The sequence below is a fragment of the Pseudomonas sp. C5pp genome (assembly GCF_000814065.1).
Taxonomy (GTDB): domain Bacteria; phylum Pseudomonadota; class Gammaproteobacteria; order Pseudomonadales; family Pseudomonadaceae; genus Aquipseudomonas; species Aquipseudomonas asiatica.
Map to the genome: position 1 here is coordinate 56943 of NZ_JWLN01000018.1, position 57671 is coordinate 114613.

Below are 57671 nucleotides of genomic sequence, written 5' to 3' on the forward strand. Positions count from 1 at the left end.
CGCCAGCGGGCGAAGCCTGGGTACTCGGCGTCCTGCGCGGCGTAGTCGACGTTGTCCAGGGCCAGGTAGGCCGGGTCGACGAAGTGGCGCGATACACGCTGCACTTCGGCTTCGGTCAGGGTGGTGCTGCCGCCGCGCAGGTGGACCATTTCGGCCTCGACCTTCTCGGCGAACACTTCCGGGGTAAGGGCCTTGACCAGGATCTTGATCCGCGCCTTGTACTTGTTGTCACGGCGACCGTAACGGTTGTACACGCGCAGGATGGCGTCAAGGTAGCTGATCAGGTCCTGCCACGGCAGGAACTCGTTGATGAACGAGCCCACCACCGGGGTACGGCCCAGGCCGCCACCGACCAGCACACGGAAGCCCAGCTCGCCAGCGGCATTGCGCACCGGCTCCAGGCCGATGTCGTGCACTTCGATGGCGGCGCGGTCTTCCTGCGAGCCGTTGATGGCAATCTTGAATTTGCGCGGCAGGTAGGCGAATTCCGGGTGGAAGGTGGTCCACTGACGGACGATTTCGCACCACGGGCGCGGATCGACGATTTCGTCTGCGGCCACACCGGCGAACTGGTCGGTGGTGGTGTTGCGCAGGCAGTTGCCGCTGGTCTGGATCGCGTGCATCTGCACGGTGGCCAGTTCGGCGAGGATGTCCGGGATGTCCTCCAGGGCCGGCCAGTTGAACTGCACGTTCTGGCGGGTGGAGATGTGGGCGTAGCCCTTGTCGTAGTCGCGGGCGATCCTGGCCAGGGTGCGGACCTGGGTGGCGTTCAGCTGGCCGTACGGCACGGCGACGCGCAGCATCGGCGCGAAACGTTGGATGTAAAGGCCGTTCTGCAGGCGCAGAGGGCGGAATTCTTCTTCGCTCAGCTCACCGGCCAGATAGCGGCGGGTCTGATCACGGAACTGCTTGACGCGGTCCTCGATGATCCGCTGATCGTACTCGTCGTATACGTACATAAAAGTCCTGTCTCAGGCATGCAGCTATTCGCGCGCACGGCCGCGCACTCCGCTTCGGAGCCGGGGAACGATAGCAGGTTGCGTTTATGCGCTAAAGTGATGTTTTTGCATATGAAAAGAACCAAATGGACTATGTGAGACTGACTGCCATTTATGCGCTGGGCGTGGCTTGGCGTTTATAATCCGGCGTTTGCTTCGCAGGGATGTCAGCCCATGCTCAAGGCGTTGTGCCAAAGCTTGTGTCTTGCCTTGCCGCTGGCGGCAAGTGCGCAGCCGGCTTCGGTGGTTTTCCTCAACCCGGGGCTGTCCACCGAGACGTTCTGGACCAGTTATACCCGCTTCATGCAGGCCGCTGCAGACGATCTGGGCATGACCCTGCACGTGGAATACGGCGAACGCCGCGCCGACCTGGCGCTGACCCAGGCCAGGGCGATCCTGGGCGGACCGCAGCGGCCGGATTACCTGGTCCTGGTCAATGAGCGGTACGTGGCGCCGGAGATCATTCGGCTGTCGCGTGGCACCGGCGTCAAACTGTTCCTGGTCAACAACGGCCTGACTGCCAGCCAGGCCCGTAGCATCGAGGCCCAGCCGGGCAAGTATGCCGAGCTGCTGGGCACCTTGACGGCCAACGACGAGCAAGCGGGTTTTGAGATGTTGCACCAGATGGTCGCGCAATTGCCCCGCGACAGTGGGCCGGTGGACCTGCTGGCGTTTGCCGGGGTCAAGACCACCCCGGCCTCGCAGCTGCGCGAGGAGGGCATGCGCCGCGCCCTGGCCGACTTCCCCCAGGTGCGCCTGCGCCAGGTGGTATATGGTGGTTGGAGCCGCCAGCGCGCCTACGAGCAGGCGCAGCAACTGGTGGAGCGCTACCCGGCCACCCGCCTGGTATGGTCGGCCAACGACGAAATGGCCTTTGGTGCCATGCAGGCGTTCGAAGAGGCAGGGCGCAAGCCGGGGCGCGATGTGCTGTTCAGCGCCATCAACAGCTCGTCCGAGGCCCTGCATGCACGTATCGACGGGCGTCTTAGCGTGCTGATGGGCGGGCATTTTACCCTCGGCGGCTGGGCCATGGTGATGCTGCACGATGATGCCCAGGGGCTGGCGGTGAACCGCGACGGCCTGCGCGAGCATCGCATCCCGGTGTTGCAGTCGATTGACCAGGCCAAGGCAACCCGTTGGTTGAAACTACTGGAACGGCCCGACTACGGTATCGATTTCCAGCATTACAGTGCCGAAGGGCGGCCGCCCGACTATAAGTACCCATTTCTGACATCACCGATCAATTATTGAAAGACCTTGCTTGAGGGAAGGGCATTGCTCGTCTTAACTGCTGGTGGTGAAGTGCATTCCCATAACCACTACAAGAGGCAATGCAATGGGAAACTCAACCAAGGTCCGCAAAGCTGACAGCAGCGTCGATGCCTGGGCGATCCTCTGCCTGATCGTTCTGGTGGTGGTCACTGCCGTGTATTGGGTCAGCCACCAGTAGACTTGTATTCAAGACCGTGATGCAGCCAGAGCGCCTGCGGGAGGGAGTCCCGCAGGCGTTTTTGCTAGCGCGCAAGGTGCAGGGCCAACTGCACCAGGCCGATCAGTACGGCAATGAACACCAGGGTGAACAGCGTCCCCAGCGCAATGAAATGGCTGGCCTTGCCGTGGGTGAAGTCGCGGGCGCGGTTCTTGCCGCTTTGCACGCCGAAGGCGGCAGCGAGGATGCTGTGCAGCATCTGCCAGAAGGTAGGGGGCTTGCCCTGGCTGGAATCGTCCATGGTGGCTCCTGAGGAAATCAGAGGCAATCAGGGACAGTGTAGGTGGCTATTGGGGCTGCTGTGCAGCCCATCGCGACACAAGGCCGCTCCTACAAGGGATTGCACTCTCCTGTAGGAGCGGCCTTGTGTCGCGATGGGCCGCAAAGCGGCCCCAAGGGTCTTAGCTGTCGTAACCCAGGTTAGGCGCCAACCAGCGCTCGCTGACACTCACATCCTGGCCCTTGCGCGCGCTGTAGCGCTCGATCTGGTCCTTGTCGACCTTGCCCACCGCAAAGTACTGCGCCTGCGGGTGGGCAAAGTACCAGCCGCTGACCGCCGCTGCCGGGAACATCGCAAAGTGGTCGGTGAGGAACACGCCGCTCGGCCCGGTCTCACCGATGGCAGTGCCATCAAGCAGGCGGAACAGGGTTTCCTTCTCTGTGTGGTCCGGGCAGGCCGGGTAGCCGGGGGCCGGGCGGATGCCGCGGTACTGCTCCTTGATCAGCGCCTCGTTGTCGAGGTGTTCGTCGCGGGCATAACCCCAGTGCTCTTTACGCACCTGCTCGTGCAGCCATTCGGCACAGGCCTCGGCCAGGCGGTCGGCCAGGGCCTTGACCATGATCGAACTGTAGTCGTCGCCCTTGTCCTGGTAGGCCTTGGCCACTTCCTCGGCACCGATGCCGGCGGTAGTGATGAAACCGCCCACGTAGTCGGTAACGCCACTGGCCTTCGGCGCGACGAAGTCGGCCAGCGACCAGTTGGGCTTGCCGTCCGGCTTGATGGTCTGCTGACGCAGGTGGTGCAGCGTAGCCAGGGCCTGGCCGTCCTCGCCGTACACTTCAATATCGTCATCGGCTACCTGGTTGGCCGGCCAGAAGCCGAACACTGCGCGGGCGCTGATGAGTTTTTCGTCGATCAGTTTGTCGAGCATCTCGCGGGCATCCTTGTACAGCGCCGTCGCCGCCTCGCCGACCACTTCGTCGGTGAGGATGCGCGGGAACTTGCCGGCCAGGTCCCAGGAGATGAAGAACGGGGTCCAGTCGATGTACTCGGCCAGCGTGCGCAGGTCGATGTCTTCCAGCACCTTGACGCCGGTGAAGGAGGGCACCGCTGGCTGGTAGCCAGCCCAGTCGTACTGCGGCTTGGCGGCGATAGCCTGGGCGTAGCTCAGGCGCTCGGTGCGGGCACTGCGGTTGGCGGTGCGCTCGCGTACTTCTTCGTATTCCTGGCGGGTCTTCTCGACGAAGCCGGCTTTCAGCTCCTTGGACAGCAACTGGGTGGCAACACCGACCGCGCGCGAGGCGTCGGTGACGTAGACCACGGCGTCGTTGCTGTACTTGGGCTCGATCTTGACTGCGGTGTGCGCCTTGGAGGTGGTGGCGCCGCCGATCATCAGCGGCAACTGGAAGCCCTGGCGTTGCATTTCGCGGGCCACGTGGACCATCTCGTCCAGCGACGGCGTGATCAGGCCGGACAGGCCGATGATGTCGCACTTCTCGTCGCGGGCGGTTTGCAGGATCTTCTCGGCCGGCACCATCACGCCGAGGTCGACGATGTCGTAGCCGTTGCAGCCCAGCACCACGCCGACGATGTTCTTGCCGATGTCGTGCACGTCGCCTTTTACCGTGGCCATCAGGATCTTGCCCTTGGCTTCCGGCTTGTCGCCTTTCTCGGCTTCGATGAACGGAATCAGGTGCGCTACCGCCTGTTTCATCACGCGGGCCGACTTGACCACCTGGGGCAGGAACATCTTGCCCGCGCCGAACAGGTCGCCGACCACGTTCATGCCATTCATCAGCGGGCCTTCGATCACTTCGATCGGGCGGGCGCACTGCTGGCGGCATTCCTCGGTGTCTTCGACGATGAACGCGGTAATGCCCTTGACCAGCGCGTGCTCCAGGCGTTTTTCCACCGGCAGCGAGCGCCACTCTTCGTTTTCCACTTCCCTGGTTGCGCCGCCGCCCTTGTAGTCGTCGGCAATGGCCAGCAGTGCGTCGGTGCCATGCGGGGTGCGGTTGAGCACCACGTCCTCGACCTTTTCACGCAGGGCAGGTGGGATCTCGTCATAGATCTCCAGCTGGCCGGCGTTGACGATACCCATGGTCAGGCCGTTCTGGATCGCGTGGTACAGGAACACCGAGTGGATGGCTTCCCGCACCGGGTTGTTGCCACGGAACGAGAACGACACGTTGGACACACCGCCCGAGCTCAGGGCGTGCGGCAGGTGGTCGCGGATGTAGGCGCAGGCCTCGATGAAATCGACGGCGTAGTTGTTGTGCTCTTCGATGCCGGTGGCGACGGCGAAGATGTTCGGGTCGAAGATGATGTCTTCCGGCGGGAAGCCCACTTCATTGACCAGGATGTCGTAACTGCGTTGGCAGATCTCTTTCTTGCGCGCGGCCGTGTCGGCCTGGCCGACCTCGTCAAAGGCCATCACCACCACGGCGGCGCCATAGCGCTTGCACAGGCGAGCGTGGTGCTTGAACTGCTCGACGCCTTCCTTCATGGAAATGGAGTTGACGATGCCCTTGCCCTGAATGCACTTGAGGCCCGCTTCGATCACTTCCCACTTGGACGAGTCGATCATGATCGGCACGCGCGAGATGTCCGGCTCGCCGGCGATCAGGTTGAGGAAGCGGACCATGGCGGCCTGGGAGTCGAGCATCCCTTCGTCCATGTTGATGTCGATTACCTGGGCGCCGGCTTCGACCTGCTGCAGGGCGACTTCCAGGGCTTCGGTGTAGTTCTCTTCACGGATCAGTCGGGCGAACTTGGCAGAGCCCGTGATGTTGGTGCGCTCACCGACGTTGACGAACAGCGACTGGCGGTCGATGGTGAACGGCTCCAGGCCCGACAGGCGGCAGGCCTTGGCGATTTCCGGAATCTCGCGCGGCTTGTACTTGGCCACGGCCTCGGCAATGGCCTGGATGTGGCCCGGCGTGGTGCCGCAGCAGCCGCCGATGATGTTGAGGAAGCCGCTGGCAGCGAATTCCTCGACCACCACGGCCATTTCGGCCGGGGTTTCGTCGTATTCACCAAAGGCGTTTGGCAGGCCGGCGTTGGGGTGGGCCGAGACATGGGTGTCGGCCTTGGTCGCCAGCTCTTCCAGGTACGGGCGCAGGTCCTTGGCGCCAAGGGCGCAGTTCAGGCCCACGGAAATCGGCTTGGCGTGGCGCACCGAGTTCCAGAACGCTTCGGTGGTCTGGCCCGACAGGGTACGGCCCGAGGCGTCGGTGATGGTGCCGGAGATCATGATCGGCAGTTCGATGCCGTCTTCCTCGAACACCTGCTGCACGGCGAAGATCGCCGCCTTGGCGTTGAGGGTGTCGAAGATGGTCTCGATCAGCAGCAGGTCGGCGCCGCCCTCGATCAGGCCGCGGGTGGCCTCGATGTAGTTCGTTACCAGCTCATCGAAAGTGACGTTGCGGTAGCCTGGGTCGTTGACGTCCGGGGAAATCGAGCAGGTGCGGCTGGTAGGGCCGAGCACGCCAGCGACGAAGCGCGGCTTGTGCGGGGTTTCCAGGGTCTTGGCATCGGCCACCTGGCGGGCGATGCGCGCGCCCTCGACGTTCAGCTCGTAGACCAGCGATTCCATGCCGTAGTCGGCCTGGGAAATCTGCGTGGCGTTGAAGGTGTTGGTTTCGAGGATATCGGCGCCGGCATCCAGGTAGGCCTTTTCGATGGCGGCGATCACATCCGGGCGGCTGAGCAGCAACAGGTCGTTGTTACCTTTGACATCGCTTGGCCAATCGGCGAAACGCGTGCCACGATAGTCGTGTTCCTCGAGCCGGTAGCTTTGGATCATAGTACCCATGCCGCCGTCGAGGATCAGGATGCGCTCCTTGAGTGCGTTCTGGAGTGCTTGGAGACGAGCGCTGCGGTCGGACATAGGAACTACCTGGTCGGGCGAATTTCAGAAGGTGCAGAATCATAACAAAGCTGCGCGGTTTTTAGGCGCATCGCCTATTTGCATGAAAATGGCTCATGTTGGGCGGGCGTCGGCAAAGCAGGGCACCCAAGGACGACCAGGCAACAAATCGTGATGGCTTTCAATACCCAGGACTTTCCGCACATGGTGCATCGTATTCTTGCCGGCGTTTTCGCCCTGCTCATCTGCAGTGTGGCGTTCGGGCAAGCCCCCCAGTCGAGCCCGGCTATTTCCTACACCCGGGACATTCAACCGATCTTCACCGAGAAATGCGTGGCCTGCCACGCCTGCAACGACGCCGCCTGCCAGCTGAAGCTGGAAAGCCCCGAAGGCGCGGTGCGCGGCGCCACCAAGGTGCCGGTGTATCAGGGCGAGCGCAGCAAGGCAGTGCCCACCACGCGGCTGTTCTACGATGCCCACAGCGAGGGCGAGTGGCGCAAGAAGGGCTTTTACTCCGTGCTCGACAGCCAGGGCAGCCAGGCCGCGCTGATGGCGCGCATGCTCGAGCTGGGGCACAAGACCCCGCTCACGCCCAATGCCAAGCTGCCCGAGGAAATCGTCCTGGGCCTGAACCGCAACAACATGTGCCCGTTGCCGCAAGAGTTCGATGCCTATGCCGGTGCCCATCCCAAGGAAGGCATGCCGCTGGCGGTGACCGGCCTGACTGACAAGGAATACGACACCATGCGCCGCTGGTTGGCCGCCGGTGCACCGGTCGAGTACCAGCCGATCAAGCCAAGCGCGGCCGAAGCCAAGCAGATTGCCGACTGGGAAGAGCTGCTCAACCGCCCGGGTTCCACCGAGGCGCTGGTCGGCCGCTGGCTGTACGAGCACCTGTTCCTGGCGCACATCTATTTCGTTGGTGGCGAGCAGGGCCACTTCTTCCAGTGGGTGCGTTCGCGTACACCGAGCGGTCAGCCGGTCGACCTGATCGCCACGCGCCGCCCCAACGACCCGCCGGGCACCGACTTCTACTACCGGTTGATCCCGGTGCAGGGCGTGATCGTGCACAAGACGCACATCACCTATCCGATGGGGCCGCAGAAGCTCAAGCGGGTCAAGCAACTGTTCTACGCCGGCGACTGGCATGCCACTGCGCTGCCAGGCTACGGCCCGCGCCACCGGGCCAACCCGTTCGAAACCTTCGAAGCGATCCCGGCAGTGGCGCGCTACCAGTTCATGCTGGATAACGCCGAGTACTTCGTGCGCACCTTCATCCGTGGCCCGGTATGCCGTGGGCAGATTGCCACCGACGTGATCCGCGACAACTTCTGGGCGTTGTTCCAGGAGCCGGCCCACGACCGCTACATCACCGATGCCAAGTACCGTGGCGAGGCCACGCCGCTGCTGGCCATGCCTGGGCAGATCGATGACGTGGGCAGCGTGCTGAGCCTGTGGCACGCCTACCGTGACAAGCGCAACGAGTACGAAAAACTGCGCCGCGAAGCCTACGCCGACATGCCGGCCCCGGGCTGGGCGACGTTGTGGGCCGGTAACGACAACGCGTTGCTGAGCATTTTCCGCCACTTCGACAGCGCCTCGGTGACCAAGGGCCTGATCGGTGATGTGCCGCTGACCGTGTGGCTGTTCGACTACCCATTGTTCGAGCGCACCTATTACCAGCTGGCGGTCAACTTCGATGTGTTCGGCAACGTCTCGCACCAGTTGCAGACGCGCCTGTACTTCGACCTTATCCGCAACGGCGCCGAGGTCAACTTCCTGCGCCTGATGCCGGCCGACCAGCGCAAGGCGATCCTCGGCGACTGGTACCAGAACAGCGGCAAGGTAAAGATGTGGATGGATTATGAAGACATCGACACCGACACCCCGAGCGGCATCCAGCTCGACCCGCGCAACCCCAAGCGCGACTTCGGCCTGAAGCTTCTGCAGCGTACCGGCAGCCTGAATGCCGCGCCTGACCCCATCAACCGCTGCCAGGGCGCGTTCTGTTCACGGCCGCAGGTCAGCGAAGAGTTCCGCAATGCCGAGCAGTCGCTCAGCCGCCTGGTGTCGCGCCCGGCTGCCGGGTTGAAGGTGATCAACCAGCTGCCCGAGGCAACCATGCTGCGCATCGAAGGGCAGGGCGGCCAGCGCCAGGTGTACAGCCTGCTGCGCAACCGCGCGCACAGCAACGTGGCGTTCCTGCTGGGCGAGGCGTACCGCTACCAGCCGGGGCTGGATACCCTGACCCTGTACCCGGGCGTGCTCAGCAGCTACCCCAACTTCATCTTCAACATCCCCACCAGGGATGTGCCCGAGTTCGTCGAGGACATGGAGTATGCGAAAGATGACCCGGCCAGGTTCGAGCGCATCGTCATGCGCTGGGGTGTGCGTCGCAGTCACCCAGAGTTCTGGCACTACTTCCATGACCTGAACAGCTTCATCAAGGAGACCGAACCGGTCGAGGCGGGCGTGCTGGACATGAACCGCTACGAAAACCTCTGATCGGTTGGGCTGACCTTTCCGATTACCCTGCGGTCGGACTTGCTGGGTGGTCCTGATCGATTGCAAGGGGGCTGCTTTGCAGCCCTTCGCGGGTAAACCCGCTCCCACAGGTATGGCACCGCTCTCGAGGTCAGCGCTAACCCTGTGGGAGCGGGTTTACCCGCGAACGAGCGCGTAGCGCTCGCCCCTGCATTCGAGCCTGGGCCTCAATGCACCGGCAACTGCAGGGTTCTCCATGCTGTATTCGCTTCAGGCACTGCGGGCGTTCGCCGCCTGGGTGGTGGTCTGCCACCATTTCATGCAGATCTTCTTCGACTTCCAAGCCTCCGGCCCCATCGGCCAACTGCTCACCGACCGCGGTGCCGCAGGCGTCGATATCTTCTTCGTCATAAGCGGGCTGGTCATCTATCTGTCGACCCGCGACAAGGCCATCGAGCCCCGCCAGTTCCTGCTCAACCGGGCGCTGCGTATCGTTCCGGCCTACTGGTTCTACACGGCGCTGATGGCAACCCTGCTGTTGGCCTTCAGCCAATGGATGCCGCACCAGGCATTCACCTGGCACCACCTGTTGCTGTCGCTGCTGTTCATCCCGGCGGAAAACCCCGGTGGCTACGGCTTGTACCCGACCCTGAACGTGGGCTGGACGCTGAACTTCGAGATGTTCTTCTATCTGCTGTTCGGCCTGGCCTTTCTGGTGCGCCAGCGTCATCACCAGTTGCTGGTCACCGCCGCGCTGCTGCTGGCAAGCGAGATACTGGGCAGGCTGGGCGTGCTCAGCCGCTTCTACAGCAACGACATCATCTACGAATTCCTGCTCGGCATCGGCCTGGGCGTGCTGCACCGTCGCGGGCTGATTCACCAGGGCCGCTGGCTGCCGTTGGCCTTGCTGGCGGTGGCGGGTCTTGCCATCTACCACCTGGACGCTTCCCGGCGCTTGCTGCACTGGGGCGTGCCGAGCGCAATGATCGTGCTGGCCTTCGTCGCCCTGGAGCCGGTGTTCCGCGGCAACCGGGTGCTCAAGGCGCTGGGCGACTGTTCGTATTCGGTGTACCTGGTCCATGTGCTGGTGCTGTACGCCGGCTGGTTCGCCAGCCAGCGCCTGCAGTTGAACCCGTACCTGGTGTTTGCCCTGTGCGTGCCGTCCATTGGACTAATGTCGTGGTTCAGCTACCAGTGGCTGGAGCGCGGCCTGTACCGGCGCATGCAGGCCTGGCTGGCGGCGCCACGGGGGCGGGCCCCTGAATATGCGCTTTCCCGAGTCAAATACTAGGACTTTGTTCGAAGGCCGGGTTGGCGTACACTTGGCCGCAAGTCTGTGAGGAACCTACATGAGCGCTATAACCATTACCGACGCCGCCCATGACTACCTGGCCGATCTGCTCTCCAAGCAGAACACGCCTGGCATCGGCATTCGCATTTTCATCACCCAGCCGGGCACCCAGTACGCCGAAACCTGCATCGCCTACTGCAAGCCGGGCGAAGAGAAGCCTGACGACACCGCCGTGGGTCTGAAGAGCTTCACCGCTTATCTGGACGCGGTCAGCGTGCCGTTCCTGGAAGACGCACTGGTCGACTATGCCACCGACCGCATGGGTGGCCAGCTGACCATCAAGGCGCCGAATGCCAAGGTGCCGATGGTCAACGAAGACAGCCCGATCAACGAGCGCATCAACTATTACCTGCAGACCGAGATCAACCCCGGCCTGGCCAGCCACGGCGGCCAGGTGAGCCTGGTGGATGTGGTCGACGACGGTATTGCCGTGCTGCAGTTCGGTGGTGGTTGCCAAGGCTGTGGCCAGGCCGACGTGACCCTGAAGGAAGGCATCGAGCGCACCCTGCTCGAGCGTATTCCCGAACTCAAGGGCGTGCGTGACGTGACTGACCACAGTCAGAAAGAGAACGCCTACTACTGAGGATGACGCGCTCCTACAGGGATCGCGTTGAACACACTCCCTTAGCAACAAAGTGTTACTGTTTCAACCCCTGCGACAACAGGCCGCAGCCCGTATTCAAAGGGCTGCAGCCGATCCTTGCCTTCGTCGGGTAGAACCCCTCGGGGTGTCGTGCCAGAATGCCCCGGTTTTTCGACCGGCCCGTCCCGAGGGCCGGCACCTTCCCTGTAAAGGATGGTTTCATGAATGATCTATATACCCGGCGCGCAGTTGTCGCCGGGATGGGCGTTCTCGGGCTTGGCCTGCTCGCAGGCTGCAGCCCGGCCCGGGGGCTCGAGTTCAAGTACGGCAAGAACATGAGCAACGAAATCCTTGGGCGCAAGTTCAGCCTCAAGGACACCCAAGGCAATGTGCGCACCCTGTCGAGTTTCTACGGCAGCATGCCGATGATCTTCTTCGGCTTCACCCAGTGCCCGGCCGTGTGCCCGACCACCCTGGCGCGCGCGGCGCAAATCCGCAAGCTGCTGCGCGGCCGCGATCGCGACCTGTTCCAGGTGGTGTTGATTACCCTGGACCCGGAGCGCGACACCCCCGAGGTGCTCGATGCCTACGTGAAGGCGTTCGACCCGTCGTTCACCGCGCTGACCGGCACCCCCGAGGAAATCGCCGCGGTGGCCAAAGAGTTCAAGGTGTTCTACGAGAAAGTCCCGGCCGGTGATACCTATACCGTCTCTCACTCGTCCACCAGCTACGTCTACGATACGCGTGGCACCCTGCGCCTGAGCCTGGGCCATTCCCTGACCGCCCAGGAATGCGCCGAAGACCTGGTCACCCTGATGGAGATCTGCTGAATGTCGATGCAACCGATCAAGCACGGCCTGGCTGCCCTGGTCCTGATGGGCCTGGCGCTGCCGGCCCTGGCCCAGACCACCGTGAGCGACGCCTGGGTGCGGGCGACCGTGCCGCACCAGCAGTCCACCGGTGCCTTCATGACCCTGACCGCCAGCAGCGACAGCAAGCTGGTGGGCGTGGCTTCGCCTGTGGCCAAGACTGTGCAGGTGCACGAGATGACCATGAACGGTGATGTAATGGGCATGCGTGAGGTCAAGGCGGTCGAGTTGCCGGCCGGCAAGGCGGTGACCCTCGACCCGAACAGCCTGCATGTGATGCTGATGGGCCTGAACAACCAGGTGAAGGAAGGCGAGAAAGTGCCGCTGACCCTGACCATCGAAGATGCCAAGGGGGCCAAGGAAACCCTGGACGTGCAGGCCGAAGTGCGTGCGCTCAACGCCGAGGCGGGCGGTGGGCATGATCACATGCACATGAAGCACTGATCAGGCTGAACCCTTTGGGGGCGCTTTGCGCCCCATCGCGACACAAGGCCGCTCCCACAGGAGAACGCGTATCCCCTGTGGGAGCGGCCTTGTGTCGCGATGGGCTGCAAGGCAGCCCCCGGTTCAATCAGCTGCGAAACTTGGGCAGCGGTCTGTCCAGGGTCAGCGAGGTCAGGGTCTTGCGGACCTGGGCCTCATCAGCCTCCAGAGCCTTGAGGCTTGCGCGGATCTTGCCGGCGGCGGGCACGTCGCCCTGCCGGTCGATCCAGTCGGCTATCTCCTTGCAGGCACTGCTCAGGCAGGCCTGGCGCTGGTTCATCAGCGACAGGAGGGTGGTGAGCTCTCTTTCGGACATGGCAGGATCCTCCATTCAGCCTTGTCAGTGTAGCAGTGGCTGGCTGGCCTGCCTGAGGCCGGCTGTCGCAGCTCAGCCTTGCAGGCAGGCGCTGCGATAAGCCCCTGGCGTTACCCCGTAAGCCTGCTTGAACTGCCGGCTCAAATGGCTCTGGTCGGCAAAGCCCAGGTCGAACGCCACGTCCGATGCAGCCCAGCCACGCTTGAGCATTTCCCGCGCACGGGCCAGGCGCCGCTGTTTCAACCAGGCATGTGGCGGCAGGCCGGTGGCCTGACGGAACACCCGGGCGAAGTGGAACGGTGACAGGTTGACAGCCGCCGCCAGAGCTTCGAGCGAGGGTGGGTCGGCCAGTTGGCTTTCCAGCAGCTCACGGGCGCGGGCCACTGCCAGCGGTTCGTGGCCAGGGGCGGCAGGTTCGGCGCATTGCCCGTGCCGTTGCACCAGGGCCAGCACCGCCTGGCGCCAGGCGGTCTGCTGCTGCAGGGCACTGGCGCCGGCTTCGGACAGCTGGTGCAACTGGCTGAAGGCAAGCGCCAGGGCCGGGTCGTGGATCACGCTGTCCTTGAAGCTGGGCATGCCGTGGCGGCCCAGTTCCAGTTCGTCGAGCACCCCGGTTACCCGTTCATGTTCCGGGTAGAACCCTCGGTAGCGCCAGCCCGCTTCGTGGGCGGTGGCCCCGGTGTGCAGCTCGTCGGGGTTGATCAGCACCATGCTGCCGACCGGCGCCAGGTGCTCGCTGCCGCGATGCCAGAAGCGCTGGGCGCCCGACTCGATCACGGTGAACACATAGCCTTCATGCACATGCGGTGCGAAGCGCTGCTGGAAATAGCGCGCGTGCAGCATCTCGACGTCGCCCAGTGCCGGCGCCTGCCAGAGGTGTGTCTGTTCGCGCAGGGGCGTGCTCATGCCAGCCAGCTGCGCAAGAGGAAGAAGATCAACATGCTCACCAGCATGCTCAGCAACACGCTGCGGGTCAACAGCACCAGGGCGATGGCCACCAGCGAACCCAGCAGGTAAGGGTTGAGCAGGCTCAGGTCCAGCTGGTGCTCGGGCATGAAGATGATCGGGCCGCATATCGCGGTGAGCATGCCTGGCACGGCAAAGCCGAGGAACTGCCTGGCGTTGGAGCTCAGGCGCAAGGGCAGGCGCGGTTCCAGGAACGCATAGCGGTTGAGGAACACGATGGCGCCCATGGCAAAAATCAGGACCCAGGTCATGCGCGGGCTCCGGCGAATTTCTGGCAGACGAAACCGGCGCTCATGCCCAGCAGGCCCGCGGCCACCAAGGCGGTCTCCCAATGCCAGTAGCTGAACAACACCGAACAGAACAGCGACACTGCCACGCATACAAGTGTGGCCAGGTTGCGCACCAGCGGCGCGATCAGGGCGACGAAGGTGGCGACGATGGAAAAGTCCAGGCCGAGCTGGTCCAGGTGCGGAATGTTCTGCCCCAGCAGGATGCCGGCCAGGGTGAACAGGTTCCAGGCGACGTAGAAGGTCAGGCCCACGCCCAGGGCGTACCAGCGGTTGAACTGCTGCTGGTCGTACTGGCTGGTCAGGGCGAAAAACTCGTCGGTGAGCAGGAAGCCCAGGCCCAGGCGCCAGCGCAGCGGCTGGCTGGACAGCACCGGGCGCATCGTCAGGCCATACAGCAGATGCTGCGAGGTCAGCAGCAGGGTAGTCAACAGGATCGACGCCAGGTTGGCGCCGCCCTTGAGCATGCCAATCGCCACCAGTTGCGCGGCACCGGCGAAGACGATGGCCGAAAGCCCTTGCCCCTCCCAGGCGCTGAGGTTGGCCTCGATGGCCATGGAGCCGGCCAGCAGGCCCCAGGGGGCAACGGCCAGGGACAACGGGAGAATGGCGATGGCGCCGTGGAGAAAGGCTTGGCGGGCGATGTGGGGCATGGTGGCTGCAGTGCGTGTACTTGGCAGGCCAGCATGCCAGACGGGGCGGGGGATGGCTTGAACGATCTTGCTATGCCTGGCACGCCCCTACACGGAAACCGTGTCCGTGTTACGGATGGCTGGTCAGGTGCTGCTGCGCCGTCACGCAGCCGTTGGTGTCCACGGCCTTCTGCAGCAGGCTCTGGCGGTGCTGCGGGTCCAGGTCGCCGAGCAGGCGGTATACCTCGGCCTGGTAGTCGCGCTGGCGCCCCCACTGCATTTCCAGGCCTTGTGGCCGGTTGCGGTTGCAGGCCAGGTGCGTGGCCGGTTGCGGGTAGTAGGGCGCATACACGGTGGCCATGTTGGGGATGGCCTCCAGCGCGGTACGGTACTCGCTGCTGGCGTTGTAGGGAGGGCACCAGGTGGCGATGGCCGGCGCCGGTGCGGCAAAGCCCTGCCTGAGGCTGGCTTCGAGCAACGGGCAGGCGGCATCCGGGATTTGCGCGGCGGGCAGGTAGGTCATGTAGTACAGCGCCAGGCGGTACTGTGCGACCGGGTGGCCCAGCTCCACGGACTTTTTCAGCAAGGCGACCGCGGTCGGCAGGGTGTGGGCCATTGCCTGTCCCTGGCGGCTGAGCTCCGGGTCGCCGCCGATAGCCGTGCGCAGCGTGCTGGCGCCGTCGTCCTGATTGTCGGCCTGCTCCAGCAGGGGCAAGGCCTGGCGATAGAGCAGGTCGGCATGAGGGTCGATGCGCACCTCCAGCGCGTGCGCAGCCAGTGGCATCAGGGCGATCAACAGCGGGGGCAAGCGAAGCATGCGGCTCACAGGCAAGCTCCAGGGGGTGCCAGGTACTGATGGATGGCTTCGATGTTCATGGCGGTCAAGCGTGCGCCTCGGGCAGATCGGAACGACGGCCTATTCTAGCCACCCAAGGGGCCTGGCCGAAAGACCACCCGGCAATTCTCAGACGAGCTTGATCGGCGTGACCTTGCGCTGGGCATGTTTTTCCTGGGCCAGGCCAAGCTTGGCGGTAATGACCTTGGCAAGGGCATTGTTGCCCAGGTCGTTCAGATGCAGGCGGTCGATGAACAGGTCGGCGCCGAACACCGGCGAGCTGCTGAGCATGCAATTCATGTCGTAGCAAGGCACCGGGTCGGCCTGGCTCTTGATGCGGCGGAAGAAGGCCGAGTGCAACTGGCTGTCGAATGCGCCGTCCAGCAGCCGGTCGAAATTCGCCGGTTGCCGCTGCAGCGCATTCAGCATTGCCTCCTCGCCAGCGGGCAGGCTATCCCGGCACCAAGGCAGCAACGGCTGCAGGATGAAGGTGAGGGTGGAATGGCTGTCTGCCAGCAGCCGGTCCCATTGGCGCAAGGTCCGGCCAATGCTGTCGGCGGCTCGGGTGAGGCGCTTTTCCGGAGACGACAGCGACCAGGTGGCAGGTGTCACGGCCGGAGGCGTGGCCAACGCCTGACCGATGCGCCGCCACAGCGATTGCCGGCGTGGCGTTGTCGTGGGCTGCATGCCTTCGCTGAAACTGTTGAGAAAGTCCTGATAGGCCTTGGCTTGCCGCGGGTCGTTCAGGCTGGCGAGGACTTCGCAGAGGGCTTCGTGGGCCAGGGTGTTGAGGCCGCTTAGCACCACCACATGGCCAAGCTGGCCAAGGCGGTGCTGGTGGGTCAGGAACATCAGCAGCTCCTGGCTCGCATTGAGCCCGCAGCCGGCCAGGCTCAGCCAGACTTCGCCAGTAAGCATCGACAGGTGCGAGGCCACCGTGTGTTCGTCTGAGCTGGCTCCGATGCCCAGCGCGGCGGAACCGCCGACCAGCAGGTTGATGCGTGATGCACCACCGCGTTCGGCTACCGAAAAACGCTTGCCGGCGCAATGGCTGTAACGCAGGCCCAGGGCATCGGTATTGATGGTGCCGGAGCGGTAGCCGGTTTCGTGCACATGCACGGTGTGCGGTGCACGCCGGCTGCCCAGCAGCAGAAAGCGCTGGTAGTCCTGTTGCAACGGCGAAGGTGAAGGGCACGTGTCAGTCGCAGTCATAGGTTCTCCTTCTCTCGCAGCGGGCACCGTGCATCACATTCAGGCCGCCAGCTCCCTGACGTTGTACAGCAGGCCGCCGGCGGCAATCAGCAGCAGGGCGACCCCCGAGGCCAGGCTGATCATGCGGTTGCTGCGTTGCGAGGCGATCTTGCCAATGGCGAAGATGTAAAGGCTGAGCACGGCAAAATCGATGGCCACCCACAGCAACGACAGCACCACCATGCTCTTGCCGAATGACTCGGTGATCTGGATGAACTGCGGGAAGAAGGCGATGAAGAAGATGATGTCCTTCGGGTTGGAGATGCCCACCATGAAACCTTGCAGCAGCCCACCGCGGCCAGGCTTGGCGAGCTCGCCCGGTGCCTCGGCTGCCGGCGCCTGCAGGGCGTCCCGCAGCGTGCCGACGGCGATGTAGCCGATGAACAGGCAGCCCAGCAGGCTCATGGCGCTGAGCCAGGCCTTGTCGATGGCGGCGCTGGTGAGAATGATCCAGGCCGCTGCGCCGATCAGCACCAGTGATGCCCAGTTGGTGCCGACAGCGGTGAACATGGCCTTGCGTGAGCCGGAGGCGGCCGCGGTGTTGACGATCAGTGCCACCACCGGGCCGGGGGTGGCGATCAGTAGCAAGACAGTCAGGGCATAGGTAGCGGTGAGTGCGGTATTCACGGTCAGGTCTCGATCAGTATGTCGGGTGTTGCCGGCTGTACGGCATGGGCGTGGAACGGGCAGCGGGACGGGTTGAGCGATCCTGCCTCCTGCAGTTGGTACTGCTTCCACTCGTAGTTGTCGGCATCGCCGAAGAAGCCAAGGGTGTCGGGCATGACACCGTCGTTGTAGTGGTGCACGCGCTCGCGGATGCGTTCGCGGATACGATGGCCGCTTTCGGTGTTGACGTTGGCCACTTCGTCGAAGTTCGCCCGCGGGTTGATGACGAAGGTGATGTGTGGCCCCAGGTTGCGGCTTTTCATCTGCTGGTGGCCGGGGAAGTTCATGTTGATGAACAGCGGCATGCCGGCAAAGCAGAACGACCAGGCATTGTCGTCGGGGTCGGTCGGGATGCCCTGGGGCCAGGGATGCGGGTCGCGCGCGTGCACGCCACGCAACACCTTCCAGGCCAGCGCCTGTTGCTCGGCCAGGGTGTAGTCGGCGGCGGTTTCGAGAAACACCACCAGTGGGCTGCCGATACGCTGCTTGGGTGGGATAGGTGCGACGGTGCGCACGTAGTCGGCCAGGCCCATGGCGATGTCATCGGCCAGTTGCCCGGCCCGGGCGAAGAGGATGTGGCAGGTTGCGCCGTTTACCGCCTTGCGGCCGAACAGGCAGGGAAACTCGGGGTTGGCGAGGACACTGCGAAAATGTTCTACGGCTTTGTAGGTCCAATGTCGCGTGTTGCGCACATGGTCAGCGGCCAGCTCTAGCGCATCCAGGCGATAGCAAGTTCCATAACCCGTCGACATGATTTCCCCAGGCGTAAATTTGATGAACGTTCAAGTCACATGCAGGCAGGATCTTGGTTATGTTTATTATTTACCTGCATTTTCCGAGACGTCCTTGACGTTGTAAAACGCGTGGAACTATGACCTACTATTAGTCTTACTCATGCTCGGGGCGTCGCCATGTCGGAACGGATTCAGGCTTTGCACGCGCTGCGTGCCTTCGAGGTAGCCTCTCGCTATGGCTCATTTACCCGTGCCGCGGAAGAGCTGGCCCTGACCCAGGGCGCCGTCAGCCACCACATCAAGACCCTCGAAGCCATGTTCGGCTGCGACCTGTTCGAACGCCGCGGGCCTAAGCTGGCCCTGACCGAGCACGGCCGCCTGCTGGCGCAGGAACTCAAGGTTGGCTTCAAGATCATCGAAAATGCCTGCGCTCTGTTGCGCCAGGACCGCTACGGCCTGCGTCTGAAGGCACCGTCCACGCTGACCGTGCGCTGGCTGCTGCGTGCGCTGGATGCGTTCAAGAAGACCGAGGACAACTGCAGCGTGCAGCTGTCCAGCGTGTGGATGGACATCGACAGCGTGGACTTCTATTCCGAGCCCTACGACTGTGCGATCCTCCTGGCCAACGGGCGTTTTCCCGCCGATATCGAGAGTTTCAAGCTGTTCGATGAATGGCTGATCCCGGTGTGCCACCCGGATTACATGGCCGAGGCGCAACCGGACCTTGCCGATCTGGCCCAGTGCGAATTCCTGCACCCGTCCCCTGACCGGCGAGACTGGCGGCGCTGGCTGGCTCGCATGGACGCGCTGGACATCAGCATCGACCACGGGCAAGTGTTCGATACCCTCGACCAGGGCATCTCGGCTGCCCAGCAAGGCCTGGGTATTTCGGTGGTCGACCTGGTGCTGGCCAGTGCCGACCTGCTGGCCGGGCGCCTGGTTACGCCGTTCAAGCACGCGGTGGCCACCGGCGACGGCTATTACATGACCTGGCTCAAGGCCAGCCCCAAGGCGCGGCAGATGCACAAGCTGCGCGAGTTCCTGCTTGGCCAGGTGCCACCGCTGCCCTGCAAGGACATCAATTACCTGTACGGTTGAACACGCGTTCGAGCAAGCGCCCGGCCGCCGGCAAGCGCCCGGCGGTGGAGAGGTTTGTGGCGGGGGTGTTTGTCTTGAGGGATTCAGCGCCTGTGGGATCGAGCGCCGCGCGGGCGGCGCTCGATCCCACAGGCGCTGAAAATATTGCGACAAACACCGGCTGGCCCCAACAAAATGCGCTGCGACGGTGCGTCAGCGGTAGAATCGCCGCAATCAGCACAACAAACGATTCAGAGGTCGACGCGGTGGAGTTGCAGCAGGGCTTTGTCCTGACCCGACATTGGCATGACACGCCCGAAGGCACCTGCGTGGAGTTCTGGCTGGCCACCGACCAGGGGCCACGGCAGCTGCGCCTGGCGCCACAGGTATCAGTGGCATTCATCCCCCAGGCGCAGGAAGCGCACGCGCGGGTGCTGCTGGCCAACGAAGCCGGTGTCGAGTTGCGGCCGCTGCAGTTGAAGGACTTTGACCAGCGCCCGGTGTTGGGCCTGTACTGCCGCCAGCACCGGCAACTGATGCAGCTGGAGCAACGCCTGCGCACCGCCGGTATCGATGTGTTCGAAGCCGATATTCGCCCGCCCGAGCGCTACCTGATGGAGCGCTTCATCACTGCCCCGGTGCAGTTCACTGGCCAACCGGATGCCCAGAGTGTGTTCTGCGATGCCCAGCTCAAGCCCTTGACGGGTTATCGGCCGCCGCTGCGCCTGGTGTCGCTGGACATCGAGACCAGCGAGCGGGGCGAGCTGTACAGCATTGCCCTGGAAGGCTGTGGCCAGCGCCAGGTGTACATGCTCGGGCCGGCCAATGGCACGGCTGATGACCTGGACTTCGACCTGCACTACTGCACCGACCGCGCCGACATGTTGGCCTGCCTCAACCAGTGGATGGCCGAGCACGACCCGGATGCAATCATCGGCTGGAACCTGATCCAGTTCGACCTGCGCCTGCTGCATGAGCACGCCAAGCTGCTGCAGGTCCCGCTGGCACTGGGGCGCAATGGCGCACCGATGACCTTGCGCAGCCATGCCGGTGGTGGCCACGTGTTCGCCGATGCCCCGGGGCGGCTGCTGATCGATGGCATCGAGGCGCTGCGCTCGGCGACCTGGAGCTTCCCGTCGTTCAGCCTTGAAAGTGTCGCCCAGACGTTGCTCGGTGAGGGCAAGGCCATCGATACGCCGTACCAGCGCATGGATGAAATCAACCGCCGCTTCGCCGAGGACAAGCCGGCGCTGGCGCGCTACAACCTCAAGGATTGCGAGCTGGTGACACGCATCTTCGCCCACACCCGCCTGCTCGAATTCCTGCTGGAGCGGGCCTCGGTCACCGGCCTTGCGGTGGACCGCAGCGGTGGTTCGGTGGCCGCGTTCTGCCACTTGTACATCCCGCAGATGCACCGCCTGGGCTTCGTTGCCCCCAATCTTGGCAGCCGCCCCGACGAAGCCAGCCCCGGTGGCTTCGTCATGGATTCGCGCCCGGGCCTTTACGACTCGGTGTTGGTGCTGGACTACAAGAGCCTGTACCCGTCGATCATTCGTACCTTCCTGATCGACCCGGTGGGGCTGGTCGAAGGTTTGCGTCTGCCTGACGATGAACACTCGGTGGAAGGCTTCCGCGGTGGGCGTTTTTCCCGTAGCGAGCATTGCCTGCCGGCCATCGTCGAGCGGGTATGGCAGGGCCGGGAAGCGGCCAAGCGCGAGGGCAACGCGCCGCTTTCGCAGGCGCTGAAGATCATCATGAATGCCTTCTACGGAGTGTTGGGTTCGAGCGGCTGCCGCTTCTTCGATCCGCGCCTGGCTTCGTCGATCACCATGCGCGGCCATCAGATCATGCGCCAGACCCGCGCGCTGATCGAGGCCAGGGGCTATGAGGTGATCTACGGTGATACCGACTCCACTTTCGTCTGGCTCAAGGGCGCCCACGGCGAGGAGGCTGCAGCACGCATCGGCCGTGAGCTGGTGGCCGAGGTCAACCTGTGGTGGCGCGAACACCTGCGCGAGCAGATGAATCTGGAAAGCGCACTGGAGCTGCAGTTCGAGGTGCATTACCGGCGCTTCCTGATGCCCACCATCCGCGGCACGGACGAAGGCAGCAAGAAGCGCTACGCCGGGCTGGTGCAGCGGGCCGATGGCAGCGAGCAGATGGTCTACAAGGGCCTGGAGTCGGTGCGTACCGACTGGTCGCCGCTGGCCCGGGAGTTCCAGCAGGAGCTGTACGGGCGGATATTCCGTGGCCAGCCATACCGCGATTACGTGCGCGACTATGTGCGGCAGACGCTTGCCGGTGAGCTGGACGAATTGCTGGTATACCGCAAGCGCCTGCGTCGGCCGCTGGCCGACTATCAACGCAACGTGCCGCCGCACGTGCGCGCGGCCCGCCTGGCCGATGACTACAACCGCCACCTTGGCCGCCCGATGCAATACCAGCGTGGCGGCTGGATCAGCTACCTGATGACCACCGCGGGCCCCGAGCCGCTGGAAAACCGGCAGGCGCCCATCGATTACGATCATTACCTGAGCCGCCAACTGCAACCGGTTGCCGATGCCATTCTGCCGTTCGTGGGGGATGATTTCGCTGCGCTGACCGATCGCCAGCTCCTGTTGTTCTGACGCGGTGGTACCTGGCTAGCACTCGCTGGCCAGTGGCAGCCACTAGTTTCGCACCTCCTATTACCCTGGAGGCGCGACATGCAGAACCGTCTGAATCCGACCCGAGCATTGCCCACCACCCTGGACCTGGAGCGAGGCTTCCAGGACGGCATCCTTGCCCGCCGCTTGCCGGCCTGGCTGAGCGGGTTGAACCTGGCAAGCCCCGGCAGTGCGCTGCAGCCACCTTTTTCGGTAACGGCAGAACAATTGACAACGCTGCTGCAGGCCCTGCAAGACAGTTTCGACTGCCGCCAGCGTCTGCAGCGTCACCTGGCGTCGCTGCAAGGCATTCACGCGTTCAGCAAGCCGCTGCTGCAGCGAGCGTTGCAGGAAAAACTGCATTCCTTGCACGACCCGGATACGCTGTTCTACCGCCACACCTACTTCAGCCTTTCGCCCCATCCGGAACTCGCCACGGGCCACTTGGGGCAGCAGGAAAAAAACCACTACGACATCGCGCTTGTCGATGCTGCGCTGGCCAACTTCACCGAGGAGGAAGCGAGACCGGGCACCCTGCCGCGTAGCGACTGCCTGGTGGACGCTGCGGGTGTGATGATTCCGGGGGTGAGCGCTTCGGCGTTGGCTAAGGTGTGCCGTCAGCTGGATCTGGGTGAGCGCTATCAGGAGCACCTGGACAGCGTCCTGTACCCGCCCGCCAGAGGCACCGAGGGCATGCAAGCCACGCTCAAGACGCAGCTGGTGTCGAACATGCAGGTAGATGACTTCAAAGCAATGACCGAGACGGCCCTGACCCCTGCAGAACTGGCCCTGATCCTGGGGTTGTGCAGCAGCGGCGCACCTGGCAGGTTCAAGGGCGACCCGGTCGCCGCCAGGCGTCTGCGTGTCTTTGGGTGCATGCTTGAGCAGATCATCGTGCTGCATGTCACCCGCACGACGCTGGGTTTTACCAGCACCAGACGTGTGCTGGTGTACCTGCCCGGCGACCCGGTCAGCCCGTGGTGTGCCGCGCCAGATCTCGACACTTTTGTCCGCAGGACCTTGGGCAAACGCCTTGCCGACCCTCAGTACCAGCGTTTCTTCAGGCGCTTCGTGCGCCTGCGTGATCAGGCCGGTTTTTTTGCCCGGGTTACCGACGAACTTGCGGATGTGACCGAAGCAGCCTCGCGGGATATGGAGCAGCACCTGGTTGATTGTGCATTGCCCTTGTTCGACCACCAGGCACAGGCGCGTATCGACGTGATCAAGGATGACGCAGCGTTCATCGCAGTACCGGTGCGCATGATCGACAGTGGCGTTCAACAGGCACAGCGTGAACGCCTGGAGGCCGGCGCCTGGGCTACGGCAGGGGTAGTGGGGTTGTTCGTGCCGGCCATTGGCGCGGTGATGGTGGCAGCCATGGCCTGGGACATGTTCAAGGACGCATTCCATGCTGTGGAAAGCTGGCGAGAGGGCGATATCCGTGCTGCGGTCGAACACCTGCTGAACATCGCCAGGACGCTCATCACGGTGGGTATCACGTCTGTGCTGGCCGGCGCGGTGGTGCGTAAGACCGATCGGGTCGAGCAACTGGTCACGGCGCGGCTCGAAGATGGCAGCGAAAAGCTCTGGAGCTTCGACCTGGCGCCTTTTCGCTCCGCGCCGCCTGCGCTGCAGGCGCAGCTCGATGCCGAGGGTGTGTATCGCCTGGGCGGGCGTTGCTGGGTGAACATGCAGGGTTACTTCTACGAAGTGGTACAGGGCGACGACGAGCAATGGAGCCTGCTGCCCAGGCAAGGCCACGGCCCCGGGTTACGGCACAACGGCGCCGGCGCCTGGCGGGTATGGTGCGAGCAGCCGGTGGAATGGGATGACACGCATGTTATGTTCCGGCGGCTGGGCGGTGAGTTCAGGCAACTGGAAGACGACCAGATCGATCACGTGCTGGCCATTCACGGGATGGAGCCTGACGATTTGCGCGGCTTGCATGTGTGCGGCCAGGCAGCGGATGCCTGCCTGTCGGACACCGTCAGCCGGGTCGGGCTGGCGAACCGCATCAAGGTCTTGGTCAGCCAGCTGCGCGCAGGCGGGCCGGTGGCCGATACGGCACTCCTTGCCCGGGCCCAGCGTTGGCAAGGTACAGGGGAAGTGGCGAATGACGAGCTGGCTGATTATCTCTGGAACCGACGCCGTTCGTTGCTGGGGCAGTTGTACTACGAGCAGTACCCCCTGACGGAGGAGACGCAGGTGTTACAGCGCGATTTTGCCAGCCTGCACCGGCTAGCGGCGGAACACCTGTTGCGTACGGCAAGCCCGGACGACCTGTTGATCTCGGCTGCGGCACTGGTCAAGCGCATCCGTTGCATACGTGTACACGAAGCGTTGCTGTTCGATACGCCGCAAACCCTCGACCTTGCGCGTTTCACCCTGGGCATGCTCGAACGCATGCCTGGCGTGGGCACCGGTCCGCGCTGGCAATTGTTCGACGGTGATGCCGGTACGCCGCTGCTCAGCACCCGTGGGGAGGGGCGGCAGTTGCAGCTCAGGTACCGGGATGGCCTGTTCCGTCTCAGCGATGACCAGGGGCCGTTGGGCCCTGCCGGTGAGTTGTTCCAGCAGATTGCCAGCGGATATACCCGTGAGCAGCATGCGACATTGGCCGTTGGCAGACCGTTCGCCTTGCAGCTTCGCGGCGAGCTGGCACGGCGGGTGGCGCAACAGCGGGAAGTGATTGCCGAAGTGCTTGGCATCCGGCCCCCGAATGGCGGCGTGTTCATGCCGTTACGCCTGGCCAATGGACGTGTCGGCTACCCGTTGAGTGGCTGGCGCCAGTGCCTGGGCCTGGATCGGGCCGTGGTCAGGAACCTGGCTGGCGAACTGCGTGACCTTTACCCGGCTTTCGACGATGGCGATGTCGAGCACTGGCTGGAACGGTTGCGGGCGTCGCAACATGACCCAGCGACGGAGCTGGCCGAACTGAGGCAACAGCTGGGCACCTTGCGTCGGGCTCTGAAGAGCTGGCGGATGGGCACGGTCAAAGTCTGGGCCTGGAAGGCGCGCCGCGAGTTCGCCCAGGGCCTCATTGACTGCTGGCGCTACCTGGTGCCCAAACAGCTGGGGGCTGTAGCGGCGGACCGTGGCTTTTTGCTGAGTTGCTACAGCAGTGACCTGGATGCACTGCCAGCCATCCCGGCGACGGTCAGCTTCGCGCATGTGTCGGACCTGGCATTGAGGTCACTGCAGATAAACACCGTGCCGGACACATTTCTGCACGCCTTCTCCACGCTGAGGACGTTAAGCATCAGCAATTGCCGATTGCGTACGTTGGCGTTGACCCAGGCCATGGCCGAGCGCCTGCAGGTGCTGGACTTGTCGAACAACCAGATCGGGCCGGAAAGCGGCATGCCGGCCCTGCTGCATCGCTGCCGCTCGCTGGTGTACCTCAATCTGTCCCACAACCCGTTGCGCAGTGCGCTGTCAGTCGAGGGCATGCCCCGGCTCAATGCCCTGATGCTACGGGGGACGCAGTTGACGCAGATGCCTACTGGGGTCATGGAAGCGCCGCACCTTCATACGCTGGACGTGAGCCACAACGCGATCCGCACCTTGCCCTACGGGTTCTATCGCTCGGACTTGTGGTACGCGGGGCGGGTCTGGCTTGCAGGCAACCCCTTGCTGCGCGACCAGGATACCTGGCACGAGGTGCTCGAAGACCAAGTGCCGACGATGCTGCGCTGGACCGACCTGGTGCAACCCGCTGAACGTGATCGCATGGCCAATATCTGGGGCAAGCTCAATGGCCAGGAGGCGTCGAAGGACTTCTTTCACCTGCTGCAACGCTTGACCGGTTCGGCCGATTTCCAGCAGGAGTTCCTGGCCCGCTACCTGGCGCTAAGGGTACTGCGCATGCTGGTGTCGATGAGCGAACAACCGATGTTGCGCACGGAACTGTACGCGCATGCGTTGACCGAGCATTGCCAGGACAATGCAACCTTGCGCTTCAGCGACCTGGAAGTACGTGTGCGCATATGGAAAGCACTGCACGGTAGCGTGGCCGACGACCCGGAGCGGGCGCTGTTGCACCTGGGCGGCCAATGCTGGCGGCTGGATACCCTTGACCAGGTGGGTGGCTTGCACGCCGTGCGTGCTGGCCGACCCGAGGAGTCGCTGGAGTTCGCACTGGCCTACCGGCTGGCGCTGGCCGATGACCTGGACCTGCCTATCGAGCACGACGAAATGCTCAACCCCGGCGTTGCCAACCTGTCACGGCAGGATATCGACGCCGCCGCGCAGCTGGTGCGGGTTGCCCAGTCCAGGGACGCGCTGGTCGATTATCTATCGACTACACCGTTCTGGAAGGAGCACCTGGCCCGCGCCTTCGCGACGCGCCTGAGTACGCCGCACTTCTTTCATGCCGAACTGGAAGTGCTGATAGAGCGCGACGCCGCGCAAGCGGACATCGACCGGCTTCAGGATCGCGTGAAACAGTGGGAGCTCAATGTGATCAAGCAACTGACACGGGAGGCATTGGGCCGCCATCTGGCGGTTGTGATGATACCGGTGGCTGCGCCCAGGTAGTGATCACTTTTCTGTCGGCGACAGTGTCGAGCGGTTACCGGCCAGCAGTTGGCGCTGTTCTGAAGAGGTGGTACCTATCTAGCCGACCATCTGGCAAACCTGTGCCTATTGTCAGGCCTTTGGATCAGACAGAGGCCTACAACGTGACTACACCCACCAAGCAGCAACCGCCAACCGCCGATACGCTGGCCATGGAGCAGGCCTATCAGGACAACCTCATCGTCAAACGACTGCCCAGATGGATTCGCCGGCTGCGTATCGTATCGCCGACCGAGCAGAACATCCCGGCCAACGGTCTGTATGAATCGCAGCATGCTGCTTTACGTGACGCGTTGAAAGACAGCCTGGCCTGTCGACAGTGGCTGGAAAAGGAGCTTGCGCGCATCGAGGGCATCGACCGTTTCGTCAAGCCGCTGCTACAACACGCCATGCAGGAAGAATTCGGCACCAGGGAAAATGTCGATGGCCTGTATTTCAGGCGCTGGTACACCTACACCGCTCCCAGCCAGGGCAGCGTTTGGGGGCGCTATCCGGTGGTGGAAAAGGACTATTTCGACGTACCGCTGATCGAGGCGGCACTGGACAACTTCACGCCGGGCGAGGGGCGGAACGAACAGCACAAGGACAACTGCATCGTCGACAGCCTGTCGCAACGGCTCGCCTCACCAACCGCGCCAGCCTTCGCACGCTTCTGCCGCCAGCTGGATCTGGGCAAGCGCTATCAACAGCACCTGGACAGCGTGCTCAAAGCGCCGAGCAGCCAGACAAGCGGCTGGCGCAGCATGACTTCGACGCTTGCCCAGTTGTACAGCTCGGTCATGCTGATCGATGCGTGCAAGGCTAAAGGCGATGGAGTACTGAGTGCTGCCGAACTGGACCTGGTGCTAGAGCTATGCAAGCACGGCAGACCTGGCACGTTGTACGAGTCGAAAGTAGTGGCCCGGCAACTCAAGGCGTTCGGCTGCGACTTGCAACAGATCGTGATACTCGATGTATTTCATGACAAGGTCAGCCGCAAGATCATTGTCTATATTCCCGATGACCCCCACGGTCCCTGGACCGCAAGCCCCGACCTGGAAAGCTTCACCCGCAAGGTCCTGGGCCAGCGTCTGCGAGACAAGCGCTATCAGGATTTCTTCAAACGCTTCATACGCCGGCGCGACAGCCAGCAGTTCTTCTCCAGAGTTGCCAAGGACCTGGAAGGCGTCGCCGATTGGGCAACCCGGGAAATGGACCAGCACATGCGGGACTACCCGCTGCCGTTGTTCGAGCACCTTGCTTGCGCGCGGATCGATCACATCAAGGACGATGCTGCGGTGATTGCAACGCCGGTGTCTGACCTTGACCGCAAGGCCCAGGAAGCTCATCAACAAAGGTTGGTTGCCGAGGGTTGGACACTGGCTACGGTGGCGGGCGTGTTCATCCCTGCGCTCAATGCACTGCTGCTGGCGGTAATGGTCTGGGACCTGCTGGGCGAGCTGTTCCAGGCCGTCGAAGACTGGCGCGAGGGCGATACCAGCGCCGCAATGGAGCATGTGCTCAGCGTGACCAAAGACCTGGCCGTGATCGGTGTCACCGCTGTGGTATGGCGGGAAGCGAGCCGGGCCTGGGCCGCATTGGACCAGTGGGTGCCAGCGCGCCTGGAAGACGGCAGCGAGAAACTCTGGAATGGAGACCTGGTGCCGTTTCGCAGTGCTGCACTTCCCGCTGGGGAAGTGGCCGATGCAATGGGCATCTACCGTGCACAGGACAGAAGCTGGATGACCATGGACGGCCACAACTACGAAATCGTCCAGCGCGCAGATGAAGAATGGCAACTGGCACCACGAGGTGGCCATGGACCTTTGTTGCGTCACAATGACGCCGGTGCCTGGCGGCTGTGGACCGAGCAACCGGCCAGCTGGACAGACAAGCACAGGATGTTCCGCCGCCTGGGTGAGCGTTTCGCTCGGCTGGATGATGAACAGATTGACCAGGCCATGGCCGTCCATGCCCTGGATGCAGACCATCTTCGGGCGTTGCATGTATACGGTCGGCCACCTGAGGCCGAGCTGGTCGATACCGTAGAGCGCCTGCTGATCGACCGCCGGCTGCAAGCCTTGCTGGACGATTTGAAGCTTGGGCGGGTGCCGGAGGACGCGCCGTTGCTGTCGAAGGCCCGGGCCTTGCCTGGCGTCACCGAGCACGACGGGCCGGCATTGGCGGCGCAGGTCTCTGCAAGGCGTCGCCAACTGTTTCAACAGGTGTATGACGGGCAGCAGGAGCCGGACGATGCGGCGGTGGCAACGTTGCGCAGGGCATTCCCGAGCCTGCATCGCCGAGCGGCGCGCGAGCTGCTGGCTGAGCTGTCGGCCGAAGGTGCGGAGTTTCAGGCACTGGTCAGCGGCACGGTGCCGTTTCGGCTGGTCGAAAGGGCCCGGCTGAGTGTACTGCGCATACGTGTTGCGCGTGCCTGCGAGGGGCTGTTCATCGAAACGCCCCAGACCCTGGACCAGGCCAAGGTCGCGCTGACGCTGCTCGAGACTCTGGATGTCAGGGAGGCCAGGCCGCGCTGGCGGCTGTACGATGGCGATAGCCCGCAGCCGTTAATGACGACCGCTGGTAACGGGCAGAACTACAGGCTTGTACATGACAACGGGCAGTTCGAACTTGAGGACGCGCTAGGCCTGGAGCTGCGCGGCCCCGGCGAGTTGTTCGAGACCCTGGTGGAGGCGTTTGTCCCTGACGATCATGCGGCACTCGGCATCACTGAACCCTATGCCGCGAGCTTGAGAGCAGTATTGGGCCGGCAAATTGCCGGGCACAGCACAGTGCTCGCCCAGGCGTTGGGCAAAAAACCTCGACAGCCATGGATGTTGACGCCAATGCGCCTGGAGGATGGCAGGGTCGGCTACCCGCTTGGTGGGGGCCTGGGACGCTTTGTCCGGCCTGCGTCTCGGCCGCGCGCGTTCGAGGCGCGGCTGCGCAAACTCTACCCAGCGTACAGTGACGAGCAGATCGAAGCCTGGCTGGCCAGGCTGCATGCTTCGGGGCGCGATACCGAAGCTGCACTCAGGGTGCTCGAACAGCAAGAGGAGCTGTTGAAGGCCCACTTGAAAGGCTGGGAATGGCACGGCCTGATGACCGGTGAACGAACCGAGCGCAAGCGGTTTCGCAAAGCAATCATGAGTTGCTGGCGGGCGCGGGTGCCTGGTCAGGTTGTCCCTGAGAACGAAAGGGAATCTGTGGCTTGGCAGTACAGCGGCTATGAGCTGCGCTCATTGCCTGTATTGGGGCCACAGTTCATCTTCGAGCATGTTACCGAGCTTTCCCTGCGCAGCCTGCAACTGACGGAAGTGCCAGAACAATTTCTTCTTTCATTCCCCAATCTGACGTCTCTGGAACTGAACTACAACCGGTTGGAGCGGCTGCCAGGTAGCCTGGCGTCGCTCAATGATCTGCGCATTCTCGACCTGTCCGCCAACTGCATCTCGCTGGACGTGCCTCAGGCTCAAGTGCTGGCGCTCTGCCGCCGGTTAAGGTACCTGAACCTTTCGGGCAACCGTTTGAACATGCCCTTTTCCGTGGTGGGGATGGAACAGTTGGCCGAACTGCGTTTGCGCAGTACAGGGTTGGCATCGTTGCCCGAGGGCATCACGAATTGTGGGGCGTTGTACATGCTCGATGCTTCCAACAACTTCATCACTACGTTGCCCCCTGGTTTCATCGAGTCCGATTTATGGCAGCGCGGTTACGTGGCGCTGGCAGGCAATCCTGTGTTGCTGCGTCAGGCTGAACGGGCGCAGCAGACCTGGAATATTCCAGAGTACAGCACGGTCCCTGAGAAGTTTCGCTGGGCGGACCGCCTGGATGGCGAGAGCCGTGAAGACCTGAGCAACTTGTGGATGACTATCGAGCAAATGGATGGGGCGACGAGTTTCATGCAGCTGCTCAAACAGCTCACGCGCTCGCAAGACTTCACTCATCCTCGATTTGGGGAAATGCTGGCTTTACGGGTTTTGGCGATGATGGCAAAGATCGAGAAGGTTCCACAGCTGGCCAATGAGCTTTTCTCCCGTGCAGTGGTTGAGAACTGCGCCGACAACGCCACGGTGGTCTTCCAGGAACTTGAAATCCGATGCCTTGAATGGGACGCCGAGCAGGCTGCCCCTTCTGGCAGCCAGGAGCGAGTTCTGGTCGCGTTGGCGCGGCGGTTGTGGAGGCAACGGGAGGTCGAGTTCATCGCCTTGCGTGAGGCTGAGGCTGCACGTCGCGGGAACGAGTCGATCGAATGGGCACTGGCCTATTCGATTCGCTTGCGCGAGGACCTGGACCTGCCAGGCAATGCGCGGAGCATGCTCCACGCTTGGCTCCCTCACCTGAGTGACGCTTCGGTCATGCGCGCGCGTGAGGAGATAAGGCGTAACGAGACAGCCCAATCGGTGGCAGTGTGGATGGTCCAGCAAACGTTCTGGAGAAAATATCTCGAGAAACGCTACGTACGCGAACTCGAAGTGCCGCGAAGTTTTCAGAACCAGTTGGCTGAGGATGCCAATGCCGATGACGCCGCCAGGTTGATGGCGGAAATCAGGCAGTGGACCGAAAGGACCGAACTTCAACTGACCATCGAGGCTCTGCAACGGCCGGCATGACCAGGGCGCATTGGACTATGCTCAAGCTACAAGTGATAGAGGTATTTTTTCGGGCTAGGGACGGTGAGCGACCGCACTTGGTAACCGCCGGTTACTGTTCATTCAAACATGGAGGCCTTTTGCTGGTTTACGCTCGCTCGTCGGATCTTTCGCCCTGATCTGTAGTCTTCTGGTTTATCGAGAGAATAAGGAGATACGCATGTTCGTCCGGTCATTGACCCTCGCCACCTTGCTCGCGCTTGTCGGCCCAGTGTTTGCCGCCGACAGTGACGCACCGCTGGCCAAGGAACTGGGCAAGGCCAGGCCCTTGGTCGTCATTGCACCCAGCAGCGCCGACCCGACATTGCGTGGGTTGAACGAGGCCCTCAAGGACCCGGCCACCCAGGCCGCCTTCAAAGAGCGCAACCTGGTGGTGTACAGCGTTGCCAATATGATGGGCAAGCGTGAGGACAAGAACCTCGAGCAGCAGACCACCATGGCCCTGATCCGCGAGTTGAAGCTGGGTGCCAGCAAAGGCACCAAGGTGATCCTGGTGGGCAAGGACGGTGAGCGGCACATGCTCAAGGACGACGAAGAGGGAGGGGCCATCGACCCGCAGGTGATCCTCAAGGCGGTCGATGATCTGCCGGCCAGCGAAAAAGCCGTGACGGCGCCGGAGCCTGTGGCAGCGGCGGCACCGGAACCCAAGGCCAAGGACAGCAAGCCTGCCAAACCCGCCAAGCCGGCCGCGCCACCCAAGCCGCTGGAAGACTGACCCTGCACGACGGCCCCGAGGCATTTTGGGGCCGTCGTGTATCCCACTGTATCTGCCCACGCTGCAGACCCATTCCCATACAAAACCGCACCCCGCGCGATACATCCAGGACATACCGCAACGGCCTAATGGCTCCACATTCCAACCACAGTGGAGCGACACCATGACTCAAGTACGAAACACCCTCGGCCTGCTCGGCGCTGCCCTGATCGGCAGCATGGCTTTGAGCAGCAGCGCTTTTGCCGTCGAGCCGTTGGCCCAGGGTTACCAGCTGGCTTCGGCCAAGGTGGCAGGCGAGGGCAAATGTGGTGAAGGCAAATGTGGTGGCAGCGCCAAGGCCACCCAGGGCGAAGGCAAATGCGGTGAGGGCAAGTGCGGCGCCAGCGCCAAGGCCGGTGCCGAAGGCAAATGTGGCGAGGGCAAGTGTGGTGATGCCTCGTTTGCCAAGACCGACAGCAACCACGACGGCAAGGTCTCGCACGACGAGTTCCTGGCGGTGGCGAAGGACCGTGCCGGCGACTTCGACAAGATCGACAGCAACCATGATGGCTTCATCTCCGAACAGGAGGCGGCGGATCACCTCAAGGCGATCTACCAGGCAAATGGCAAGGCCATGCCCGACGGCTTGTTCAGCCACCTGACCGGCAAGTCCTGAACCTCTACCCCATGAACCGCACAACGCCCCTCCTGCTGGTCAGGCGGGGCGTTGTGCCTGTTGCGGAGACCTGTTCATGCACCCCACATCTTTGTCCCCTGCACCGTTACAGACCGGGCTTGGCCTGCGCCGCGGCCTGTTGCCGGAACTGCTGGCCATGGAGGCTGGCGCCGTGGACTTTCTCGAATGCGCGCCGGAAAACTGGATTGCCGTGGGTGGTGCCTATGGCAAGGGCCTGGCGCAGTTGGCCGAGCGTTTTGCCGTTACCTGCCACGGGCTGTCGTTGTCGCTGGGTGGCAGCGAGCCGCTGGACCGCCATTTCCTTGGCCAGACCCGCCAGTTTCTCGATCGCCATCAGGTGCGCCTGTACAGCGAGCACCTGAGCTACTGCAGTGATGACGGGCACCTGTATGACCTGATGCCCATTCCATTCACCGACGAAGCGGTGCGCCATGTGGCCGCGCGGATTCGCCAGGCCCAGGAATATCTGGAGCGGCGCATTGCCGTGGAAAACATCAGCTACTACGCGGCGCCGTACCAGGCGATGAGCGAACTCGATTTCATCTGTGCAGTCCTCGAGGAGGCCGACTGCGACCTGCTGCTGGACGTCAACAACGTATTCGTCAACGCCTGCAACCACGGTTACGACGCCCGCGAGTTCCTTGCGGGCTTGCCTCAGGCGCGGGTGACCGGCATGCACGTGGCTGGCCATTACGATGAAGCGCCGGACCTCAAGGTAGACACCCATGGGGCTGCGGTGAAGGAGGATGTGTGGGCGCTGTACGCGGTCGCCTGTAAGCGTTTCGGTGTGCAACCGACGGTACTCGAGCGTGATTTCAACTACCCGCCGCTGGTCGAACTGCTCGCCGAAACGGCGCGCATCCGTGCTGTGCAGCGTGCTTCTGGAGGGCATGCAGATGAATGAGACCTTGCGTGAGCAGCAGTACGCCTTGGCCCGACACCTGCGTGACCCGCAGCGCCATGCGCCGCCGCCGGGGGTGGAGGCCCGGCGCCTGAAGGTTTACCGCGAGCTGTTCTATGGTGCTATCGAAGGTTTGCTGGCCGGCAGTTTTCCGGTGATGCGCCAGGCGTTGGGTGAACCGCGCTGGCATGCCCGAGTGCGAGATTTCTATGCCAACTATCGCAGCCAGACACCGTTGTTTACCGAGATTGCCGAGGCGTTCGTCGATTACCTGCAAGGCATCGAACTGGATGCGCCCTGGCAGCTGGAGCTGGCGCACTATGAGTGGGTCGAGGCGCAGTTGTATCTGAGCGATGCCGAGGACCCGGCCCATGACCCGGCAGGCGACCTGCTGGAAGGGGAGCCATTGTTGTCGTGTGTGGCACGGGTGTTGGCCTATCGCTGGCCGGTGGAGCGGATCGGGGCGGATTACCAGCCAGCGGTCGCGCCAGAGGCGCCGACCTTGTTGCTGGTTTATCGCGATGCAGGGCTGAAGGTGCGCTTCGCGCGCCTGGCGCCGCTGGCGTACCGGTTGCTGGCGCTGGAACAGGGCAGTGGGCGGGCTCGGTTGCAGGCGTTGGGCGGTGCTGTGGAAGAGGGGTTGGCGTTGCTGGAGGGGCTGCGCGAGCAGGGGGTCATCATCGGTACATGTTGAGTGCGGGTACGGGGGCGCCTTGCGCCCCTATCGCGACACAAGGCCGCTCTTACAGAGGTACGTGATCCCCTGTAGGAGCGGCCTTGTGTCGCGATGGGCTGCAACGCAGCCCGGCAATATCACCTGCAGAACCGCCCTCTGAGCCAATGATCCAGGCTCAACCGCCCAGCCCCTTTCAGCAGCAGTGGCAGCAACGCCACCAGGTAGATCAGCGGCAGCTTGTAATTGCCAAAGCCTTGGTCGGTAATGGCATAACCTTGGGCCAGTTCGGCCAGGCTCGACCAGTGCGCCGGCCAATGCACCGTGGCAATCGCCACCACGGTCACCACCATCAGCCCAAACGAGGCCAGCCGGGTACCCAGCCCCAACAACAGCAGTAACGGCAGGATCAGCTCCGCCCACATCGACAGCTGCCAGTTCAGCTCTGCAGGCAGCAGGTTGAAGGGGAACGGGAAGTTCGCCTGCAGGTCGGCGAACCAGTTGCTGCCATTGAATTTCTCCCAGCCGGATTCGAAAAACTCCCAGGCCAGAAACAGCCGCAACGGCAGGTCGGCGCTCCAGGTACCGAAGCGGTCGAAGGTGGTCAGGGTGCGGGTCAAGGTGGTCATGCTGGTTTCTCTCTTCAGGAAAGGGCACGGGCGTTACGGCGTTGCTGACGGGCCAGCTTGGCGGTGAGCTTGACGGCGATGGCGCTGAACATCAGGGCGAACGCCAGCGGGTACCAGCCGCCCATGGGGATGCGTTTGTAGAACGACAGGCAGAACACCGCGGCCAGTACCCACATGCCGGTACTGTGCAGGGCCTGCCAGGCACGGCCACCCAACAGGCGCATCGGGGCCTTGAACGAGGTGATGGTGAGCAGCAGCAGGAACAGGTAGCCGAGGGTGCCGGGCAGGCTGGAAGTGAACGTGCGGCCGGCCCAGAACAGCTCGGGGAATTGCTGGGCATAGCGGTAGATCAGTACGCCGTGCACGGTGTGGGAAAAGGCGAATGCCAACCCCAGATAGCGCCGTTCCTGGAGGATGCGGCGGCTGCTGGTGCCAGGTAGCAAGGTCACCAGCGACGAGGCCAGAAAGGCCAGCAGGAATAGCGCGAAGGAGCTGCGCGCAGTGGCACGGATCGCGCTGCGCAGGCCGTTCGGATCAGGTTGGCTGGCCAGGACCACGGCGGTCATCGCCAGGGTCAGGCCGGCGAGCGTGGCGAACAGCTTCCAGCCGGAGGGAAGGGTGAGGGGTTTCATCAGGGAGGCTCCCGGGTGTGGTTGTGTGACCGGGAGTGTGTCGGGGTGGGGTATCTGCAGTGTGTCGGCGGTGGTGGGGTTGTGTATCGGATTGTAGAAGTCGCTCAAGCGCCGCAGTCCCTGTAGGAGCGGCCTTGTGTCGCGATGGGCTGCGAAGCAGCCCCAGGTTTTCAGCTTCGCCGCATGAATTGCCGGGGCCGCTTTGCGGCCCGATCGCGACACAAGGCCGCTCCTACCTGAGATTGCCTTACTTCAGCTCGATCTGCGCGCACAGCCCGCCGCCTGCGCGGTTGCTCAGTGTCAGTCGGCCGCCCATGGCCTGGATCAGCTGGTGGGCAATCGCCAACCCCAGCCCGGTGCCGCCGGTGCTGCGGTTGCGTGAGCCTTCCACGCGATAGAACGGCTTGAGCACTTCATCCAGTTCGCCACCGGGTATGCCTGGCCCGTTGTCGAGCACTCGGATCACGGTCCTGTCGCCCTCGCGGCATACCTCCAGCTCGGCAGCACCAGCAAACTTGAGGGCATTGTCCACCAGGTTCACCAGCACCCGGCGCAGGGCATGCGGGCGGGTTTCCAGCAGGCTGCCGCTGCTGCCATGGCGCTCCACCTGGGCACCACTGTCCTGGTAGTCGAACACCAGGCTGTCGAGAAAGGCATCGAGGTTGACCCGGCACGGTGCCTCGGTGCTGGTATCCATGCTGCGGGCGTAGGCAACGCCTTCGCGCACCAGATGCTCCATCTCGCCAAGGTCGTTCCACAGCTTGTCCTTCTCTACTCCTTCGTCCATCACTTCTACACGCAGTTTCATGCGCGTGATCGGTGTTTGCAGGTCGTGGGAGATGGCCGCCAGTAACTGCATGCGTTCCTTGAGGTAGGCAGCGATGCGCGCCTGCAGCGCGTTGAAGGCCACGGCGGCGTAGCGCACCTCGCGCGGGCCGCTTTCATCCAGCTGCACGCCAGGCTTGTCCGGGTCGAGGTTGTCCACCGCACGCGCCAGACGGGTCAGCGGGCCGATCGCCAGGCGTACTGCCAGCCAGGTGCACAGCAACAGCACGGCCAACTGGATCAGCAGCACCACGGGCAGCCAACGTGCCACCGGGAGCGGCGACGGGGTTACGTCGATGGTCAGCGGAGCACCATCGGCGAGGGTCAGGTGGGCCTGGAAGTGCGCATTCGGGCCGGGGATTTCCTGGAAGGAAAGGCGATAGTCGGCGCCAATGGCCTTGACGATCGAGTCGGCGGCCATGGGCGGGTCGCTGGTCGGCATGGCTTCGCCCGCCAGGCCCTGGTCCAGCCGGTAGCGGTAGGTACGCCGCTCCAGACGCGGCAGCCAGGCGGCGCGCTCGGCCGCGGGCAGGCGGTCGAGGATGGCCACCGAGGTGGCCACGTCCTGCTCCAGGGTGCTGAGCATCATCGAGCGGCTGCTGATGTAGCGCTCGTACGCTTGCAGGCCGAACGACAGGCCGTAGGCCAGCACCAGGCCGGTGAAGAAGATAAGTGCCAGGCGCGAGGCCAGGGTACGTGGCCACTTCATGATGGTGACTCGAGTAGTTGCACCGGCAACGAGAACACGTAGCCCTCGCTGCGCACGGTCTTGATGCAGCTGGGTTCGCGGGCGTCGTCACCCAGGCGCTGGCGCAGGCGGCTGACCAGCAGGTCGATGGAGCGGTCGAAGATGTCGGCTTCGCGGCCCTGGGTCAGGTTGAGCAACTGCTCACGGCTGAGCACCCGCTGCGGGTGGTCGAGAAACACCCGCAGCAGGCGGTATTCGGCACCGCTCAGGGCTACCAGGGTGCCTTCGCTGTCGAGCAGGTGGCGCGCGGTGGTGTCCAGCCGCCACTGGCCGAAGCCGAGCAGGCGGCTGCTTTCGCTGATGGTCAGGTTGGGCGGCAGCATGCGCGTGCGGCGCAGCACGGCGTTGATGCGGGCCAGCAGTTCGCGGGCCGAGAACGGCTTGGTCAGGTAATCGTCGGCGCCCATTTCCAGGCCGATGATGCGGTCGGTTTCGTCGTTGCGGGCGGTCAGCATCAGCACCGGGGTGTTGCGGTGCTTGCCGGCGCGCAGCTCGCGGCACAACAGCAGGCCGTCGTCGCCGGGCATCATGATGTCCAGGACGATCAGGTCGACGCTGTTGGCTTCGAGAAAGGCGCGCATCTGCCGGCCGTCGGCGACGATGCTGGTGCGCAGGCCGTTCTTCTTCAGGTAGTTGCCGACCAGTTCGCGGATTTCGCGGTCGTCGTCGACGATCAGGATGTGATCGACGTGTTCCATGCGCTGCGTTCCTGTGCAAGAGGGGATAGGCGCAGTGTACCGAGCGCGTTCGCGCTTGCCTGCGGGGGTTTGTATTGCAGTGTATCTGGCATGTGTGCAGACACAGGAGGAAGCACATCACAGCTTCGGGCGACACATACGGGATACCTGGCCGGCGTGAAATGGCTCTCGACCGGGGAGCACAACTCCCCACCCTCAAGCGTTACACAGGAGAGATGCCATGAACTTCAATACCTTCGCCCGTGCCAGCCTGTTCGCCGTGCTCAGCTTCGGCGCCATTGCCGCCCAGGCCTCCACCATGCCGATGGACGACAGCGGGGTCATGCAGTACCGCTACGGTGACCACCTGGATGTGAAGAAAGTGCTGTCGATACAGGATGACCAGAGCGACGCCTGCGGCCTGGTGAACACCCGCATGGACTACCTCGACTCCAAGGGCCAGCAGCAGAGCGTGCAGTACCGCACCTATGCCACCGGCGGCTGCCATGAGAATTGATCGCCGCTTGTTGTTGAAGGTTGGCGGCATTGCCCTGGCGCTGGCCGGCCTGGGTCTAGGCGGGCACCTGATGGCCCGCGACAGCTACGGTGCCATGCCGTCGCTGTCCGGCGCCAGCCAGTGGCTTAACTCGGCGCCGCTGGATGGCCCCGGGCTCAAGGGCAAGGTGGTGCTGGTGGACTTCTGGACCTGGGACTGCATCAACTGCCGGCGCAGCCTGCCGCATGTGAACGAATGGGCGCGGCGCTATGCCGACCAGGGCCTGGTGGTGGTCGGTGTGCACACCCCGGAGTACGACTACGAGCACGATGTAGGCACCTTGCGTGACAAGGTGGCCAGCCTGGGGATCGGTTACCCGGTGGCGGTGGATAACGACTACAAGGTGTGGAATGCCTGGGGCAACCAGTTCTGGCCGGCACACTACTTTGTCGACCGCAAGGGGCAGGTACGCCATGTGCACTTTGGCGAGGGGGATTATGGTGGGCAGGAGCAGGTGATACAGGCGTTGCTGGATGAGAAAGGGTGAGTTGTCTGTGCCGGCCTCTTCGCGGGCTTGCCCGCTCCCACAGGGATTTGCGTAATCAGTGAAATTTGCGCAGCACCTGTGGGAGCGGGCAAGCCCGCGAAGAAGCCGACACCTGTCTGTCAGGTGAAACTGGCAAAGTGCGCCTGCATCCGCGCCGCATCCGCCTGGCGCCCGCTGAACAGCTCGAACGCCTTCACCGCCTGGAACACGGCCATGTTGCTGCCATCCAGGGTGCGGCAGCCCAATGCCCGGGCGGCGCGCAGCAGTTCGGTCTCCAGCGGGAAGTAGATGATCTCCGCCACCCACAGGCGAGCATGCAGCAGCTCCACCGGCAGCGGCGTGCCCGGCAGCTTGGCCATGCCCACCGGTGTGGTGTTGACCAGCCCGTCCGCCTCGGCCAGGGCCGTGGCCAGGTCGGTGCCGACCACGGCGCGCCCGGCACCGAAATGGGCATTCAGGTTGTCCACCAGGGTCTGTGCACGGGCCACGTCCACTTCGAACAGTACCAGCCGCTCGACCCCTTCACCCAGCAGGGCATGGGCCACGGCCGAACCTGCGCCACCGGCACCCATCTGCACTACCTGGCGCCTTGCCACATCCGGCAGGCCACGGCGCAAGCCTTCGGCAAAGCCCAGGCAGTCGGTGTTGTGGCCGACCCGCTTGCCGTCCTTGAGCACCACGGTGTTCACCGCACCGATGCCGCGGGCTTCGTCCGACAGTTCGTCGAGCAACGGCAGGATCGCCTGCTTGAACGGGTAGGTGATGTTTAGCCCGGTAAAACCGGTGTGCTGGGCAGCGTCGAGCAGGCCGGGCAGGGCGCTGTCGTCCAGTTGCAGCTGGTCGGCATCGATCAGCCGGTACAGGTAGCGCAGCGCCTGGGCATCACCTTCGTGTTCGTGCAGGGCAGGGGTGCGCGACAGCTGGATGCCGCGGCCGATCAGGCCGGCGAGGATGGCTTGCTGGCTCATGCGCTGCGCTCCTGCAACATTTCGGCAAAGTGGCTGATGGCCATGCGATAGCCATGGCTGCCCAGGCCGCAGATGACCCCGACGGCGATGGACGATATGAACGACAGGTGACGGAACGGTTCGCGCTTGTGCACGTTGGACAGGTGTACTTCGATAACCGGCACTTCGCCGGCCACCAGGGCATCGCGGATGGCCACCGAGGTGTGGGTCCAGGCGCCGGGGTTGATCACGATGCCGGCGCATCGGCCACGGGCGGCATGGATCCAGTCGATCAGTTCGCCTTCGTGGTTGGTTTGGCGGAATTCGATTTCCAGGCCGAGGGAATGGGCGGTGTCGGCACAACCCTGGGCCAGGTCGGCGAGGGTTTCGTGGCCGTACTGGGCAGGCTCGCGGGTGCCCAGCATGTTCAGGTTGGGGCCGTTGAGTACGAGAATAAGGGGCTTCATGACGGGCATCGCTTTGTTGTTGTTGGATGCTTCCTAGTTTTGTACCGCCTGGTTAGTTTAGTCAATTGGACTAAACCGCTGTACCCGGAAAGTGGGCGATTATCGAACCCTCAGCAACTCAGACTGGATTACAAAATTGTAATTTTCCCGCCACCGCCCCGATAAGCGCGGCTTTCTACAGTCCCTCGGCAAATCTCGCCGACGAGGACTGTTTCGTGCCCATCCCCCGCAAGACCGCCTTGCTCTGCCTGTTGCTGGCTGGCGCCGGCACTGCCCAGGCCAGCCAGAGCCTGAGCCTGCCCCAGGCGCTAGACGCCGCCTTTGCCCAGAACCCGGAGCTGGCCGCAGCCGGACGGGAAATCGGCATTGCCGATGGCGAACGGCGCCAGGCCGGGCTGATCCCCAACCCGGAGCTGTCCTGGGAGGTCGAGGACACCCGCCGTGACACCAGCACCACCACGGTCACCCTTAGCCAACCGCTGGAGCTGGGCGGCAAGCGCGGCGCACGTGTCGCCGTGGCCGGTGCTGGCCAGGCCATTGCCCAGCTGGGCCTGGAACGCCAGCGCAACGGCCTGCGCGCCGATGTGATACAGGCCTTCCACGCGGCCCTGCGCGCACAGACCGCGCTGGATTTGGCGCAGCAATCGCAGGCGTTGACCGAGCGCGGGCTGCGAGTGGTGCAGGGGCGGGTGACCGCTGGCCAGTCATCGCCCGTTGAGGCCACCCGGGCCCAGGTGCAGTTGGCCCAGGCCCAGGCTGAAGTGCGCCGTGCGCAAACCCAGCGCAGTGTGGCCTACCAGGCCCTGGCACGGTTGACCGGCAGCCCGCTGGCAAGGTTCGACCAGTTGCAGGCAGCCAACCTGTCCCCCGGTGATGCGCCCAGCGCCGATGCCCTGCTCGACCAGGTCGAGCAAACGGCCGAATGGCGCCTGGCCGCCGCCCAGGTCGAGCGCGGCGAAGCGTCCCTGGGATTGGAAAAGGCCCTGCGTATTCCCAACCTCACCGTCAGCCTTGGCAGCCAGTACAGCCGCGAAGACCGCGAGCGGGTCAATGTGGTGGGCCTGTCGATGCCCTTGCCGCTGTTCGACCGCAACCAGGGCAACGTGCTGGCCGCGGCCCGCCGTGCCGACCAGGCGCGTGACCTGCGCAACGCCGTGGAACTGCGCCTGCGCAGTGAAACCCGCAGCGCCGTCAGCCAGTGGACCACGGCCATGCAGGAAGTGCAGGCCTATGACCGCACCATCCTGCCTTCTGCCCAGCAGGCCGTGGACACCGCCACACGCGGTTTCGAAATGGGCAAGTTCGCCTTTCTCGATGTACTCGACGCCCAGCGCACGCTGATCGAGGCACGCGGGCTGTACCTCGAGGCGCTGGCCTCGGCGACCGACGCGCGGGCGCAGGTCGAGCGGATCTATGGCGACCTCGATGGGCTGAGCAACAAATTGAACAGCAGGAGCAACAATGACTAATCCACGCAAGATAGCCCTTCTGGCTGCCGCCATTGCCGCGCTTGGCCTGGGTGGCCTGGCCTGGACCGGCAACCTCGGCAACGCATCGAGCACTGAAGCCCGGCACGACGACCACGGCGAAGACACCCATGGCCACGGCGAGGAACAGGCCGGCGAAGGTCACGAAGAAGAGGCGGGCAAGCTGCACCTGTCCATCGCCCAGATCGAAGCTGCCGGTGTGCAACTGGCCGATGCCGGCCCTCGTGAACTGGGCACCGCCATCAGCTTCCCGGGTGAAATCCGCTTCGACGAGGATCGCACTGCCCACGTCGTGCCACGCGTGCCCGGTGTGGTCGAGTCGGTGCAAGCCGAGCTGGGCCAGGCGGTCAAGCGTGGTCAGGTGCTGGCGGTAATTGCCAGCCAGCAGATTTCCGACCTGCGCAGCGAACAGCAGGCTGCCCAGCGCCGCCTGGAACTGGCGCGCCTGACCTTCCAGCGCGAACAGCAGCTGTGGCAGGAACGCATCAGCGCCGAGCAGGATTACCTGCAGGCCCGCCAGGCGTTGCAGGAAGCGGAGATTGCCTTGGCCAACGCCCGGCAGAAGGTCGCCGCCGTGGGCCCGGCCGGTGCCGGCAACCGCTATGAACTGCGCGCGCCGTTCGATGCAGTGGTGGTGGAAAAGCACCTGACTGTGGGTGAGGTGGTCGATGAGACCAGCAATGCCTTCACCCTGTCTGACCTGAGCCGGGTCTGGGCCACCTTCGCCGTCGCCCCGCGCGACCTGGACAAGGTGACCACCGGCCGCAATGTCACGGTCAGCGCGCCGGACCTGGGTGCCCGGGTCGAGGGCAAGGTCAACTACGTCGGCAGCCTGCTCGGCGAGCAGAACCGTGCCGCCACTGTCCGCGCCACGCTGGCCAACCCCAACGGCGCCTGGCGCCCTGGGTTGTTCGTCAACGTCGCGGTCAGCGTCGAACGCTTCAACGCCGCCGTGGTGGTACCGGAAAGCGCATTGCAATCCTGGGAAGAGCAGACCGTGGTGTTTGCCCGTACCGAAAAAGGCTTCGAGGCCCGCCCGGTGAAGGCCGGCCGCCGCGACGCCGGCCTGGTGGAAATCACCACCGGCCTTGCCGCCGGAACCCAGGTGGCCGCTGCCGGCAGCTTTGTCCTCAAGTCCGAGCTGGGCAAGGGCTCGGCCGAGCACAGCCATTGATCACGGGTACACCTGCATGTTCGAACGCCTGATCCAATTCGCCATCGAGCAGCGCCTGGTGGTGATGCTGGCCGTGGTCCTGATGGCCGCGGTGGGTATCCACAGCTACCAGAAACTGCCGATCGACGCTGTACCGGACATTACCAACGTCCAGGTGCAGATCAATACCGCCGCGCCCGGCTATTCGCCGCTGGAGACCGAGCAGCGCATCACCTTCGCCATCGAGACCGCCATGGCCGGCCTGCCCGGGCTCAAGCAGACCCGCTCGCTGTCGCGCTCGGGCCTGTCGCAGGTCACGGTCATTTTCGACGACGGCACCGACCTGTTCTTCGCCCGCCAACTGGTCAACGAGCGCCTGCAAGTGGCGCGTGAGCAGTTGCCCGCCGGCATCGAAGCGGGCATGGGGCCGATTTCCACCGGGCTGGGTGAAATCTTCCTGTGGACGGTGGAAGCCGAGCAGGGCGCGCTGAAGGAAGACGGCACACCCTACACCCCGACCGACTTGCGGGTGATTCAGGACTGGATCATCAAGCCGCAGTTGCGCAACGTGCCCGGGGTGGCCGAAGTCAACAGCATCGGCGGCCATGCCAAGCAGTACCTGATTGCGCCGGAGCCCAAGCGCCTGGCGGCCTACAAACTCACCCTCAACGACCTGATCGCGGCGCTGGAGCGCAACAACGCCAACGTCGGCGCCGGCTACATCGAGCGCAATGGCGAGCAGTTGCTGATTCGCGCGCCAGGCCAGGTGGCGTCGGCCGAGGACATCGCCAATATCGTCATCTCCAGTGCCGATGGCACGCCAATCCGCGTCAGCCATGTTGCCCAGGTCGGCCTGGGCGAAGAGCTGCGCTCGGGCGCGGCCACCGAAAACGGCCGGGAAGTGGTGCTGGGCACGGTGTTCATGCTGATTGGCGAGAACAGCCGCACGGTGGCCCAGGCGGTCGCCGCCAAGCTGGTCGAGATCAACCGCAACCTGCCCAAGGGCGTGGTCGCGGTGACGGTGTACGACCGCACCAACCTGGTGGAAAAGGCCATCGCCACGGTGAAGAAGAACCTGGTCGAGGGCGCCATCCTGGTCATCGCCGTGTTGTTCCTGTTCCTGGGCAACATCCGCGCTGCATTGATCACCGCCATGGTCATTCCGTTGTCGATGCTGTTTACCTTCACCGGCATGTTCAGCAACAAGGTCAGCGCCAACCTGATGAGCCTGGGCGCACTGGACTTCGGCATCATCGTCGACGGCGCGGTGGTGATCGTGGAAAACGCCATCCGCCGCCTGGCCCACGCCCAGCAACGCCATGGCCGCATGCTGACCCGCACCGAGCGCTTCCATGAAGTGTTCGCTGCCGCCCGTGAGGCGCGCCGGCCGCTGATCTACGGCCAGCTGATCATCATGGTGGTGTACCTGCCGATCTTTGCCCTGACCGGGGTGGAGGGCAAGATGTTCCACCCTATGGCCTTTACCGTGGTCATCGCCCTGCTTGGTGCCATGATCCTCTCGGTTACCTTCGTGCCGGCGGCCATTGCCCTGTTCGTCACCGGCAAGGTCAAGGAAGAGGAAGGCCTGGTAATGCGCACGGCGCGTCAGCGCTATGCCCCGGTGCTGGCCTGGGTGCTGGGCCGGCGCAAGCTGGCATTCGCTGCCGCCACTACCTTGGTGTTGTTGTCCGGGGTGATGGCCAGCCGCATGGGCAGCGAGTTCATCCCCAGCCTCAGCGAAGGCGACTTTGCCCTGCAGGCCCTGCGCGTGCCGGGCACCAGCCTGTCGCAGTCGGTCGACATGCAGCAGCGCCTGGAGCAGGCGATCATCGCCCAGGTGCCGGAAGTGGAGCGGGTGTTCGCCCGCACCGGCACCGCCGAGATCGCCTCCGACCCGATGCCGCCGAACATTTCCGACGCCTATGTGATGCTGCGTCCGCGTGAGCAATGGGGCGACCCGGGCAAGCCGCGTGATGAGCTGATCGCCGAGGTACAACGTGCCGCCGCCAGCGTGCCGGGCAGTAACCACGAGCTGTCGCAGCCGATCCAGCTGCGCTTCAACGAGCTGATTTCCGGGGTGCGCAGCGATGTGGCGGTGAAGCTGTTTGGTGATGACATGGACGTACTCAACCGCACCGCAGCGCAGATCGCCAGCAGCCTGCAAGGCGTGCCGGGCGCGTCCGAGGTAAAGGTCGAGCAGACTACCGGCCTGCCGGTGCTGACCATCGATATCGACCGCGACAAGGCGGCCCGCCATGGCCTTAACGTGGGTGATGTGCAGGACGCCATTGCCATTGCCGTGGGTGGCCGCACGGCCGGCACGCTGTACGAAGGTGACCGCCGTTTCGACATGGTGGTGCGCCTTTCGGAAACCCTGCGCACCGATGTCGACGGGCTGGCCAGCCTGCTGATTCCGGTGCCGGCCAGTGCTGCTGCGGGTGCCGGGCAAATCGGCTTCATCCCGCTGTCGCAGGTGGCCACGCTTAACCTGCAGCTGGGGCCGAACCAGGTCAGCCGCGAGGACGGCAAGCGGGTGGTGGTGGTCAGTGCCAACGTGCGCGGGCGTGACCTGGGCTCGTTCGTCGAGGAGGCAGAACAGACGCTGATCCAGCAGGTGCAGATACCGCCGGGTTACTGGACCCGCTGGGGCGGCCAGTTCGAGCAGCTGCAGTCGGCGGCCGAGCGCCTGCAGGTGGTGGTGCCGGTGGCCTTGCTGTTGGTAATGGCGCTGTTGCTGATGATGTTCAACAACCTCAGGGATGGCCTGCTGGTGTTCACCGGCATCCCGTTCGCCCTTACCGGTGGGGTGCTGGCGCTGTGGTTGCGCGACATTCCGTTGTCCATATCCGCTGGCGTGGGGTTCATTGCCTTGTCAGGGGTGGCGGTGCTCAACGGGCTGGTGATGATCGCCTTTATCCGTAGCTTGCGGGAGGAGGGGCGCACGCTGCGGGCAGCGGTCGAGGAGGGCGCGCTGACGCGCTTGCGGCCGGTGCTGATGACGGCACTGGTGGCGTCGCTGGGGTTCATCCCGATGGCTTTGGCTACCGGGACCGGGGCCGAGGTGCAAAGGCCGCTGGCGACCGTTGTGATTGGCGGGATTCTGTCGTCCACCGCACTGACTTTGCTGGTGTTGCCGGCGTTGTATCAGTGGGCGTATCGGCGCGAAGAGGTGCAGGAGGGTTGAGAATCCTGGGGCTGCTTTGCAGCCCATCGCGACACAAGGCCGCTCCTACAGGGGACCGCATCAGCCGCAAATTGACGCGATCCCTTGTAGGAGCGGCCTTGTGTCGCGATGGGCCGCAAAGCGGCCCCAAATTCTCAAACAGTACGACGAGCCCCAGCCCTTGCACCGTCGCCCCCAGCCTCATCATGCAACGAAATCCGCGAAGTCTCCGGCAACGCCAACCCACCCACCAACGCCACCAGCGCAATCACCACCAGGTAGAACGCCGGTGCCAGGCTGCTGCCGGTCTGCCCGATCAGCCAGGTCGCCACCAGCGGCGCGGTGCCGCCAAACAGTGTATAGGCCACGTTGTAGGTAATTGCCGAAGCGGTATAGCGGGTGCGGGTGGGGAAGCTTTCCGACAGCAATGCCGCCGTGACCACGCCACTGCATAGCGCTCCGACCGCCAGCAGGATCACTCCCAGCAGTGCACCGGGCATCGAGCCGGAACTGGCCAGCCAGTACGCGGGGAACACGCACAGCATCACCCACAGGCAGGTAAAGCCGATGGTCTTGCGTCGCCCCACGCGGTCCGAGAACGCTCCGGCCAGCGGGCAGCCGACTGCGGCGAACAGCAGGGCCACGGTGGTCACCAGCAGCGATTGCGCGCGGGTCAGGTTGCCGACCAGTTGCAGGTAGGTGGCGAAGTAGGTGGTGAACATGTAGAACGACAGCGCGGTCAGCGAAATGAAAGCCCCCAGGTTGCGGATAGCCCGGCCATGGTTGCGCAGGGTTTCCTTGAGCGGCGAATGTTCATGCTCCTTGCCTTGGGCGATGGCTTCGCGGAACGCCGGTGTTTCTTCCATGCGCCAGCGCAGGTACAGGCCGACCAGCCCCAACGGCGCGGCGATCAGGAACGGGATGCGCCAACCCCATGCATTCATCGCCTCGGCCGACAGGCTGGCTTCCAGGCCATAAGCGATCACCGCCGCGCAGGCAAAGGCGGAAAAGGTCGACACCGGCACGAAGCTGCCATAGAAGGCGCGCTTGTCGTTGGGCGCGTGCTCCATCAGGTAGGCGCAGGCCCCGGCATACTCGCCACCGGCAGAAAAGCCCTGCAGGCAGCGCGCCAGGGTCAGCAGCGCGGGGGCTGCCAGGCCGATGCTGGCGTAGGTCGGCAGCAGGCCGATGAGGGTAGTGGAGCCGGCCATCAGCAGGATGGTCAGCGACAGGATGCGCTTGCGCCCCAGGCGGTCACCCAGCGCGCCGAACACGATGCCGCCCAGCGGGCGCAGGGCGAAGGCCACGGCGAACACCGCAAAGGTCTTGAGCAAGGCCACGCTGGCGTCTTCGCTGGCGAAGAACTGGCTGGCGATCAGGGTTGCGAGAAAGCCGTAGACGGCGAAGTCGAACCATTCGACGAAATTGCCGATGGCCGAGGCGGCGATCACCCGGCGCAGGGTGGCGGGGGATACCTCGTTAGGTGTGGGCATGCGAGTGCTCTCCGGTTCCATTGGCAGGCATGATGAAAGTGGCGCTGTCGTGCAGCGCCATCATTGTTGTGCTTGCCAGTAGATCGCCGGGTGCTGGAGGACGCTTTGTCGAGGGCGACCTCGGGATACCTGATTCAACCGAACATGATGGGCTGCCCCTGGTGGCCCTATCGCCTGCAAGCCAGCTCCTACAGAATTTGCACCGCACCCTAGGCTTGTGCAGTAACTGTGGGAGCTGGCTTGCCGGCGATAGGGCCATGCACTCAGAAGCGCATGTCCAGCGCCAGTTCGAAGGTGCGCGGCGGCCCCATGTAGTACTGGCTGTTGTAGGCCTGCTTGGCATACACCTCGTCGGTCAGGTTGCGTACCCGCCCGGTGAGCGTGGTGTGTTCATCCAGCCGGTAGCGGGCGAACGCGCCGAACAGGGTGTACGCCGGGGCCTTGAGGCTGTTGGCGTTGTCGGCATACACCGAGCCCACGTAGCGCCCGTCTGCCCCCACCGACCACGCCGGGGTCAGGTTGTAGGTCAGCCACAGGTTGGCGACGTTGGTCGGTACGTTCACCGGTGCGTTGCCCTTGCGCGATACCGACACGCCGTTGACCGCCTCGTTGAACTCGTCGTACTGCGCATCGACATAGGCATAGTTGGCCTCGGCCAGCAGCTTCGGCGTCACCTGCAGGCGCCCGGACAGCTCGACGCCGCGGGAGGTCTGCTGCCCTGCCTGGACCGTGAGGTTGGCGTCGTTGGAGTCGCGCACGGCAAAGTCCTTGCGCACGATCTGGTACAGCGCCAGCGTTGCCGCGCCGCGCCCGTCGAGAAAGTCGAACTTGCTGCCCACTTCCCACTGCTCGCCCTTGGACAGGTCGAACATCCCGACGTTGGAATAGGTCGCCGCCGCCAGCGAGCCTGCCGGCAGGTCGGCAGAGGTACTGTACTGCGCATAGACGCTGGCGGACGGGGTCAGCGCATAAGTCAGGCCGATACGCCCGGAAAGCGGTTCCCAGCGGCGTTCGAAGAACGCCGGTGAGGTTGGCGTAACCGCGCCGTAGTTGGTCACCTGCATGTCCAGGTAGTCGTAGCGCAGGGCGGTCAGCAGGGCCAGGCGTTCGGTGAGTTGCAGGCGGTTTTCGGCAAACACCGCGCGGTTGGTCACCTCGTGGCGGCGATGCTTGGTCAGGCCGGCATTCACCCCGGGGATGTCGTCGAAACTGCCGGGGGCGAAGTGCTCGGCATCGACCACGTCGCTCCAGCTGCTCGAGGTGGGGTAGAGGGTCTGGCGCATGCGCGAGTACTCCAGCCCCAGCGACCACTGGCTGGCCAGGCCGAACAGCTGGTTGTCGTGGCGCAGCTCGATGCGGTCGCCCAGCAGGTTCTGGTCGTGGCGCTGCAGGTAAGGGCTGCTGCGTCGTACCTTGCCATCGCTGGTGTAACTGTAGCGTTCGAGGTTGCGGTAGTCGCGCTGGGCGTTGTAGTGGTAAAGCGTGTTCTGCACGCTGGTGCTGTCGCTGAGCTGGTAGTCGAGGATCGAGCGTAGCCAGCGTACCCGCTGCTCATAGCGGCCGTCGCCGACGTTGTAGTTTTCGAAGCGGCGGCTGTTGTCGATCTTCATCGTGCTGCGCCCGGGCAGGATCGGCGAGCCCCAGTAAGGGCTGTCTTCGCGGTCTTCCTGGTATTCCAGGGCCAGGGTGTGGGTGAGGTTGGGCGTGAGGTCGCTCAGCAACGAAAAAGCCAGGCTGTCTGTGTGCCGTTCGTTGCGGTCGATGTAGCCGTTGCCCTGCCCGCGGCTGAAGTCCAGGCGCATGAAGTGGTGGGCATCGGCGGGGTTGCTGGCCAGAGCCTGGTTGATGCCGAACGCCACTTCGCTGTCGTCGAAGCTGCCATGGCGGATACGGCCGTCGATGGTCTGCTGATCGCGGCTGGCCAACTTGGTGATGTAGTTGATCGAGCCGCCGACAGCACCGGCACCATGCAGGAACGACGACGGCCCGCCGATCAGTTCGACGCGGTCGAGCACCCAGGCATCCACTGGCCGGGTGGCGCTGCTATAGCCCAGGTTGATGCCGTTGTACAACTGGGTGACCTGGTTCTGGGTGAAGCCGCGGTAGGCGACGAAGCCGCCAAAGCCCGGGTTGGCCGAGGCGTTGACGCCGGTCATGGCGTTGATCACGTCCTGGCTGTCCTTGGCGCCGCGCTCTTCGATCAGGCGGCGGTCCGAGACGCTGACCGAGGCTGGCGTTTCCCGCGCGGTGAGGCCCAGGCGCGAGCCAGTGCGGATCGGCTCGTCCAGTTGCACGCCGCTGGGGGCGTCGCGTTCACCGTCGATGGTGGTGGCGCTCAGTTCTACCGGGGCAGCATCCGCCCAGGCAAGGTTGCAGGTGCCCATGAGGAGCACCAGGGAGGTTTTGCGAAGCATGTTGGTGTGTCTTCCACGCAAAGGTCATGGCTGACCGCGAGCGCGCGCAGTCAGGCGCGCCCGGCTGAGGTCAGGCGAAATGAGGTACGGCTGCGGGGAAGGTGGCAGGGGAGGCGCGGGGGTTGAGGGCGGGGCGTTGATAACGCGGCGGCGGTTGCGCCCAGCTGCGCACCACGATGGGCGAGGTGGCCACGGCTTGCGCCGGGGTGAACGACCAGCCGCTGCTGCTGAGCGGCACGGCCAGGCCGAACGAGGAGCACACCGGGCAATCGAGCTGGGCCATGTGCTGGTCGCCGCCAGCGCCTTCCAGGTCGATGGCTACGCCGTGTTCGCTGTTGATCGAGCAGAAACCGCCTTCCAGGCCGGCCAGGCGCAGGCCACCCATTTGGCCATGGTGCAGGCCACACAGAACCAGGCTGAACAGGACGCTGGCGTAGAGCGTCCAGGCGGTCAGCGTGCGGGTGTGCCGGGTGGTTTTCATGGCGGCGAATCTACCACCCGGACGAACGGTCGGGTAGTGCTTCGGCCTTGATATTTTGCGGCGCTTTGCGCCCCGGGGTTCTGTCAGGCCGCACGCTCCAGTACATCCAGCAAATCGACGAATTCCAGCGCCAATTTGTGCCGCGGCGCCAGGTGCACCAGCGGCACCGAGGTATGGTGCGACTCACGCATCTTGATCGAATGGCTAAGGTATACCGGCAGCACCGGCATGCCCTCACTGCGCAATTGCTCGACCAGGGTCTGGTGCAGTGCGGTGCGCCCGGCGAACTGGTTGACCACAACACCTTCCACCAGCAGCGCCGGGTTGTGGTCCTGGCGCAGTTCTTCAACCTCGGCCATGACGTTATGCAGGGCCTGGCGCGAGAAACTGTCGCAGTCGAACGGAATCAACAGCCGCTCGGCCGCTACCAGCGCGCTGAAGGTATAGAAGTTGAGCGCCGGTGGGGTGTCGATGTAGATCCGCTCGTAGTCCTCGCCCAGTTCCACCAGCAGCTTGCGCAGCTTGTTGATCTTGAACTTGCGATCCAGCTTGCCTTGCAGGTCGCTGAGGTCGGGGCTGGCGGTGACCAGGTGCAGGTTGCGGTAGCGGGTCTCGGTGATCGCCACCCGGTGCTTCTTGCCGGCAGCGGTGACCGGCGACAAGGTCTGGCGGAAGAAATCGGCGATGCCGGAAGGAATGGCGTCATTGACCAGCCCGGTCAGGTAGTAGGTGGCATTGGCCTGCGGGTCGAGGTCGACCAGCAAGGTCCGGTAGCCTTCGGCGGCACTGGCTGCGGCCAGGTTGCAGGCGATGCTGGACTTGCCGACGCCACCTTTCTGATTGAAAACCACACGACGCATCAGACGTTCATCCATGAAGTGAAAATGTCAGGTTGGGGTCAATCCTATGACTGGAACAAGACAGTTTCATGACAATGAATGTTACAACCTGCCCATTCATTATTGTGTGTTCCGGCCCTTTCGCGGGTGAACCCGCTCCCACAGGTTATGCACCGCCCTTGAGGGCTGCGGGGTACCTGTGGGAGCGGGTTTACCCGCGAAGAGGCCGGAACAGGCAAACAAGGGCGCTCAGGCAACAACCACCCGATTGCGCCCTTCCTGCTTGGCCCGGTAAAGCGCCCGGTCAGCCTCGCTGAACGCATCCCCCGGTTCGCTCTCGGCCTCGCCATCCCAATGCGCCACCCCCAGCGACACCGTCACCGCGCCCACCGGCTCCACCGGCGTATCCTGCACCGTTAGCCGCAGCCGCTCGGCCACCCCTGCCGCAACGTCCAGGCTAGCCCCCGGCAGCAGCATCAGGAACTCCTCGCCGCCGGTGCGGCACAGCAGGTCACCCTCGCGGCAGCAGCGGCGCATCAGCTCCGCCAACCGGCGCAACACCTGGTCACCCACCTCGTGCCCGTGGCAGTCGTTTACCCGCTTGAAATGGTCGACATCCAGCACGATGGCCGCAAACGGCCGGCCTTCGGCTTCCAGCAACGACAGGCTGAACTCCAGGCTGCGGCGGTTGCCCAGGCCGGTCAGCGGGTCGGTCTGGGCGTCGCGGTTGAGCCGACCGATGCGTTCATGCAGCAGGTTCAGCCCGAACAGCAGCGCACGCTTCAACTCGGCCGCCTCGAAATACCAGGCCGGTACCCGATGCAGGCGTTCGGCAGTGCCGGCCCGATCCATCGAGCGGGCGCCGGCGGCCAGCTGCCACAGCGGCCGAGCGATGGTCATGGCCAGCCACCACAGCAGCATGCTGCCCACGAGTGCCAACGGCGCGGAGGTGCCGACCACGTTGAGGATCAGATGGCTCAGCGGCATCACCGTCTGGGTCAGCGGCTGCTGCGCCACCACGCCCCAACCGGCGCTGGGCACGGTGGCGTATCCGGCGAGCATTTCCACGCCGAGGCTGTTGGTCAATTGCCGGGTACCATTGCCCAGGCCCGCCAGCTGGTCGATCAGTGCATTGCCCTCAACCACCGTACCCACCCGCTGACTGTCGGGGTGGTACAGCAGACGGCGGTTGCGGTCGACCACGTACAGGTAGGAACCGTCCTTGTAGAAATGCTCGCCCAGCAGGCTGTTGAGAATATTGCGTTCACGCAGGTACAGGCTGCCGCCGACATACCCCAGGTAGCGGCCGTTGCTGTCGTAAATGGGTTGCGACAGCGCCACCACCAGGTTGTTGGCCGCCGAAATGTAGGGCGTCGACACCAGTGGGCGGCGCGCCTGTAGCGCCTCCTGGACACCGGGAGAATGCATGTGCCTGCCGACCAGGTGCCGCAAGGGGGCGGGAGAAACCGCCAGCAGCACCCCGTTGGCATCGATCACGAACGTGGAATTGAAGGCCATGCTCTGGCTCAGGACACGCTCGGCCTCCGCCTGCAGGGCGACGGCGTCACCCAGCTGGCGGCCTTGCACGCCCGCGCTGAACGACAGCTGTTGCAAGGCGTTGCCGATAAAAGTCTCGGTAATGCTGGCCAGCTTCATCGCATACACCCGGTTGGCTTCCAGGGCGTGGTCGATCAGCAATTGGCGTTGCACCCGGTAGCTGGCGAAATAGCTGGCGCACAGCATCACCACGGCGGTAAGGGCGCAAAGCACCAGAATGAGTGTGCGTAGATCCAGGCGCAATCCGTGCTTGGTGTGTGACAATCCTGACCTCGAGTGATCAAAAACCGGCTACGAAATGTGGGCAACATTACGCGTTATGGGCGCAGTGGGGAACTGCGTTCAGGAGCCTGCGTTTTCCAGCGCGTCCAGCTCGTCTTCAACCTGTTGCATGCGCTGCTGCGCCAAGGCCTGCACCTTTGCGTCGCGGGCCGATTCGCGCATCAGGGCAGTGAGCTTCTCGCTCAGGCGTTTGCCGGCCTCGGTGTCTTCCAGGGCGCGGGCCTTCGCCGGGTCCCGGGTTGCCTCGACGATGGTGGCGAACTCGGCATCGCTGAAGTTCTTTTCGCTGTACAGGCGGAACAGGTCCTGGCGCTGGTCCTCGACCGTCAGGTGCTTGCGCAGCACGCCCTGGATGGTCGCCTGCGACAGCTGCGGGTGCGTGCGGCCGAGCAGCGCGGCCATGCGCTCGATGTTGTGCGTGTAGGCATCCTGCAGCGGCAGCTGGGCCAGAATCTGTTCTTCGCGGGAGGGTTTCTGGTCGCAGGCGGTGAGGGCTGCAGTCAGCAGCAGGGGCAGCAGCAACTTCTGGAGGCGGGGCATGGTGTGGCCTGGTTGGGCAGTGAGTGCTGCCGATTATACGGCAGTTGTGGTCGCCAGATGGATTTTGGGGCCGCTGCGCGGCACCAGGATTTTTCAGGCAACGCGATACATCAGAACCCACCCCCCAACGGCCATTCCACCGCCAAGCGTATCTGGTCCCCATCCAGCTCCGCCTGCGCCGTATTGCCCCGATGCACGTTATGCCGCAGCGAAAACGCGGTGCCTTTGGCCTTGCCGCTCTGCACCACATAGCGTGCCTCCAGGTCGCGCTCCCAATGCTTGCCCCCCTTGCCATACCCCAGGTAGGCATACCCTCCCGCAGGGTCGACATGGGTACCGTCGATATCGAACCCACGCACGTACAACGTCGTCAGGTTCAACCCCGGCACGCCGTAGGCGCCCATGTTCAGGTCATAGCGCGCCTGCCACGACTTTTCGTTCGGCGCGTTGAAGTCCGACATCTGCACCGCGTTGGCAATGAAGATCGCCCCTCGCGTCACGTAGTCGAATGGCGTGTTGCCGTCCACCTGCTGCCAGCCCAGGCTGAAACCGTGCGGCCCATGGTCGTAACGCGAGACGAGGCTCCAGGTGGTGTTGTCGATGCGCCCGGACAGCGCCTTGCCGGTGTCGGTGGTGCGGTAAAGGTTGAGGTCGAGGGTGAGGCTGCGGCGCTTATCCAGGGCATGGCTTAGGGTGCTGCCCAGGTAATGCTGGTTCCAGCTGTCCTGGTAACGTGAGGTGTACAGGCTGCCGCTGAAGGCGGCGCCGGGGTTCCACACCACGCCGGCCAGGTCGAAGCTGTTGCCTTGGCGGCCATTGGAGTAGTTCACCACGAAGCCCTGGTCGTGGCTGGATGCATTGCGGTCGGTGTCTTCATTGAAGTGCCCGGCCACCAGCCTGAGGTCGTCGAACTCGGTGCTGTCAAGGAAGAACCCGGTCGCTGTCTCGGGTAGCAGGCGGCTGTCGGATGAACTGAACACCGGGGTCTTGACCCGTTGCTCACCGTAGGACAGCACGGTATCGGCCATGCGCAGTTTCAATGCTGCGCCGGCACGGCTGTATTCGTTCTTCGGGTGCCCCTCGTTATCCACCCCGAGCAAGCGTGCCTTGCCCACGCGCCCGCCGCCGCTGTCGAGTTGCACGCCCAGGTAGGCGTGGGCGTCGACCCCGACACCGATCAGCCCCTGGGTGAAACCGGACCGGAAGGTGCCCATCAGGCCATAGGCCCATTCCTCGGCCTTGCCGCTACGTTCATCGCGCGGCTTGTAGGCGTTGCGCCCGGCACTGTTGCGCCCGCCATGCTTGTAGTCGCGCTGGTCGAATACGCTGCGGTTGAGCAGGCTCCAGCGGCCATCCTCGACAAAACCGTTGCTTTGCGATTGGGCGGAGTCGGCCAGCGCAGGGGGCGCGAGCAGGGCGCTGGCGAGCAGCAGGGCGACAGGGCGCGGCATAGGCAGAACTTCCTGTTCAGGGGGCGTGCAAACGCAGGATGTGCGCGCCGTCGAAGGGGTCGATGAGGTAGTGGGCGTGCACGCCGAAAGTGTTCAGCAGGCGCTCGGGTGTGAGCACCTCGAGCGGTTTGCCGAGGGCGACCAGGCGGCCTTTGTCGAGCACCGCGACGCGGTCGCAGGTGAGCGCCTGATTGAGGTCGTGCAGGGCCACCAGGGTGGTTACCGGCAGGGCCTGCACCTGTTGCAACAGGCTCAGCTGGTGCTGGATATCCAGGTGGTTGGTCGGCTCGTCCAGCAGCAGCACCTGCGGCCGCTGTGCCAGGGCTCGGGCGATGTGCACCCGCTGGCGCTCGCCCCCGGACAGCGACCCCCAAAGGCGTGCGCGCAGGTGCAAAGCGTCGAGGTCGGCCAGGGCCTGCTCGACGATCGCACGGTCTTCCCGGGAGAACGGCGCCAGCACCGACAGCCAGGGGGTCCGGCCCAGGGCAACGGCATCGAACACGCTGATCGCATCGAGGGTGTCGGCCTGCTGTTCGACCAGCGCCAAGGCCTGGGCGACACGGCGGCGGGGCAACTGTGCCAGCGGTTCGCCCAGCAACTGCACGCTGCCGTTGCCTGGCTTGCGCAGCCCGGCCAGCACCTTCAGCAGCGAGGACTTGCCGGAACCGTTGGGGCCGACGACGCCCAGGGTTTCACCGGCGACAACGCTCAGTTCGATATCGCTGAGCACGGTATTGCCGGCCAGTTGCAGCCCCAGGTTCTGGCAACTCAAGGGGGCCAGCTGTAGCGCCGTCATGACCGTCATGGGCGCCCCCGGCGGCTGACCAGGATCAGCGCGAAGACCGGTGCGCCGAGCAGCGCTGTGACTACGCCCACGGGGATCACCTGGCCAGGGATCAAGATGCGCGACAGGATGTCGGCGGCAATCAGAAACAGTGCCCCGCCCAGTGCGCTGGCGGGCAGCAGGCGGCTGTGCCCGGGGCCGAGCAGCAGGCGCAGGGCATGGGGGATCACCAGCCCGACAAAACCGATGGCGCCGACGATGGACACCATCACGGCGGTCACCAGCGCCGCGCAGCTGATCAGCAGCAACTGGGTACGCCGCACCGGGATGCCCAGCGACGCCGCCGAGTCGGCACCGAAGGTGAAGGCATCCAAGGCACGGCGATGCCACAGGCACACCAACAGCCCGAACAGTACAACTGGCACGGCCAGCCACACCGAAGGCCAACGTACGCCACTGAGGTTGCCCAGCAGCCAGAACAGGATGCCGCGCGCCTGCTCGGCGGTGGCCGACATGGTGATGAGGAAGGCGGTAAGGGCGTTGAACAGTTGCGAGCCGGCGATCCCGGCAAGGATCACCTGGGCATTGTTGCTGCTGGGGCCGGCTGCCCGGGCCAGCAACAGTACCAAAGCGAACGCTGCCAGGGCGCCGATGAACGCGCCGCCGGACATGCTCAGCGCCAGGCTGCCGAAGCCCAGCAGGCCCACCAGCACCGCACCGGTCGAGGCGCCGGCAGACAGCCCCAGCAGGTAAGGCTCGGCCAACGGGTTGCGCAACAGTGCCTGGAGGATCACGCCGCAGGTGGCCAGGCCGGCGCCGCAGGCCGCGGCAACCAGGGTGCGGGGCAGGCGGTAGTTCCAGACGATGCCGGCGTCGATCGGGTCGACCGGGTAGCCGGCCTGCCACAGGTGGTTGGCCAGTACCTGGCCGACCACGCCGGGCGACAGGTTGGTTTCGCCGATGGCGGTGCCGGCCAGCAGGGCCGCCAACAGGGCGGCCAGGGCAACGGCGATGCAGGGTAGCAGGCGCATCATCACTGGGCTGCTTTGCCGCTGGCGAAGGCGGCGGCCAGTGTCTGCAGGCCGCTGAACAAGCGAATCCCGGCCTGCATGGCGTCGGCGTCGAGGATGATGATGCGGTCGTGCTTCACCGCGTCCATGTTGCGCGTCACCGGGTCGCTACGCAGGAATGCCAGCTTCTTCTGGTAGTCGTCGGCGGGGTAGCGGCGGCGGTCCATGCGGGCAATGATCAGCCAGGTGGGGTTGGCCTTGGCCAGGGTTTCCCAGCCTACGGTCGGCCATTCTTCGCTGGACTCGACCACGTTGCGCACGCCAAGGGTGCGCAGCATGAAATCGGCGACCCCCTGGCGGCCCGCCACGTAGGGGTCGATGTGCAGGTCGGCGCTGGAGAACCAGAACAGCGCCGAGGTGGCAGACAGGTCCTTGTCGGCCAATTGCGCCTTGGCACTGTCCAGGCGGCCTCTGAGCTCGGCATTCAGGGCCGTGCCACGGTCCTGCACGTCGAAGATTGCCGCCAGCTGGCTGACGCTCTTGTAGATAGTGTCGACCTGGAACGCCTGCAGGCGGGTGCCATCGGCGCCCACCAGGTTGTCCTTGCCTTCGCAGTCGGACGGCAGCAGGTAGGTGGGGATGCCCAGTTCATCGAATTGTTCGCGGGTGGCGACCGCCCCCTGGGCACCGACCATCCATTCGAACTGCACCGTCACCAGTTGCGGGCGCTTGCCCACTACCGCCTCGAAGCTGGGCTCGTTGTCGGCCAGGCGCGGCACCTTGGCGTTCTGCACCTGGTACTCGGGCAGCACATTGTTGAACCACAGCGAGGTGGCCGCCAGTTTGTCGCCCAGCCCAAGCGCGTAGAGCATCTCGGTACTGGCCTGGCCAATGGTGACCGCGCGTTGCGGCGCCTGGGCGAAGGTTTGCGGCTTGCCGCAGTTGTCGACCGTCAGCGGGTAGTGGGTGGCAGCAGCCTGGGCCAGGCCGGTGAGGCCGAGGCCGGCGAGCAGGGTGGCAAAACGGGGCAGCATGCTGGGCGATCTCCTATCGGACAGTTCGGGTGAGGAACGCACGGACAGGCATCGCCGAGCCCCAGCTGGCGGCAGGGGCAACACTGATGG

At 64.2% G+C, this 57671-nt stretch carries 46 protein-coding genes (1 of these 46 only partly in view); 19 read left to right on the top strand and 27 right to left on the bottom strand.

The window, feature by feature from the left end; genetic code table 11:
• Nucleotides 1–959, bottom strand: partial view of a nitrite/sulfite reductase gene (locus RR51_RS16205; protein ID WP_013971944.1) — the 5' portion only. It extends 694 nt beyond the left edge of the window; the window shows 959 of its 1653 coding nt (coding positions 1–959); it begins with the start codon at nt 957–959; its stop codon lies off the left edge, out of view.
• Between the two features lie 213 nt (nt 960–1172).
• On the opposite strand from RR51_RS16205, the gene RR51_RS16210 reads away from it, so the two are divergent.
• Nucleotides 1173–2249 carry an ABC transporter substrate-binding protein gene (locus tag RR51_RS16210; RefSeq protein WP_039614086.1) on the top strand — a complete coding sequence of 359 codons (1077 nt, stop codon included), beginning with the start codon at nt 1173–1175 and terminating at the stop codon, nt 2247–2249.
• Nucleotides 2250–2512: 263 nt separating this feature from the next.
• On the opposite strand, the gene RR51_RS16215 is transcribed toward RR51_RS16210, so the two are convergent.
• Together RR51_RS16215 and metH are read right to left on the bottom strand one after the other, a co-directional pair.
• Nucleotides 2513–2728 carry a DUF2970 domain-containing protein gene (locus RR51_RS16215; RefSeq protein WP_003256398.1) on the bottom strand — a complete coding sequence of 72 codons (216 nt, stop codon included), beginning with the start codon at nt 2726–2728 and terminating at the stop codon, nt 2513–2515.
• A gap of 160 nt (nt 2729–2888) precedes the next feature.
• On the bottom strand, nt 2889–6596 hold the full coding sequence (metH, locus tag RR51_RS16220) for a methionine synthase (protein ID WP_013971946.1): 3708 nt from the start codon (nt 6594–6596) through the stop codon (nt 2889–2891).
• Between the two features lie 183 nt (nt 6597–6779).
• On the opposite strand from metH, the gene RR51_RS16225 reads away from it, so the two are divergent.
• From RR51_RS16225 to RR51_RS16245, 5 genes are all read left to right on the top strand, one after another.
• On the top strand, nt 6780–9080 hold the full coding sequence (locus RR51_RS16225; protein WP_039614113.1) for a fatty acid cis/trans isomerase: 2301 nt from the start codon (nt 6780–6782) through the stop codon (nt 9078–9080).
• A 235-nt stretch (nt 9081–9315) separates the two neighbouring features.
• On the top strand, nt 9316–10350 hold the full coding sequence (locus RR51_RS16230) for an acyltransferase family protein (RefSeq protein ID WP_039614087.1): 1035 nt from the start codon (nt 9316–9318) through the stop codon (nt 10348–10350).
• Nucleotides 10351–10408: 58 nt separating this feature from the next.
• Nucleotides 10409–10993 (top strand): Fe-S biogenesis protein NfuA, encoded by a 585-nt coding sequence (gene nfuA, locus RR51_RS16235; RefSeq protein ID WP_003250416.1) that lies wholly within the window; start codon nt 10409–10411, stop codon nt 10991–10993.
• A 221-nt stretch (nt 10994–11214) separates the two neighbouring features.
• Entirely contained in the window at nt 11215–11823 is a 609-nt protein-coding gene (locus RR51_RS16240) for an SCO family protein (RefSeq protein ID WP_024086651.1), read from the top strand.
• Nucleotides 11824–12306: a copper chaperone PCu(A)C gene (locus tag RR51_RS16245; RefSeq protein ID WP_013971950.1), complete on the top strand. Its 483-nt coding sequence runs from the start codon at nt 11824–11826 to the stop codon at nt 12304–12306.
• Between the two features lie 127 nt (nt 12307–12433).
• On the opposite strand, the gene RR51_RS16250 is transcribed toward RR51_RS16245, so the two are convergent.
• The 8 genes from RR51_RS16250 to RR51_RS16285 form a co-directional block, all read right to left on the bottom strand.
• Nucleotides 12434–12661, bottom strand: coding sequence for a hypothetical protein (locus RR51_RS16250; protein WP_003260451.1), 228 nt, complete (start codon nt 12659–12661; stop codon nt 12434–12436).
• A 72-nt stretch (nt 12662–12733) separates the two neighbouring features.
• Nucleotides 12734–13567 (bottom strand): AraC family transcriptional regulator, encoded by an 834-nt coding sequence (locus RR51_RS16255; RefSeq protein WP_003260449.1) that lies wholly within the window; start codon nt 13565–13567, stop codon nt 12734–12736.
• A complete protein-coding gene (locus tag RR51_RS16260) occupies nt 13564–13878 on the bottom strand; it encodes an AzlD domain-containing protein (protein WP_013971957.1) in 315 nt (104 codons plus the stop codon). Before RR51_RS16260 ends, RR51_RS16255 begins: the two co-directional genes overlap by 4 nt.
• Nucleotides 13875–14567 (bottom strand): AzlC family ABC transporter permease, encoded by a 693-nt coding sequence (locus RR51_RS16265; RefSeq protein WP_013971958.1) that lies wholly within the window; start codon nt 14565–14567, stop codon nt 13875–13877. The genes RR51_RS16260 and RR51_RS16265 overlap by 4 nt, the downstream gene beginning before the upstream one ends.
• 109 nt (nt 14568–14676) lie before the next feature.
• Nucleotides 14677–15372, bottom strand: coding sequence for a hypothetical protein (locus RR51_RS16270; RefSeq protein WP_039614088.1), 696 nt, complete (start codon nt 15370–15372; stop codon nt 14677–14679).
• Between the two features lie 138 nt (nt 15373–15510).
• Nucleotides 15511–16593, bottom strand: coding sequence for a hypothetical protein (locus tag RR51_RS16275; protein ID WP_039614089.1), 1083 nt, complete (start codon nt 16591–16593; stop codon nt 15511–15513).
• 39 nt (nt 16594–16632) lie between these two features.
• Nucleotides 16633–17259 (bottom strand): LysE family translocator, encoded by a 627-nt coding sequence (locus RR51_RS16280; RefSeq protein WP_039614090.1) that lies wholly within the window; start codon nt 17257–17259, stop codon nt 16633–16635.
• Nucleotides 17260–17261: 2 nt separating this feature from the next.
• Nucleotides 17262–18050 carry a YqcI/YcgG family protein gene (locus RR51_RS16285; protein WP_015269755.1) on the bottom strand — a complete coding sequence of 263 codons (789 nt, stop codon included), beginning with the start codon at nt 18048–18050 and terminating at the stop codon, nt 17262–17264.
• A gap of 159 nt (nt 18051–18209) precedes the next feature.
• On the opposite strand from RR51_RS16285, the gene RR51_RS16290 reads away from it, so the two are divergent.
• From RR51_RS16290 to RR51_RS16325, 8 genes are all read left to right on the top strand, one after another.
• A complete protein-coding gene (locus tag RR51_RS16290) occupies nt 18210–19130 on the top strand; it encodes a LysR substrate-binding domain-containing protein (protein WP_039614091.1) in 921 nt (306 codons plus the stop codon).
• 245 nt (nt 19131–19375) lie between these two features.
• Nucleotides 19376–21736, top strand: a complete 2361-nt coding sequence (locus tag RR51_RS16295; RefSeq protein ID WP_039614092.1) for a DNA polymerase II — start codon at nt 19376–19378, stop codon at nt 21734–21736.
• Nucleotides 21737–21814: 78 nt separating this feature from the next.
• Nucleotides 21815–26290, top strand: coding sequence for an NEL-type E3 ubiquitin ligase domain-containing protein (locus RR51_RS16300; protein ID WP_039614093.1), 4476 nt, complete (start codon nt 21815–21817; stop codon nt 26288–26290).
• A gap of 143 nt (nt 26291–26433) precedes the next feature.
• Nucleotides 26434–30921 carry an NEL-type E3 ubiquitin ligase domain-containing protein gene (locus tag RR51_RS16305; protein WP_039614094.1) on the top strand — a complete coding sequence of 1496 codons (4488 nt, stop codon included), beginning with the start codon at nt 26434–26436 and terminating at the stop codon, nt 30919–30921.
• A gap of 199 nt (nt 30922–31120) precedes the next feature.
• The gene (locus RR51_RS16310; RefSeq protein WP_039614095.1) at nt 31121–31675 is read left to right on the top strand and encodes a DUF4174 domain-containing protein; all 555 of its coding nucleotides are present in this window, start codon (nt 31121–31123) and stop codon (nt 31673–31675) included.
• A 163-nt stretch (nt 31676–31838) separates the two neighbouring features.
• Entirely contained in the window at nt 31839–32330 is a 492-nt protein-coding gene (locus RR51_RS16315; RefSeq protein WP_039614096.1) for an HvfA family oxazolone/thioamide-modified RiPP metallophore, read from the top strand.
• Nucleotides 32331–32406: 76 nt separating this feature from the next.
• Nucleotides 32407–33255 carry an HvfB family MNIO-type RiPP peptide maturase gene (locus tag RR51_RS16320; protein WP_152619897.1) on the top strand — a complete coding sequence of 283 codons (849 nt, stop codon included), beginning with the start codon at nt 32407–32409 and terminating at the stop codon, nt 33253–33255.
• Complete coding sequence (locus RR51_RS16325; RefSeq protein ID WP_039614097.1) at nt 33248–33946, top strand: HvfC family RiPP maturation protein; 699 nt, start codon at nt 33248–33250, stop codon at nt 33944–33946. The genes RR51_RS16320 and RR51_RS16325 overlap by 8 nt, the downstream gene beginning before the upstream one ends.
• A gap of 119 nt (nt 33947–34065) precedes the next feature.
• Here the strand turns inward: RR51_RS16325 and RR51_RS16330 are convergent, their stop codons facing one another.
• From RR51_RS16330 to RR51_RS16345, 4 genes are all read right to left on the bottom strand, one after another.
• Nucleotides 34066–34554 carry an HvfX family Cu-binding RiPP maturation protein gene (locus RR51_RS16330; RefSeq protein WP_039614098.1) on the bottom strand — a complete coding sequence of 163 codons (489 nt, stop codon included), beginning with the start codon at nt 34552–34554 and terminating at the stop codon, nt 34066–34068.
• 14 nt (nt 34555–34568) lie between these two features.
• Nucleotides 34569–35186 (bottom strand): ferric reductase-like transmembrane domain-containing protein, encoded by a 618-nt coding sequence (locus RR51_RS16335; RefSeq protein ID WP_039614099.1) that lies wholly within the window; start codon nt 35184–35186, stop codon nt 34569–34571.
• Between the two features lie 247 nt (nt 35187–35433).
• Entirely contained in the window at nt 35434–36720 is a 1287-nt protein-coding gene (locus RR51_RS16340) for a sensor histidine kinase (protein WP_039614100.1), read from the bottom strand.
• Nucleotides 36717–37457, bottom strand: coding sequence for a response regulator (locus RR51_RS16345; protein ID WP_003250463.1), 741 nt, complete (start codon nt 37455–37457; stop codon nt 36717–36719). Before RR51_RS16345 ends, RR51_RS16340 begins: the two co-directional genes overlap by 4 nt.
• Nucleotides 37458–37677: 220 nt before the next feature.
• Here RR51_RS16345 and RR51_RS16350 point away from each other — a divergent pair, with 220 nt between their 5' ends.
• Together RR51_RS16350 and RR51_RS16355 are read left to right on the top strand one after the other, a co-directional pair.
• The gene (locus RR51_RS16350; RefSeq protein ID WP_023662927.1) at nt 37678–37953 is read left to right on the top strand and encodes a DUF2790 domain-containing protein; all 276 of its coding nucleotides are present in this window, start codon (nt 37678–37680) and stop codon (nt 37951–37953) included.
• A complete protein-coding gene (locus tag RR51_RS16355) occupies nt 37943–38479 on the top strand; it encodes a thioredoxin family protein (RefSeq protein ID WP_177328667.1) in 537 nt (178 codons plus the stop codon). Before RR51_RS16350 ends, RR51_RS16355 begins: the two co-directional genes overlap by 11 nt.
• 119 nt (nt 38480–38598) lie before the next feature.
• On the opposite strand, the gene RR51_RS16360 is transcribed toward RR51_RS16355, so the two are convergent.
• Together RR51_RS16360 and aroQ are read right to left on the bottom strand one after the other, a co-directional pair.
• Nucleotides 38599–39447 carry a shikimate dehydrogenase gene (locus RR51_RS16360; RefSeq protein WP_039614101.1) on the bottom strand — a complete coding sequence of 283 codons (849 nt, stop codon included), beginning with the start codon at nt 39445–39447 and terminating at the stop codon, nt 38599–38601.
• On the bottom strand, nt 39444–39893 hold the full coding sequence (gene aroQ, locus RR51_RS16365; protein ID WP_013971975.1) for a type II 3-dehydroquinate dehydratase: 450 nt from the start codon (nt 39891–39893) through the stop codon (nt 39444–39446). Before aroQ ends, RR51_RS16360 begins: the two co-directional genes overlap by 4 nt.
• 215 nt (nt 39894–40108) lie before the next feature.
• On the opposite strand from aroQ, the gene RR51_RS16370 reads away from it, so the two are divergent.
• Genes RR51_RS16370 through RR51_RS16380 form a run of 3 tightly spaced genes read left to right on the top strand, consistent with a single transcriptional unit; the run spans nt 40109 to nt 45717 of the window.
• Nucleotides 40109–41362 carry a TolC family protein gene (locus tag RR51_RS16370; protein ID WP_039614102.1) on the top strand — a complete coding sequence of 418 codons (1254 nt, stop codon included), beginning with the start codon at nt 40109–40111 and terminating at the stop codon, nt 41360–41362.
• Entirely contained in the window at nt 41355–42554 is a 1200-nt protein-coding gene (locus tag RR51_RS16375) for an efflux RND transporter periplasmic adaptor subunit (protein WP_039614103.1), read from the top strand. The genes RR51_RS16370 and RR51_RS16375 overlap by 8 nt, the downstream gene beginning before the upstream one ends.
• A gap of 16 nt (nt 42555–42570) precedes the next feature.
• Entirely contained in the window at nt 42571–45717 is a 3147-nt protein-coding gene (locus tag RR51_RS16380; protein ID WP_039614104.1) for an efflux RND transporter permease subunit, read from the top strand.
• A gap of 134 nt (nt 45718–45851) precedes the next feature.
• Here the strand turns inward: RR51_RS16380 and RR51_RS16385 are convergent, their stop codons facing one another.
• From RR51_RS16385 to RR51_RS16430, 10 genes are all read right to left on the bottom strand, one after another.
• Nucleotides 45852–47189, bottom strand: coding sequence for an MFS transporter (locus RR51_RS16385; protein WP_039614105.1), 1338 nt, complete (start codon nt 47187–47189; stop codon nt 45852–45854).
• A gap of 263 nt (nt 47190–47452) precedes the next feature.
• Complete coding sequence (locus RR51_RS16390) at nt 47453–49603, bottom strand: TonB-dependent receptor (RefSeq protein WP_039614106.1); 2151 nt, start codon at nt 49601–49603, stop codon at nt 47453–47455.
• Nucleotides 49604–49673: 70 nt separating this feature from the next.
• Nucleotides 49674–50084 (bottom strand): DUF2946 family protein, encoded by a 411-nt coding sequence (locus RR51_RS16395; RefSeq protein ID WP_013971980.1) that lies wholly within the window; start codon nt 50082–50084, stop codon nt 49674–49676.
• 83 nt (nt 50085–50167) lie between these two features.
• The gene (locus RR51_RS16400; RefSeq protein WP_039614116.1) at nt 50168–50944 is read right to left on the bottom strand and encodes a ParA family protein; all 777 of its coding nucleotides are present in this window, start codon (nt 50942–50944) and stop codon (nt 50168–50170) included.
• A 228-nt stretch (nt 50945–51172) separates the two neighbouring features.
• A complete protein-coding gene (locus RR51_RS16405) occupies nt 51173–52744 on the bottom strand; it encodes a sensor domain-containing diguanylate cyclase (protein ID WP_039614107.1) in 1572 nt (523 codons plus the stop codon).
• A gap of 78 nt (nt 52745–52822) precedes the next feature.
• The gene (locus tag RR51_RS16410; protein WP_003260897.1) at nt 52823–53302 is read right to left on the bottom strand and encodes a hypothetical protein; all 480 of its coding nucleotides are present in this window, start codon (nt 53300–53302) and stop codon (nt 52823–52825) included.
• A gap of 110 nt (nt 53303–53412) precedes the next feature.
• Entirely contained in the window at nt 53413–54753 is a 1341-nt protein-coding gene (locus RR51_RS16415) for an OprD family porin (RefSeq protein ID WP_039614108.1), read from the bottom strand.
• A 16-nt stretch (nt 54754–54769) separates the two neighbouring features.
• Nucleotides 54770–55558 (bottom strand): ABC transporter ATP-binding protein, encoded by a 789-nt coding sequence (locus RR51_RS16420; protein ID WP_039614109.1) that lies wholly within the window; start codon nt 55556–55558, stop codon nt 54770–54772.
• Nucleotides 55555–56571 (bottom strand): FecCD family ABC transporter permease, encoded by a 1017-nt coding sequence (locus tag RR51_RS16425; protein ID WP_013971986.1) that lies wholly within the window; start codon nt 56569–56571, stop codon nt 55555–55557. The genes RR51_RS16420 and RR51_RS16425 overlap by 4 nt, the downstream gene beginning before the upstream one ends.
• Nucleotides 56571–57581 carry an ABC transporter substrate-binding protein gene (locus RR51_RS16430; protein ID WP_013971987.1) on the bottom strand — a complete coding sequence of 337 codons (1011 nt, stop codon included), beginning with the start codon at nt 57579–57581 and terminating at the stop codon, nt 56571–56573. The genes RR51_RS16425 and RR51_RS16430 overlap by 1 nt, the downstream gene beginning before the upstream one ends.
• Nucleotides 57582–57671 lie beyond the last annotated feature (90 nt).

Excerpts from the sequence above, each read along its gene's own strand:
- RR51_RS16210 (WP_039614086.1), top strand. The coding sequence starts at position 1,173 with ATGCTCAAGGCGTTGTGCCAAAGCTTGTGTCTTGCCTTGCCGCTGGCG.
- RR51_RS16215 (WP_003256398.1), bottom strand. The coding sequence starts at position 2,728 with ATGGACGATTCCAGCCAGGGCAAGCCCCCTACCTTCTGGCAGATGCTG.
- metH (WP_013971946.1), bottom strand. The coding sequence starts at position 6,596 with ATGTCCGACCGCAGCGCTCGTCTCCAAGCACTCCAGAACGCACTCAAG.
- RR51_RS16225 (WP_039614113.1), top strand. The coding sequence starts at position 6,780 with ATGGTGCATCGTATTCTTGCCGGCGTTTTCGCCCTGCTCATCTGCAGT.
- RR51_RS16230 (WP_039614087.1), top strand. The coding sequence starts at position 9,316 with ATGCTGTATTCGCTTCAGGCACTGCGGGCGTTCGCCGCCTGGGTGGTG.
- nfuA (WP_003250416.1), top strand. The coding sequence starts at position 10,409 with ATGAGCGCTATAACCATTACCGACGCCGCCCATGACTACCTGGCCGAT.
- RR51_RS16240 (WP_024086651.1), top strand. The coding sequence starts at position 11,215 with ATGAATGATCTATATACCCGGCGCGCAGTTGTCGCCGGGATGGGCGTT.
- RR51_RS16245 (WP_013971950.1), top strand. The coding sequence starts at position 11,824 with ATGTCGATGCAACCGATCAAGCACGGCCTGGCTGCCCTGGTCCTGATG.
- RR51_RS16250 (WP_003260451.1), bottom strand. The coding sequence starts at position 12,661 with ATGTCCGAAAGAGAGCTCACCACCCTCCTGTCGCTGATGAACCAGCGC.
- RR51_RS16255 (WP_003260449.1), bottom strand. The coding sequence starts at position 13,567 with ATGAGCACGCCCCTGCGCGAACAGACACACCTCTGGCAGGCGCCGGCA.
- RR51_RS16260 (WP_013971957.1), bottom strand. The coding sequence starts at position 13,878 with ATGACCTGGGTCCTGATTTTTGCCATGGGCGCCATCGTGTTCCTCAAC.
- RR51_RS16265 (WP_013971958.1), bottom strand. The coding sequence starts at position 14,567 with ATGCCCCACATCGCCCGCCAAGCCTTTCTCCACGGCGCCATCGCCATT.
- RR51_RS16275 (WP_039614089.1), bottom strand. The coding sequence starts at position 16,593 with ATGACTGCGACTGACACGTGCCCTTCACCTTCGCCGTTGCAACAGGAC.
- RR51_RS16285 (WP_015269755.1), bottom strand. The coding sequence starts at position 18,050 with ATGTCGACGGGTTATGGAACTTGCTATCGCCTGGATGCGCTAGAGCTG.
- RR51_RS16290 (WP_039614091.1), top strand. The coding sequence starts at position 18,210 with ATGTCGGAACGGATTCAGGCTTTGCACGCGCTGCGTGCCTTCGAGGTA.
- RR51_RS16300 (WP_039614093.1), top strand. The coding sequence starts at position 21,815 with ATGCAGAACCGTCTGAATCCGACCCGAGCATTGCCCACCACCCTGGAC.
- RR51_RS16310 (WP_039614095.1), top strand. The coding sequence starts at position 31,121 with ATGTTCGTCCGGTCATTGACCCTCGCCACCTTGCTCGCGCTTGTCGGC.
- RR51_RS16315 (WP_039614096.1), top strand. The coding sequence starts at position 31,839 with ATGACTCAAGTACGAAACACCCTCGGCCTGCTCGGCGCTGCCCTGATC.
- RR51_RS16320 (WP_152619897.1), top strand. The coding sequence starts at position 32,407 with ATGCACCCCACATCTTTGTCCCCTGCACCGTTACAGACCGGGCTTGGC.
- RR51_RS16325 (WP_039614097.1), top strand. The coding sequence starts at position 33,248 with ATGAATGAGACCTTGCGTGAGCAGCAGTACGCCTTGGCCCGACACCTG.
- RR51_RS16330 (WP_039614098.1), bottom strand. The coding sequence starts at position 34,554 with ATGACCACCTTGACCCGCACCCTGACCACCTTCGACCGCTTCGGTACC.
- RR51_RS16335 (WP_039614099.1), bottom strand. The coding sequence starts at position 35,186 with ATGAAACCCCTCACCCTTCCCTCCGGCTGGAAGCTGTTCGCCACGCTC.
- RR51_RS16340 (WP_039614100.1), bottom strand. The coding sequence starts at position 36,720 with ATGAAGTGGCCACGTACCCTGGCCTCGCGCCTGGCACTTATCTTCTTC.
- RR51_RS16345 (WP_003250463.1), bottom strand. The coding sequence starts at position 37,457 with ATGGAACACGTCGATCACATCCTGATCGTCGACGACGACCGCGAAATC.
- RR51_RS16350 (WP_023662927.1), top strand. The coding sequence starts at position 37,678 with ATGAACTTCAATACCTTCGCCCGTGCCAGCCTGTTCGCCGTGCTCAGC.
- RR51_RS16355 (WP_177328667.1), top strand. The coding sequence starts at position 37,943 with ATGAGAATTGATCGCCGCTTGTTGTTGAAGGTTGGCGGCATTGCCCTG.
- RR51_RS16360 (WP_039614101.1), bottom strand. The coding sequence starts at position 39,447 with ATGAGCCAGCAAGCCATCCTCGCCGGCCTGATCGGCCGCGGCATCCAG.
- aroQ (WP_013971975.1), bottom strand. The coding sequence starts at position 39,893 with ATGAAGCCCCTTATTCTCGTACTCAACGGCCCCAACCTGAACATGCTG.
- RR51_RS16375 (WP_039614103.1), top strand. The coding sequence starts at position 41,355 with ATGACTAATCCACGCAAGATAGCCCTTCTGGCTGCCGCCATTGCCGCG.
- RR51_RS16380 (WP_039614104.1), top strand. The coding sequence starts at position 42,571 with ATGTTCGAACGCCTGATCCAATTCGCCATCGAGCAGCGCCTGGTGGTG.
- RR51_RS16385 (WP_039614105.1), bottom strand. The coding sequence starts at position 47,189 with ATGCCCACACCTAACGAGGTATCCCCCGCCACCCTGCGCCGGGTGATC.
- RR51_RS16390 (WP_039614106.1), bottom strand. The coding sequence starts at position 49,603 with ATGCTTCGCAAAACCTCCCTGGTGCTCCTCATGGGCACCTGCAACCTT.
- RR51_RS16395 (WP_013971980.1), bottom strand. The coding sequence starts at position 50,084 with ATGAAAACCACCCGGCACACCCGCACGCTGACCGCCTGGACGCTCTAC.
- RR51_RS16400 (WP_039614116.1), bottom strand. The coding sequence starts at position 50,944 with ATGCGTCGTGTGGTTTTCAATCAGAAAGGTGGCGTCGGCAAGTCCAGC.
- RR51_RS16410 (WP_003260897.1), bottom strand. The coding sequence starts at position 53,302 with ATGCCCCGCCTCCAGAAGTTGCTGCTGCCCCTGCTGCTGACTGCAGCC.
- RR51_RS16415 (WP_039614108.1), bottom strand. The coding sequence starts at position 54,753 with ATGCCGCGCCCTGTCGCCCTGCTGCTCGCCAGCGCCCTGCTCGCGCCC.
- RR51_RS16420 (WP_039614109.1), bottom strand. The coding sequence starts at position 55,558 with ATGACGGTCATGACGGCGCTACAGCTGGCCCCCTTGAGTTGCCAGAAC.
- RR51_RS16425 (WP_013971986.1), bottom strand. The coding sequence starts at position 56,571 with ATGATGCGCCTGCTACCCTGCATCGCCGTTGCCCTGGCCGCCCTGTTG.
- RR51_RS16430 (WP_013971987.1), bottom strand. The coding sequence starts at position 57,581 with ATGCTGCCCCGTTTTGCCACCCTGCTCGCCGGCCTCGGCCTCACCGGC.